General features: G+C 64.3%; 58 protein-coding genes (1 of these 58 running past the window's edge). 29 read left to right on the forward strand and 29 right to left on the reverse strand.

Features of this window, described 5'->3' with window-relative positions:
* The 3 genes from AC0L3U_RS20195 to flaF all read left to right on the forward strand — a co-directional run.
* On the forward strand, nucleotides 1-1476 hold a 1476-nt coding region (locus tag AC0L3U_RS20195), incomplete at its 5' end, for a DUF1522 domain-containing protein (RefSeq protein ID WP_473362936.1).
* Between the two features lie 215 nt (nucleotides 1477-1691).
* A complete protein-coding gene (locus tag AC0L3U_RS20200; RefSeq protein WP_473362937.1) occupies nucleotides 1692-3980 on the forward strand; it encodes a DUF1522 domain-containing protein in 2289 nt (762 codons plus the stop codon).
* A 290-nt stretch (nucleotides 3981-4270) separates the two neighbouring features.
* On the forward strand, nucleotides 4271-4639 hold the full coding sequence (flaF, locus tag AC0L3U_RS20205; protein WP_007612319.1) for a flagellar biosynthesis regulator FlaF: 369 nt from the start codon (nucleotides 4271-4273) through the stop codon (nucleotides 4637-4639).
* 136 nt (nucleotides 4640-4775) lie between these two features.
* Here the strand turns inward: flaF and AC0L3U_RS20210 are convergent, their stop codons facing one another.
* The 4 genes from AC0L3U_RS20210 to AC0L3U_RS20225 all read right to left on the reverse strand — a co-directional run bounded on the left by AC0L3U_RS20210 (nucleotide 4776) and on the right by AC0L3U_RS20225 (nucleotide 7293).
* Complete coding sequence (locus tag AC0L3U_RS20210) at nucleotides 4776-5135, reverse strand: hypothetical protein (RefSeq protein ID WP_027518930.1); 360 nt, start codon at nucleotides 5133-5135, stop codon at nucleotides 4776-4778.
* A 159-nt stretch (nucleotides 5136-5294) separates the two neighbouring features.
* Nucleotides 5295-5792: a hypothetical protein gene (locus AC0L3U_RS20215; protein WP_473362938.1), complete on the reverse strand. Its 498-nt coding sequence runs from the start codon at nucleotides 5790-5792 to the stop codon at nucleotides 5295-5297.
* A gap of 11 nt (nucleotides 5793-5803) precedes the next feature.
* Nucleotides 5804-6169, reverse strand: a complete 366-nt coding sequence (gene flgJ, locus AC0L3U_RS20220) for a flagellar assembly peptidoglycan hydrolase FlgJ (protein WP_473362939.1) — start codon at nucleotides 6167-6169, stop codon at nucleotides 5804-5806.
* A complete protein-coding gene (locus AC0L3U_RS20225) occupies nucleotides 6169-7293 on the reverse strand; it encodes a flagellar basal body P-ring protein FlgI (protein WP_007602120.1) in 1125 nt (374 codons plus the stop codon). Before AC0L3U_RS20225 ends, flgJ begins: the two co-directional genes overlap by 1 nt.
* Nucleotides 7294-7563: 270 nt before the next feature.
* Here AC0L3U_RS20225 and AC0L3U_RS20230 point away from each other — a divergent pair, with 270 nt between their 5' ends.
* Nucleotides 7564-7977, forward strand: coding sequence for a flagellar assembly protein FliX (locus AC0L3U_RS20230; protein ID WP_473347660.1), 414 nt, complete (start codon nucleotides 7564-7566; stop codon nucleotides 7975-7977).
* Nucleotides 7978-7981: 4 nt separating this feature from the next.
* Here the strand turns inward: AC0L3U_RS20230 and AC0L3U_RS20235 are convergent, their stop codons facing one another.
* Nucleotides 7982-8353 carry a winged helix-turn-helix transcriptional regulator gene (locus AC0L3U_RS20235; protein ID WP_473362940.1) on the reverse strand — a complete coding sequence of 124 codons (372 nt, stop codon included), beginning with the start codon at nucleotides 8351-8353 and terminating at the stop codon, nucleotides 7982-7984.
* A 149-nt stretch (nucleotides 8354-8502) separates the two neighbouring features.
* Here AC0L3U_RS20235 and AC0L3U_RS20240 point away from each other — a divergent pair, with 149 nt between their 5' ends.
* The 3 genes from AC0L3U_RS20240 (at nucleotide 8503) to AC0L3U_RS20250 (ending at nucleotide 10995) form a co-directional block, all read left to right on the forward strand.
* Nucleotides 8503-9114, forward strand: a complete 612-nt coding sequence (locus AC0L3U_RS20240) for an NAD(P)-dependent oxidoreductase (protein WP_473362941.1) — start codon at nucleotides 8503-8505, stop codon at nucleotides 9112-9114.
* Nucleotides 9115-9330: 216 nt separating this feature from the next.
* A complete protein-coding gene (gene dksA, locus AC0L3U_RS20245) occupies nucleotides 9331-9696 on the forward strand; it encodes an RNA polymerase-binding protein DksA (protein WP_008554760.1) in 366 nt (121 codons plus the stop codon).
* Between the two features lie 519 nt (nucleotides 9697-10215).
* Nucleotides 10216-10995, forward strand: coding sequence for a 2-keto-4-pentenoate hydratase (locus AC0L3U_RS20250; RefSeq protein WP_473362942.1), 780 nt, complete (start codon nucleotides 10216-10218; stop codon nucleotides 10993-10995).
* Between the two features lie 294 nt (nucleotides 10996-11289).
* Here the strand turns inward: AC0L3U_RS20250 and flgH are convergent, their stop codons facing one another.
* From flgH to flgF, 4 genes are read right to left on the reverse strand one after another with little or no spacing between them, the layout of a single operon-like run.
* A complete protein-coding gene (gene flgH / locus AC0L3U_RS20255; RefSeq protein ID WP_027567596.1) occupies nucleotides 11290-12057 on the reverse strand; it encodes a flagellar basal body L-ring protein FlgH in 768 nt (255 codons plus the stop codon).
* Nucleotides 12058-12060: 3 nt separating this feature from the next.
* Nucleotides 12061-13200, reverse strand: coding sequence for a flagellar basal body P-ring formation chaperone FlgA (flgA, locus tag AC0L3U_RS20260; protein ID WP_473362943.1), 1140 nt, complete (start codon nucleotides 13198-13200; stop codon nucleotides 12061-12063).
* A gap of 10 nt (nucleotides 13201-13210) precedes the next feature.
* On the reverse strand, nucleotides 13211-13999 hold the full coding sequence (gene flgG / locus AC0L3U_RS20265) for a flagellar basal-body rod protein FlgG (protein WP_007602131.1): 789 nt from the start codon (nucleotides 13997-13999) through the stop codon (nucleotides 13211-13213).
* A gap of 16 nt (nucleotides 14000-14015) precedes the next feature.
* A complete protein-coding gene (flgF, locus tag AC0L3U_RS20270) occupies nucleotides 14016-14777 on the reverse strand; it encodes a flagellar basal-body rod protein FlgF (RefSeq protein ID WP_456769149.1) in 762 nt (253 codons plus the stop codon).
* A 379-nt stretch (nucleotides 14778-15156) separates the two neighbouring features.
* Between flgF and fliL the strand changes: the two genes are divergently transcribed.
* From fliL to AC0L3U_RS20295, 5 genes are all read left to right on the forward strand, one after another.
* On the forward strand, nucleotides 15157-15657 hold the full coding sequence (gene fliL / locus AC0L3U_RS20275; protein WP_247287339.1) for a flagellar basal body-associated protein FliL: 501 nt from the start codon (nucleotides 15157-15159) through the stop codon (nucleotides 15655-15657).
* 19 nt (nucleotides 15658-15676) lie between these two features.
* Complete coding sequence (gene fliM, locus AC0L3U_RS20280; RefSeq protein WP_007602134.1) at nucleotides 15677-16879, forward strand: flagellar motor switch protein FliM; 1203 nt, start codon at nucleotides 15677-15679, stop codon at nucleotides 16877-16879.
* Complete coding sequence (locus tag AC0L3U_RS20285; protein ID WP_473362944.1) at nucleotides 16876-17322, forward strand: DUF6468 domain-containing protein; 447 nt, start codon at nucleotides 16876-16878, stop codon at nucleotides 17320-17322. Before fliM ends, AC0L3U_RS20285 begins: the two co-directional genes overlap by 4 nt.
* A 9-nt stretch (nucleotides 17323-17331) precedes the next feature.
* Entirely contained in the window at nucleotides 17332-18090 is a 759-nt protein-coding gene (locus tag AC0L3U_RS20290) for a MotE family protein (protein ID WP_247362564.1), read from the forward strand.
* Nucleotides 18091-18192: 102 nt separating this feature from the next.
* Nucleotides 18193-21960 (forward strand): tetratricopeptide repeat protein, encoded by a 3768-nt coding sequence (locus AC0L3U_RS20295; protein ID WP_473362945.1) that lies wholly within the window; start codon nucleotides 18193-18195, stop codon nucleotides 21958-21960.
* Between the two features lie 166 nt (nucleotides 21961-22126).
* Here the strand turns inward: AC0L3U_RS20295 and AC0L3U_RS20300 are convergent, their stop codons facing one another.
* The 3 genes from AC0L3U_RS20300 to AC0L3U_RS20310 form a co-directional block, all read right to left on the reverse strand.
* Nucleotides 22127-23332: a multidrug effflux MFS transporter gene (locus tag AC0L3U_RS20300; RefSeq protein WP_473362946.1), complete on the reverse strand. Its 1206-nt coding sequence runs from the start codon at nucleotides 23330-23332 to the stop codon at nucleotides 22127-22129.
* Between the two features lie 195 nt (nucleotides 23333-23527).
* On the reverse strand, nucleotides 23528-24289 hold the full coding sequence (fliP, locus tag AC0L3U_RS20305; RefSeq protein ID WP_027567605.1) for a flagellar type III secretion system pore protein FliP: 762 nt from the start codon (nucleotides 24287-24289) through the stop codon (nucleotides 23528-23530).
* A complete protein-coding gene (locus AC0L3U_RS20310; protein ID WP_473362947.1) occupies nucleotides 24286-25257 on the reverse strand; it encodes a flagellar biosynthetic protein FliO in 972 nt (323 codons plus the stop codon). The genes fliP and AC0L3U_RS20310 overlap by 4 nt, the downstream gene beginning before the upstream one ends.
* A gap of 350 nt (nucleotides 25258-25607) precedes the next feature.
* Here AC0L3U_RS20310 and flgB point away from each other — a divergent pair, with 350 nt between their 5' ends.
* The 9 genes from flgB (at nucleotide 25608) to atzF (ending at nucleotide 34678) form a co-directional block, all read left to right on the forward strand.
* Nucleotides 25608-26012: a flagellar basal body rod protein FlgB gene (gene flgB / locus AC0L3U_RS20315; protein WP_027518914.1), complete on the forward strand. Its 405-nt coding sequence runs from the start codon at nucleotides 25608-25610 to the stop codon at nucleotides 26010-26012.
* A gap of 18 nt (nucleotides 26013-26030) precedes the next feature.
* On the forward strand, nucleotides 26031-26456 hold the full coding sequence (gene flgC, locus AC0L3U_RS20320) for a flagellar basal body rod protein FlgC (protein WP_027567607.1): 426 nt from the start codon (nucleotides 26031-26033) through the stop codon (nucleotides 26454-26456).
* Between the two features lie 16 nt (nucleotides 26457-26472).
* Nucleotides 26473-26781: a flagellar hook-basal body complex protein FliE gene (gene fliE, locus AC0L3U_RS20325; protein WP_007612285.1), complete on the forward strand. Its 309-nt coding sequence runs from the start codon at nucleotides 26473-26475 to the stop codon at nucleotides 26779-26781.
* Between the two features lie 173 nt (nucleotides 26782-26954).
* Nucleotides 26955-27218: a flagellar biosynthesis protein FliQ gene (gene fliQ / locus AC0L3U_RS20330; RefSeq protein ID WP_007612284.1), complete on the forward strand. Its 264-nt coding sequence runs from the start codon at nucleotides 26955-26957 to the stop codon at nucleotides 27216-27218.
* A gap of 17 nt (nucleotides 27219-27235) precedes the next feature.
* Nucleotides 27236-28006: a flagellar biosynthetic protein FliR gene (gene fliR, locus AC0L3U_RS20335; protein WP_456769155.1), complete on the forward strand. Its 771-nt coding sequence runs from the start codon at nucleotides 27236-27238 to the stop codon at nucleotides 28004-28006.
* A gap of 11 nt (nucleotides 28007-28017) precedes the next feature.
* Nucleotides 28018-29097: a flagellar biosynthesis protein FlhB gene (flhB, locus tag AC0L3U_RS20340; protein ID WP_027518912.1), complete on the forward strand. Its 1080-nt coding sequence runs from the start codon at nucleotides 28018-28020 to the stop codon at nucleotides 29095-29097.
* Between the two features lie 154 nt (nucleotides 29098-29251).
* A complete protein-coding gene (gene cckA / locus AC0L3U_RS20345; protein ID WP_473362948.1) occupies nucleotides 29252-31834 on the forward strand; it encodes a cell cycle histidine kinase CckA in 2583 nt (860 codons plus the stop codon).
* 282 nt (nucleotides 31835-32116) lie between these two features.
* Nucleotides 32117-33121, forward strand: a complete 1005-nt coding sequence (locus tag AC0L3U_RS20350) for a Tim44 domain-containing protein (RefSeq protein ID WP_456769158.1) — start codon at nucleotides 32117-32119, stop codon at nucleotides 33119-33121.
* Between the two features lie 114 nt (nucleotides 33122-33235).
* The gene (gene atzF, locus AC0L3U_RS20355; RefSeq protein WP_473362949.1) at nucleotides 33236-34678 is read left to right on the forward strand and encodes an allophanate hydrolase; all 1443 of its coding nucleotides are present in this window, start codon (nucleotides 33236-33238) and stop codon (nucleotides 34676-34678) included.
* Nucleotides 34679-34688: 10 nt separating this feature from the next.
* Here atzF and AC0L3U_RS20360 read toward each other — a convergent pair whose 3' ends face one another.
* The 4 genes from AC0L3U_RS20360 to AC0L3U_RS20375 all read right to left on the reverse strand — a co-directional run bounded on the left by AC0L3U_RS20360 (nucleotide 34689) and on the right by AC0L3U_RS20375 (nucleotide 38590).
* A complete protein-coding gene (locus AC0L3U_RS20360; protein ID WP_473362950.1) occupies nucleotides 34689-35414 on the reverse strand; it encodes a Crp/Fnr family transcriptional regulator in 726 nt (241 codons plus the stop codon).
* Nucleotides 35415-35502: 88 nt separating this feature from the next.
* Complete coding sequence (locus AC0L3U_RS20365) at nucleotides 35503-36342, reverse strand: ABC transporter ATP-binding protein (protein WP_473363061.1); 840 nt, start codon at nucleotides 36340-36342, stop codon at nucleotides 35503-35505.
* A gap of 20 nt (nucleotides 36343-36362) precedes the next feature.
* The gene (locus AC0L3U_RS20370) at nucleotides 36363-37019 is read right to left on the reverse strand and encodes an ABC transporter permease (protein WP_473362951.1); all 657 of its coding nucleotides are present in this window, start codon (nucleotides 37017-37019) and stop codon (nucleotides 36363-36365) included.
* A gap of 182 nt (nucleotides 37020-37201) precedes the next feature.
* Nucleotides 37202-38590: an NrtA/SsuA/CpmA family ABC transporter substrate-binding protein gene (locus AC0L3U_RS20375; protein WP_473362952.1), complete on the reverse strand. Its 1389-nt coding sequence runs from the start codon at nucleotides 38588-38590 to the stop codon at nucleotides 37202-37204.
* On the opposite strand from AC0L3U_RS20375, the gene AC0L3U_RS20380 reads away from it, so the two are divergent.
* Both AC0L3U_RS20380 and AC0L3U_RS20385 read left to right on the forward strand, forming a co-directional pair.
* A complete protein-coding gene (locus AC0L3U_RS20380; RefSeq protein WP_473362953.1) occupies nucleotides 38580-39260 on the forward strand; it encodes a lectin in 681 nt (226 codons plus the stop codon). The two genes, AC0L3U_RS20375 and AC0L3U_RS20380, sit on opposite strands and share 11 nt — an antisense overlap.
* 78 nt (nucleotides 39261-39338) lie before the next feature.
* Complete coding sequence (locus AC0L3U_RS20385; protein ID WP_473362954.1) at nucleotides 39339-40046, forward strand: glutathione S-transferase; 708 nt, start codon at nucleotides 39339-39341, stop codon at nucleotides 40044-40046.
* Between the two features lie 40 nt (nucleotides 40047-40086).
* Here the strand turns inward: AC0L3U_RS20385 and AC0L3U_RS20390 are convergent, their stop codons facing one another.
* From AC0L3U_RS20390 to AC0L3U_RS20400, 3 genes are all read right to left on the reverse strand, one after another.
* On the reverse strand, nucleotides 40087-40761 hold the full coding sequence (locus AC0L3U_RS20390; RefSeq protein ID WP_473362955.1) for a methyltransferase family protein: 675 nt from the start codon (nucleotides 40759-40761) through the stop codon (nucleotides 40087-40089).
* A gap of 115 nt (nucleotides 40762-40876) precedes the next feature.
* Nucleotides 40877-41050 carry a hypothetical protein gene (locus AC0L3U_RS20395; protein ID WP_473347677.1) on the reverse strand — a complete coding sequence of 58 codons (174 nt, stop codon included), beginning with the start codon at nucleotides 41048-41050 and terminating at the stop codon, nucleotides 40877-40879.
* Between the two features lie 283 nt (nucleotides 41051-41333).
* Entirely contained in the window at nucleotides 41334-41807 is a 474-nt protein-coding gene (locus AC0L3U_RS20400; protein ID WP_473362956.1) for a hypothetical protein, read from the reverse strand.
* A 246-nt stretch (nucleotides 41808-42053) separates the two neighbouring features.
* Here AC0L3U_RS20400 and AC0L3U_RS20405 point away from each other — a divergent pair, with 246 nt between their 5' ends.
* A complete protein-coding gene (locus tag AC0L3U_RS20405) occupies nucleotides 42054-43709 on the forward strand; it encodes a fumarate hydratase (protein ID WP_473362957.1) in 1656 nt (551 codons plus the stop codon).
* Between the two features lie 154 nt (nucleotides 43710-43863).
* Here AC0L3U_RS20405 and AC0L3U_RS20410 read toward each other — a convergent pair whose 3' ends face one another.
* The 6 genes from AC0L3U_RS20410 to AC0L3U_RS20435 form a co-directional block, all read right to left on the reverse strand.
* Entirely contained in the window at nucleotides 43864-44784 is a 921-nt protein-coding gene (locus AC0L3U_RS20410; RefSeq protein ID WP_473362958.1) for an SH3 domain-containing protein, read from the reverse strand.
* 14 nt (nucleotides 44785-44798) lie between these two features.
* Nucleotides 44799-45095: a hypothetical protein gene (locus AC0L3U_RS20415; RefSeq protein ID WP_007602176.1), complete on the reverse strand. Its 297-nt coding sequence runs from the start codon at nucleotides 45093-45095 to the stop codon at nucleotides 44799-44801.
* A 104-nt stretch (nucleotides 45096-45199) separates the two neighbouring features.
* On the reverse strand, nucleotides 45200-45754 hold the full coding sequence (locus AC0L3U_RS20420; RefSeq protein ID WP_473362959.1) for an inner membrane-spanning protein YciB: 555 nt from the start codon (nucleotides 45752-45754) through the stop codon (nucleotides 45200-45202).
* Nucleotides 45755-45766: 12 nt separating this feature from the next.
* A complete protein-coding gene (locus tag AC0L3U_RS20425; protein WP_473347680.1) occupies nucleotides 45767-46342 on the reverse strand; it encodes a hypothetical protein in 576 nt (191 codons plus the stop codon).
* Between the two features lie 78 nt (nucleotides 46343-46420).
* Nucleotides 46421-46690, reverse strand: coding sequence for a hypothetical protein (locus AC0L3U_RS20430; RefSeq protein WP_473362960.1), 270 nt, complete (start codon nucleotides 46688-46690; stop codon nucleotides 46421-46423).
* Nucleotides 46691-46728: 38 nt separating this feature from the next.
* Nucleotides 46729-48126: a carotenoid oxygenase family protein gene (locus AC0L3U_RS20435; RefSeq protein ID WP_473362961.1), complete on the reverse strand. Its 1398-nt coding sequence runs from the start codon at nucleotides 48124-48126 to the stop codon at nucleotides 46729-46731.
* Nucleotides 48127-48232: 106 nt separating this feature from the next.
* On the opposite strand from AC0L3U_RS20435, the gene AC0L3U_RS20440 reads away from it, so the two are divergent.
* Nucleotides 48233-48958, forward strand: a complete 726-nt coding sequence (locus AC0L3U_RS20440) for a TetR/AcrR family transcriptional regulator (protein WP_473363062.1) — start codon at nucleotides 48233-48235, stop codon at nucleotides 48956-48958.
* Nucleotides 48959-48976: 18 nt separating this feature from the next.
* Here the strand turns inward: AC0L3U_RS20440 and AC0L3U_RS20445 are convergent, their stop codons facing one another.
* Nucleotides 48977-49597 carry a hypothetical protein gene (locus AC0L3U_RS20445; protein WP_473362962.1) on the reverse strand — a complete coding sequence of 207 codons (621 nt, stop codon included), beginning with the start codon at nucleotides 49595-49597 and terminating at the stop codon, nucleotides 48977-48979.
* Between the two features lie 165 nt (nucleotides 49598-49762).
* Between AC0L3U_RS20445 and AC0L3U_RS20450 the strand changes: the two genes are divergently transcribed.
* A complete protein-coding gene (locus AC0L3U_RS20450; RefSeq protein ID WP_473347685.1) occupies nucleotides 49763-50323 on the forward strand; it encodes an SET domain-containing protein in 561 nt (186 codons plus the stop codon).
* Nucleotides 50324-50465: 142 nt separating this feature from the next.
* Here the strand turns inward: AC0L3U_RS20450 and AC0L3U_RS20455 are convergent, their stop codons facing one another.
* Both AC0L3U_RS20455 and AC0L3U_RS20460 read right to left on the reverse strand, forming a co-directional pair.
* Nucleotides 50466-50864 carry a hypothetical protein gene (locus AC0L3U_RS20455; protein WP_473362963.1) on the reverse strand — a complete coding sequence of 133 codons (399 nt, stop codon included), beginning with the start codon at nucleotides 50862-50864 and terminating at the stop codon, nucleotides 50466-50468.
* Between the two features lie 37 nt (nucleotides 50865-50901).
* A complete protein-coding gene (locus AC0L3U_RS20460; protein ID WP_026233166.1) occupies nucleotides 50902-51132 on the reverse strand; it encodes a hypothetical protein in 231 nt (76 codons plus the stop codon).
* Between the two features lie 101 nt (nucleotides 51133-51233).
* Between AC0L3U_RS20460 and AC0L3U_RS20465 the strand changes: the two genes are divergently transcribed.
* Both AC0L3U_RS20465 and AC0L3U_RS20470 read left to right on the forward strand, forming a co-directional pair.
* A complete protein-coding gene (locus AC0L3U_RS20465; RefSeq protein ID WP_473347687.1) occupies nucleotides 51234-52055 on the forward strand; it encodes a helix-turn-helix domain-containing protein in 822 nt (273 codons plus the stop codon).
* Nucleotides 52056-52123: 68 nt separating this feature from the next.
* Entirely contained in the window at nucleotides 52124-52789 is a 666-nt protein-coding gene (locus AC0L3U_RS20470; RefSeq protein ID WP_473347688.1) for a DsbA family oxidoreductase, read from the forward strand.
* 8 nt (nucleotides 52790-52797) lie between these two features.
* Here the strand turns inward: AC0L3U_RS20470 and AC0L3U_RS20475 are convergent, their stop codons facing one another.
* Nucleotides 52798-53961, reverse strand: coding sequence for a GNAT family N-acetyltransferase (locus AC0L3U_RS20475; RefSeq protein WP_473362964.1), 1164 nt, complete (start codon nucleotides 53959-53961; stop codon nucleotides 52798-52800).
* 159 nt (nucleotides 53962-54120) lie between these two features.
* Here AC0L3U_RS20475 and AC0L3U_RS20480 point away from each other — a divergent pair, with 159 nt between their 5' ends.
* A protein-coding gene (locus AC0L3U_RS20480) for a YeeE/YedE family protein (protein ID WP_473362965.1) crosses the window boundary here: on the forward strand, nucleotides 54121-54263 show its beginning. Its footprint extends 286 nt past the window's final position; only the first 143 of its 429 coding nucleotides appear in the window; the start codon lies at nucleotides 54121-54123; its stop codon lies off the right edge, out of view.

Here is a 54263-nt window from a genome sequence, read left to right on the forward strand (position 1 = left end):
AAGACCGTCTCCATCACCTCCGGCGCTGCGACGATCTCCACGAGCGCCAGCCAGCCAGGTGCTGCCGTCTCGACCGCTGTCGGCGGCGCCGTCACGCTGAAGAGCTCGACGGGTGCGGATCTCAGCGTTACCGGCAAGGCCGACCTGCTCAAGGCTCTCGCCCTGACGACGTCTACGGGTGCAGGCAACGCCACCGTCAACGTCGCACGGACCACGAGCTCGGCCTCACTGGGTGCGACGATCACGGACGGTTCGTCGCTGAACGTCGATGGTCACACCATCACCTTCAAGAACGCGCCGATCCCGGGCTCGACCGGTGCTCCGAGCGTTCCGAGCGGCTTCGGTGCCAGCGGTAACATCCTCACCGACGGCAACGGCAACTCGACGGTCTATCTGCAGGCCGGCACGGTCAACGACGTGCTGAAGGCGATCGACCTTGCCACCGGCGTGCAGACCGCGACGATCAACGCCAACGGCACCGCGACGCTTGCGACCGCCACAGGCCAGTCGAACTCGACGATCAATACGTCCGGTCAGCTGAAGCTCTCGACCGGCATCAATGCCGATCTGACGATCACGGGCAGCGGCAATGCACTGAACGTGTTCGGTCTTGCCGGCAACACCGGCAGCGCGTCGGCTTTCACCGCGGCGCGCACCTCGGGCGTCGGCGGCATTGCCGGCAAGACCTTGACCTTCTCCGCCTTCAACGGCGGCACGGCGGTCAATGTCACCTTCGGCGACGGCACCAACGGCACGGTCAAGACGCTCGATCAGCTCAACACGGCGCTTCTGGCCAACAATCTGGCTGCCACGATCGACGCCAACGGCCGGTTGACCATCACGGCGTCCAACGACTACGCGTCCTCGACGATCGGTTCGACCGTCGCAGGCGGTGGCATCGGCGGCACGCTGACTTCGGCGCTGACCTTCTCGACGGCTTCCAGCCCCGTCCAGGATGCGGTTGCACAGACGGCCCGTGCGAACCTGGTATCTCAGTACAACAACATCCTGAACCAGATCGACACGACCTCGCAGGACTCCTCGTTCAACGGCGTCAATTTGCTGAACGGCGACCAGCTCAAGCTGGTGTTCGACGAGACCGGCAAGTCGAGCCTCAACATCACCGGCGTGACCTACAACTCCAAGGGTCTGGGCCTCGCGGCCTTGACCGTCGGTGTCGACTTCATCGACAACGCCGCGTCCAACCGCGTGCTGACCAATCTGAACGCCGCGTCGAGCACGCTGCGCTCGGAAGCCTCAGCGCTCGGTTCGAACCTCTCGGTGGTGCAGGTGCGTCAGGACTTCAACAAGAACCTGATCAACGTGCTGCAGACCGGTTCGTCCAACCTGACCCTGTCCGATACCAACGTCGAAGCGGCCAACAGCCAGGCGCTGTCGACCCGCCAGTCGATCGCGGTCTCCGCGCTGTCGCTGGCCAACACTTCGCAGCAGAGTGTGCTCCAGTTACTCCGTTAAGTAGCTGGTATCATTAAATAAAACAAGAGCGGCGGGGTCATTTGCCCCGCCGCTTTTTTGCGTCCGGAGGCGGGCAGGGACGTTCACCGCGCATTAACCCTATCCCTTAAACCGGCGTTAACCATACTTTAAAGGACAGCCTCTAAGACTGGACAAAAGCCCGCTTTCAAGACCGCGCGGCCGATTCGTACCCGGTTCAAGAGGAAGACTCGCCAATGTCCAACATCGTTCTCTCGGCGTCCGTTCGCCAGAACCTGTTGTCGCTGCAGTCGACGGCCGACTTGCTGGCCACGACGCAGGAGCGGCTGTCGACCGGTAAGAAGGTCAACACGGCGCTCGACAATCCCACCAACTTCTTCACGGCCCAGGGGTTGGACAACCGGGCGAGCGACATCGGCAACTTGCTGGATGGCATCAACAACGGTGTGCAGGTGCTCCAGGCCGCCAACACCGGCATCACCTCGCTGCAGAAGCTGATCGACAGCGCCAAGTCGATCGCCAACCAGGCGCTCCAGACCACGGTCGGCTACTCCACCAAATCGAACGTCTCCACCACGATTCCCGGTGCGACGCCCGCCGACCTGCGCGGCACGACCTCCTATGCGAGCGCGACCGCCAAGAGCAACGTGCTCTATACCGGCGCAGCCGGTGGCGTAACTCCGGTCACGGGAACCGCCGCGCTCGGCGCCTCGCTGGGCTCGAACGCCGGCACGAATGTCGGGTTTGCCGCGACCGCGGCCGACGGCACGACGGCACTGTCCGGTACCACCACGCTGGTCGGCACCACGACATCCACCACCTTCGGCGCGCCGCCCGCGGACGGCGACACCATCACGGTCAACGGCAAGACCATCACCTTCCGCACCGGTATTGCCCCGACGACGCAGCCGACCGGCTGGGGCCTCAACCCCAGCGGGCACATCGCCACCGACGGTAACGGCAATTCGATCGTCTACGAGGGAACGCCGGCTGCGCCCGGCGCAACTATCAACGACGTCCTCAGCGCGATCGACCTCGCCAGCGGCGTCAAGACCGCGGCAATCAGTGCAGGCGCGGCAACCATTACGGTCAGCGGCTCGAGCGGTCCGATCGGCACGCTGCAGGTGGCATCGTCCGTCACGGGCGGCCAAGTCACGCTGAAGAGTTCGACCGGCGCCGACCTGAGCGTGACCGGCAAGGCCGACTTCCTCAACAAGCTCGGTCTGACCGCGGCGACTGGCGCGGGCAATGCGAGCGTGACCGCGGACCGATCGACCACCGCGGGCTCGCTCGGTTCCCTCGTTCAGGACGGCTCGACGCTGAACATCGACGGCCACACCATCACTTTCAAGAACGCCCAGTCGCCCCAGTCGGCGTTGAGCGTCACCTCCGGCGGCGTCAACGGCAACATCGTCACCGACGGCAACGGCAATTCGACCGTCTACCTCCAGAGCGCAACGCTCTCCGATCTGCTCAACTCGATCGACCTTGCCACCGGCGTCAAGACCGCCAGCATCTTCAACGGCTCGGCGACGCTGTCGACCACCGCGGGCCAGATCCCCTCGTCGGTCAACAGCAGCGGTCAGCTTGCGCTCTCCACCGGCATCAACGCCGACCTGTCGATCACCGGCACCGGTAATGCGCTCAACGCGTTCGGTCTCAGCGGCAATACCGGAACGGCGACCGCTTTCGCCGCGGCGCGCAACTCCGGTGTTGGTGGCGTCGCCGGCAAAACGCTGACCTTCACCTCCTTCAACGGCGGCACGCCGGTCAACGTCACCTTCGGCGACGGCACCAACGGCACCGTCAAGACGCTCGACCAGCTCAATGTGCAGCTTCAGGCCAATCACCTGACGGCGACGATCGACGCCAACGGCGTGCTGACGGTCACCACCGTCAACGAGTACGCATCCTCGACCCTCGGCTCGAGTACCGCTGGCGGTACGGTCGGCGGGACGCTCTCCGGCGTGCTGGCCTTTACCACCGCGCAGCCCCCGATTCAGGATCCCGTCGCGCAGACCGCGCGCTCCGGCCTGGTCAGTCAGTTCAACAACATCCTGGCGCAGATCGACACGACCTCGCAGGACTCGTCCTTCAACGGCGTCAACCTGCTCAACGGCGACACGCTGAAGCTGGTCTTCAACGAGAACGGCAGCTCGACGCTCGGCATCAACGGCGTGGTGTTCAACGCGGCCGGCCTCGGTCTCAGCAATCTCGTTCCGGGCACGGACTTCATCGACAACGGTGCCACCAACAAGGTGCTGGCCAGCCTGAATGCCGCCTCGAGCACGTTGCGCTCCGAGGGTTCTTCGCTCGGTTCGAATCTGTCGATCGTGCAGGTGCGTCAGGACTTCTCCAAGAACCTGATCAACGTTCTGCAGACCGGCTCGGCCAACCTGACGCTGGCCGACACCAACGAGGAAGCGGCGAACAGCCAGGCGCTGTCGACCCGCCAGTCGATCGCGGTCTCCGCGCTGTCGCTGGCCAACCAGTCGCAACAGAGCGTGTTGCAGCTGCTCCGCTAATTTCGCGGCGCAAGATCACTCATCGATTTCGCGGCGGGGCTAACGCTCCGCCGTTCATTTTACGCAGATCGCTAAGGCAGGATTAGCTGAGATCGACGCACACCAGCGTGACGTGTTTACAGCGTGCACATGCGCGTCTAGCTTGACGACGACGAAGAACTCCGAGACCCGTAATAATCCGGAGTGCTTCCAAGCACACATGTAAGCAAATCTTAAGCGGTGCTGCCTAGGGTCGGGAAACAAATCCTTAAGCGCGTTCAACGGGCTAGGTAACCTCCAGGGTGTGATTGATGTCGAATTCCGCTGCCTCGGCCTACGCGCGTGTTGCAACGACCACCGCATCTCCTCGCGACATCGAAGCGCAGACCCTGCTCAAGGCCGCGAACAAGCTTCAGGATGCGATCAACAGCGCCGAGCCGTTCAGCGAGCAGACCACGCAGGCCCTGATGTTCAATCGCAAGCTCTGGACGATTTTCCTGAGCGAGGCCATGCGCGAGAACAATCCGCAGCCGATCGACGTCCGGCAGAAGATCGCCAACATCAGCGTGTTCGTGCTGAGCCAGACCGCCGCGCTGCAGATGAGCCCGCAGTTCGATCATTTCCGTCCGCTGATCGAGATCAACCGCAATATCGCCGCTGGTCTGTCCGGCCGTCCGTGATCGAGCACGGCTCGTTCCGCTTCGGCAAATTCATGCTGAGGATACCAGCAAGACGCAGATCAGGAACCTCGTCACCGGTCCAGCGATCGGTTCGAGCGATCTCGATGTTGCCGTTGCGACGCTCGACGCCTGATTGTCAGGCGCTGCGGTCCGTGCTGGCCGGACGCGAGGGCTCGGATTTCAAATCCTGCGCATGGAAATAGGCCCGCCGGCGCAGCATTGCTTCGTCGGGGAACTGGTTGACCACCGCGTCGGTCCTGTCGTTGACGACCTGGAAGACGAACGACGCCGCCGCCTGGTCGAACACGACCTGGCGTGAGACGTTCTCGTTGCTTCGCAAGTCATTGCGTGCAGGCGCGCTCGCGTCGCCAGCGGCCACTGTCTGGCTCACGGGCAGATCGGTTTGCACGGCCTCGTTCGCCGCCGCATTCGACGTCGTTACGATCTGCACGGCAACCGGTATCCCCACCGGCCTGATGCTGAAATCTGTACTCATGGCAGCCTCCTGGTTGCCTCACGTGAGTCAAATCCCAACCCCTCTCAATACGCAACCATGGAACACCGGGATTGAACATCCGGTAAGGAAACGTGGCTAACCGCGCGACGATGTTGCCGCGCGGTTTTTCGTAAAATTGTTGCTTGTTGTTGCGCGCGCTCAGAGCGAGCGGCTGACCGCGAGCGGCGTGATGTGACGCGGGCCCGGCGTGGCGCGGCGTCCCGCGGCCGTGTAGGTGTTCGGCACGTTGCGCTTCTGGATCTCGGCGTTGACGCCGCGCACGACGCTCTCCGATACGGCGTGAGCGGTTGCGAGCACGGTGAGGTTGACCTGGAGCATCGCGCGGAATGCATCGTGGTTCCGATGCAGCGTCGAGAGCAGCTCGGGCGCGGATTTGGCGAGCTGGGCCTGGTTCGCCTTCAACTGGGTGACGGCGCCGACATAGTTTCGCGACAGCTCCTGCTTCTTGCTCTCGAGGGTCATCGCCTCGCGGACCTGTCCGGCGCGCACGAGCTCGGTCTCGCGCTCGATCAAGCCGAGCAGGGCACTCATCGCATCCATCAGCTGCTCGGCAATCTTGCGCGCCTCGGCGCTGCCGGCTGCGGTGTTCGGGCGCTGCGCTTGCACCGGCTGACGCGAGGCGTTGAAGTGATTCATCTCGTTTGACCTTATGCCGTGCGGATCGTTTTTGCCTGCTGCATGATCAGGGTGCGATAGACGTCGGTGGCGATGCCGACGCCGCCGGCGTTGGCGAAGTTCTTGGAATATTGCTCGGTCAGCATCGAGCGCCACACGCCGGTGCCAGGGGTGTCGCCGAACGGGCCTTCGCCCTTCAGGCCCGAGGTCATCTGCGAGAACATGCTGTTGAGGAACATCGCCTCGAAGTCGGTGGCGATCTTCTGCGCCTTGGCCTGCTGCTTCGGCGAGACCTTTTGCAGTGCCGCCGCGAGATCGAAGTCCGGCCGGCCGTTGCGGCTCTCCACCGTGAAGGCGGAGCTGGCGACCCGTGCGGTGTTGACCATGCCGGTCTGCATCACATCACCTCGATGTCGGCTTCGATCGCACCGGCGGCCTTGATCGCCTGCAGGATGCTGATGAGATCGCGCGGGCCGATGCCGAGACCGTTGAGGCCGTCGACGAGCTGCTGAAGCGAGACGCCGTCCTTGACGACGGCGAACTTCTTGCCGTCCTCGGTGACACTGACGCTGCTGCGTGGTGCGACCACGGTCCGGCCCCGGGACAGCGGGTTGGGCTGGCTGACCTGCGGGCTCTCGGAGATCGTGACGGTGAGGTTGCCCTGTGCGACCGCAACGGTGGCGACGCGGACGTCGCGGCCCATCACGATGATGCCGCTGCGTTCGTCGATGATGATCTTGGCGGCGAGATCCGGATCGACCTGGAGCTGCTCGATCTCGGTGAGAAAGGCGACGACGTTGCCCTTGAACTCCGGCGGGATCGCAAGCTGCACGGTCGATGGGTCGATCGGCTCGGCGGTCTTGACGCCGAGATAGTCGTTGATCGCGGCGGCGATCCGCTTGGCCGTGGTGAAGTCGGCATTGCGCAGCGCAAGGCGGACGTTCGGCAGGCGATTGAGCGCGAACTCGATCTCGCGCTCGATGATGGCACCGTTGACAATGCGTCCGACGGTCGGCACGCCACGCACGATTTTCGCCGCCTCACCTTCGGCCTGGAAGCCGGAGATCGCGAGCGAGCCCTGTGCGACCGAATAGACGTTGCCGTCGGCGCCGAGGAGTGGGGTGACGAGCAGGGTGCCGCCCTGGAGATTCTTGGCGTCGCCGAGCGCGGAGACGGTGACGTCCATGCGCGTGCCCTGGGTGGCGAAGGCCGGCAGATTGCCCGTCACCATCACGGCGGCGACGTTGCCGGTGCGGATGGTGGCGCCCCGGATGTTGACACCCATGCGCTCGAGCATCGCTTGCAGCGACTGCTTGGTGAAGGGGATGTTGTTGAGGGTGTCGCCGGTGCCGTTGAGGCCGACGACGAGGCCGTAGCCGATGAGCTGGTTCTGCCGCACGCCTTCGATGTTGGCGAGATCCTTGATGCGCGATGTCGCGCTTGCAGAATTGACCGAGAGCACCAGCGCTGACAGCGCGGCGCAGGCCACCCCCACAAGTCTCACCCAACGAACGCTTGGCATCCTCTGCTCCCCGAGGCTCCTCAAATCAAAGGACCATCACGACACTCCCATGACGAGCTGGTCCGACGCTGTCCTTGCGAGCGCTGTGCCAACTCGGGGCAGCGGGGGTAGGTCGCTGAATAGGTTGAATAAATCTGTTTCCACCGACCTCAGCCTGTGTTGTCCCTGAGGAGCGAAACTGCCGCCCGTCGGCAGATTTTGCCGGGCTGTTTACGGGCCGTTAACCATAAAACGGCGAATGTGGCGCATCGATCACCCGGATTGCTTCCGATGCGCATCTACGGACCGAACGGCACCACGCTTGGAACGCCGGCCAGCCAGGCCAGGCGGACGAGCTCCGGCACCTTCGTGCTGCCCGACGCCTCGTCGGCGCCGGAGACGCGGGGCGCTGCCGCACCGAAGGCCGCCGCCAACATCGACGGGCTGCTCGCGCTGCAAGGCATCGAGGAGGATCCCGTCGAGCGTCGCAAGCGCTCGGTCGTGCGCGGAAAGACCGCGCTCGACGTGCTCGACGATCTCAAGATGGGACTTCTCTCCGGCAAGCTCGACGCCTCGACCGTGATGCGGCTGCGTGACGCTGCGGCGAACCTTAAATCGTCCTCCGGCGACCCCGGCCTGGATTCGGTGCTGTCCGAGATCGAGCTGCGCGTCGAGGTCGAGCTCGCCAAGGCCGGGCAGGCATAGCGCCTTACGCCGCTTCATCCTTCAACTGCGCGTCGTAGCGGCGCTGGGCGGCAAGCACGTCGTTCAGATTCTGTTCGGCCCAATCGCGCAGTGGATCGACGGCTGCGGCGAGCGTCACGCCGAGTTGCGTGATCGAGTATTCCACGGTCACCGGCACGGTTGCGATGGCGTGACGCTTGAGCAATCCGTCGCGCTCGAGCGACTTGAGAACCTGGCTCAACATCTTCTGCGAAATGCCTTCGATCGTCCGGCGCAACTGATTGAAGCGCATCGGCTCCTCGCGCAGGAGCAGCAGGATCAGCACCGCCCATTTGTCACCGACGCGGTCGAGGATCTGTCGCGTGGGGCAGTTCGCTGCATAGACGTCTGGCTTCATCGTCGGGTCCTCACGATCCATTCCGCTTATTTGGCGGCCGGCGCCGGTTACTCCTGTGTAATCAGGTAAGCACAAAGTGCTCTCTTAACACCAGCGTTCTTTACGATATCTAGTCACTGTTAGTTACCACAAAAGCAAAGGAGCCTTCCATGAAAATCGCAGTTGCCGGCGCCTCGGGCCGGGCCGGGTCGGAGATCACCAAAGAACTGTTCCATCGCGGCCACACGGTTACGGCCATCGCCCGCAACCCCGAAAAGATCGCGGCCCTGTCGAACGTCACCCCCACCAAGGGAGACGTGCTCGACCAGCCAGGCCTTGCCAAGCTGTGGGCCGGGCACGACGTCGCCGTGAGTTCCGTGCACTTCTTGGCCAGCGACGCGCTCAAGCTGATCGGCGCGGCCAGGGACTCCAAGGTCGGTCGCTACCTCGTCGTCGGCGGAGCCGGCAGCCTGGAGGTCGCTCCGGGCGTCAAGCTGGTGACAACTCCCGGTTTTCCGGCTCAGTACAAGGCTGAGGCGGAGGCGGGTTCGGCCTTTCTCGACCTGCTGCGGCAGGAAAAGGAGCTGAACTGGACCTTCATCTCGCCGTCGGCCCTGTTCATCGAGGGGGAGCGCACCGGCAAGTTCCGGCTTGGCAGCGATCAGCTTCTCGCAGATGCGAACGGCAAAAGCTGGATCACCTTCGCGGATTACGCCATCGCGCTCGCCGACGAGATCGAGCGGCCGGCCCATGAGAGGCAACGTTTCACGGTCGGCTACTAGGTCTACGGCCGCTCCCGGACCCTTCAGGATAAAGCTTTCCTGTGCAAGGGCTTGGGGGCGCCGGTCGGGCGATCAGGGAAACGTTGTCTGTCACAGGAGGCCGCTATATAACGCCCCGCTCAGCGGACCCCGTTCCGCGTACGAGTCGTTGCTTAGACAGATAGGCCGCCCTTGGAAAAGTTGAAAAACTACCGACCGACCGAAAAAGAGCCTTTCATGAACGACAGGCAGAAGGAGTACTTCCGCTTGAAGCTCCTCGCCTGGAAGGATGAGATCCTCAAAGAGTCCAAGCTCACCCTGCAAGCGCTGCAGGAGGAGAACGTGAACCACCCCGATCTCGCCGATCGGGCATCGTCCGAAACCGACCGCGCCATCGAACTCCGTGCCCGCGACCGCCAGCGCAAGTTGATCGCCAAGATCGACGCCGCGCTCCAGCGTATCGAGGACAACACCTATGGCTATTGCGAGGACACCGGCGAGCCGATCTCGTTGAAGCGGCTCGAGGCCCGTCCCATCGCAACGCTTTCGGTGGAGGCGCAGGAGCGCCACGAGAAACGCGAGAAGGTCTATCGCGACGAATAGAGTCCGAGCCGCAGCGATGCGGCTCTTTGTTTTTTGAACGCAAGGCGCGCCTTTTCGCGTCGTGATCAGCATTTTGCCTGTCGCTTGCAACCGTGCGTTCGGCGCGCGAGCGGAATCACGAAAAGTGAATCGCGATCAATGGGCTAGACTCAACTCCTCCGAGTTCACGTGAGTTCGGATGAGAAACAGCCTTCACTTCAGGTGCGGGAGGTTTTGCGAGTCGCATCAAGGACATCGACTCGAATGCTGAGGCACTGGTCCAGCAGCTTCACGCATTGCTGCAATCAGGCCTGGTGCGACGCTGCAAGGTGCGCATCCCCATAAAGCCCGGACCAGCTCAATATTTCCTTAAACGCCGGCGCAGCCAATGAGGCTTGCCGTGATGTGGCCGATCAGCGTCCGCAGCTCATTCAGCTCGGGCTGGCAATGACGTGCGGCCGCGCGACCCCCGCGCTTGTCACGCCCCGGCGGGGATGCTGAAGTACCGCCCTCGATTGTGGTGTGTAGGAGCGGGCGCCGATGGACACAATTCTCGCAGCCGCAAAGGCGATCGCGCTGGCGCGCCGCAACCATGCGCCGCTCGCGGTGCTCGAAGTTCCTCCCGCCGATGAAGCCGAGGGCTATCAGGTCCAGCGCGCGCTGCACGATCTGCTGCTGCCGCATGCCGGCCCGCTGGTCGGCTACAAGGTCGGCTGCACCAGCCAGGTGATGCAGGATTACATCGGCATTCCACACCCTTGCGGCGGCGGCGTGTTCCAGAAGGGCGTGCACGACAGCGGCGTCCGGCTCGCGGCTGCCGACTATGTCCGCGTCGGCGTCGAATGCGAGATCGCGGTGCGGCTGAAGCGCAATCTCGCCGCCGGCGAGGCGCCGTTCACGGCCGAATGGGTCGGCGAAGCCGTCGAGGCCTATCATCCCGCGATCGAGATCGTCGACGACCGCTATGTGAAGTGGGAAACGATGGGCGCGCCGACGTTGATCGCCGACGATTTCTTCGCCGCCGGCTGCGTGCTGGGTGAGGTCGTGCCGCGCTCGTCGGTGCCGGACCTGAAGGCGGTCAAAGGCCGCGCCATCGTCAACGGCGAGGAGGTCAGCCACGGCACCGGCGCCGACGTGCTCGGCCATCCCCACAACGCACTCGCCTGGCTCGCCAACCATCTCGCCGCCGAGGGCAAGGGTCTGCACGCCGGACAGCTCGTTCTCACCGGGAGCCTGGTCAAGACGCTGTGGCTGAAGGCCGGCGACAAGGTGCGGATGGAGCTGGACGGGCTGGGCGTGGTGGAGGCGGAGTTTACGTAGGCGCTGCGGGCACCGCGTCGTCATTCCCCGCGAAGGCTGGGAATCCAGTATGCCGCGGCTTCTCGGTTCATCACTGACGTCTCGAAATACGGGATCACTCGCCTTCGCGGGCGATGACAGCTGAGAGGGCGGAGAGGGGGATAGCGGCGTCGCTACAATCGCGCGTGCCTGAGCGCTGTATGCAGCCATCGCCAAAATACATGCGGCCCTCGCCAGGGGAGCTAGCGAGGGCCGCGTTGTACATCGTCGTCCGCGCCTAGGTTCGCGAACACGATGTGGGAGCTCGGGAGAAGCTTAGAAGGGCAGCAGCACGTCCATGACTTGCTGGCCGTAGCGCGGTTGCTGCACGTCCATGATCTGGCCGCGGCCGCCGTAGGCGATGCGGGCCTGCGCGATCTTAGTGGAATCGATGGTATTGTCGCTCTGTATGTCTTCGGGACGGACGATGCCGGCGACGATGAGCTCGCGGATTTCGTAGTTGACGCGGATCTCCTGCTTGCCTTCGACCACGAGGTTGCCGTTGGGCAGGACCTGGGTGACGACGGCCGCGACGTTGGTCTGCAACGCTTCCTTGCGGTCCACGCTTCCTTTGCCCTCGCTGGACGCGGTCGAGTCGGCGGTGAGGATACGGCCGGGCAAGACCTTCTGTGCTTGGGCGCCCAATGTCTTGGCGCCGATGAAGTCAGTGATTCCGGAATCTTCCTTGTTGGTGCGGCTGCGCTGGGTGTCGTTTTCGATATTGGCCTTGTCGGTGATGTTCACGGCCACGGTCAGCAGATCGCCGACCTGATGGGCGCGCTGGTCCTTGAAGAAGGCGCGGCTGCCGTTCCGCCACAGCGAGTTCGGATTGTAGGAGGCGACTTCCGGCTTCGGCATCGGCATCTGCACTGGCTTGTAGCCGGGCTGCGTCGTCGGATTGTCGATCGCCGACAATTTCGGCTGCTCGCCGATCTGCGACAAACGGTCGATCGAGGAGCAGCCGCTCGCCAGCGCGCAAGTCGCCAGCAGCAGGGCAGAGATCGCGATGCGACGGGGACGAAAAGCCGAACTGAACCTGGACATGTCTTACTCTGACTTGGCTGGAGCTTGCGAGACGCGAACTTGCGGGATCTGGGCTTGCGCGATCTGGGCCGGCGATGCCGGGGCCTGGACCAGGTTCCGGACGAGGGCTGCGGTATCGACGGGGGCGGGCGCCTCGTCGCGCTTGAGCGACGAGGTCTGCTCGACCGCGGCCGGCATCGGCGCGGCCTGGCTGGCGCCCTGGACCGTCACCTGGCCGCGGCCGGTGACGACGCCGCTCAGCGTGCGCTTGGTCTGCAGGTTGAGCACGCTGATGGTGTCGCCCTCGGCGCCGCTCTCGATCGCCTTGCCGCGCGTGGTGAGATAGATTCCGGGGACCTGATAGATGACGGTGACGTTCTGGTCGCGCTGCACGAAGTCGGGCTTGACGATGTCGGCGACGCGGATCGGCGTCCCCGCCCGCATCGGCCGGCGGAGCTGCATGCCGAGCGTGCGGTCGCGCGAGGCGGCCTCACCCGTGACCTCGGCCTTTGGTCGGCGCTCCAGGGCGACGTCGGAGGCCTTCAGGAGATCGACACGATCGATGTCGCGCGTCAGCACGGCCACTTCCACCGTCTCGATCGCGGTGCCGGTGAAACGCAGCTTGGTCGGCGCCGGATTGCTGTCGTTGTTGATCTCGAAGGCGATGTCGAAACGGCCGCTGCGGGCGTCGTAGCGGGTTGCGACCGGCTGCAGCACGCCGGTGTTGGAGGCATCCAACCGCATGTCGGCGATGCCGCGGTCGAACGTGACGGTGATGTTGGCGGCGTCGCCAAGTCCGAAGCGGCGCTCGAGCGCCGAGGCGACCGCGGTTTCGAGGTCCTTGTTCACGAGCGTGCGGGCGAGACGGGTGACCTGGACCTCCCTGATGTCGCCGGTCATCACGCCGATCACTTGCTTTGCGCGCAACACCGCCAGCACTTGCGCGACCGGCAGCGCACCGGTGGTGCCGAGATCGGGCGAGCGGTAGACCGGGATCAGCGCGGCCGAGCCGGCATTGTCGACGAGATCGCCGACCCGCACCACGTCCGAGGTCACGGTGATGCTCGCGCGCAGCGTCGGCGTCGCGATGAAATCGTCGGCGGCCCGTGCGGGCAGCGCCAGCACGAGGAGAGCGGAGATGGTGGCGAGGGTGGTGCGGATCATCGTCATCACCTCAGCGGAACAGCGCCGTGGTCGATTGCATCATCTGGTCGGCGGCGCTGATCACCTTGGCGTTCATCTCGTAGGCGCGCTGGGCGGCGATCAGATCGCTCATTTCCGAGACGACGTCGACATTGGCCTGCTCGAGGCTGCTCTGGGTGATGTTGCCGAAACCCTCCGAGCTCGCGGTGCCGTCCTGCGGTGGGCCGGAGGAGGGCGTCTCGGTGAACTGATTGTTGCCGACCGGCTGGAGGCCGGCCTTGTTGATGAATCGGGTCAGGCCGATCTGGCCCTGCACGGCCGAGGTCGACGAACCCGGCAGCGTCACCGAGACCTGGCCCTGCACGTTGATGGTCAGGCCCGAGGCGTTGTTCGGGATCGTGATCGTCGGTTGCACCGGGTTGCCCTGCGCCGTGACGATGCGCCCCTGATTGTCCATCTGGAAGGTGCCGTCGCGGGTGTACTGGTAGCTGCCGTCGGGCATCAGGATCTTGAAGAAGCCTTCGCCCGTGATGGCCATGTCGAGGTCGTTGCCGGTCTGCGACAGCGTGCCCTGGGTCATGCTGCGCGGGGTGCCGACGGTCTTGACGCCGCCGCCGATGTCGACGCCGACCGGCAGGATGGTGCCCTGGTCGGACGACTGGGCGCCGACCCGGCGGACGTGTTCGTAGATCAGGTCCTGGAACGCCGCGGTCTGCTTCTTGAAGCCGGTGGTGCGCAGGTTCGCGATGTTGTTGGAGATCACCTGAACGTTGAGTTCCTGTGCCGCCATTCCGGTTGCTGCGGTGTGAAGCGCCTGCATGTCAGTTCTCCCTCAATCAGGCCGGAACGTCGGCGAGCTTCTCGATCGCCGATTTGTGCATGTCACTCTGCTGCTGGAGCAGGGTGGCCATGGCGGTGTAGCTGCGCATGACCTCGACCATGCGGCTCATCTCGCCGACCGAGTTCACGTTCGACTTCTCGACATAGCCTTGCTGCACGGTCGACTTGGTGTCGGTCTGCGGGACCGCGGAGCCGATGTTGTAAAGGTTGGCGCCGAGCTTGGTCAGCTTGGCCGGATCGTCGAACGAGGCCATGCGGATCTTGCCGCGGATCGAGTCGTTCTTGGCCGTGCCCTCGAGCACCGTGACGGTGCCGTCCGGCGCGACGTTGATGTCGTGGTCGGTCGGCTGGAAGGTGATCGGGCCGCTGGTGCCCAGCACGAGGTTGCCGTCGGAGGTGACGAGCTGGCCGGTGCTGTTGAGCGAGAATTTGCCGTCGCGGGTGTAGCGCTCGGCGCCATTGGCCTGCACGGCGAAATAGGCGTTACCGCTGATCGCCATGTCGAGCGGATTCTTGGTCGGCTCCATCGGCCCCTGGCCGACGTCGCGGAAGGTGCCGCGATCCTGCACATAGGAGACCCGGCGGTCGGAGCCGACGAAATTGTCCTCACGCGCGTTCGAGTTGAGGTACTCCTCGAACAGCGAATGGTCGGCCTTGAAGCCGTTGGTGTTGGCGTTGGCGACGTTGTTGGCGATGACATCCATCTGCCGTTCCAACGTCATCTGTCGTGACAAGCCGATCAGAAGCGCGTTCTGCATCGGAAATCTCCCCTGAGTGAGATCCGCCAGCTCGCTCTCCCAAGCGCATTGGCCGATCCCGTGAACGAGACCTCGGGTTCTCCCAAACCCTGGGTCTCGATCCTTTCTCAGCGAAACTCGTGCCAAGCTGGAAAACTTTTCAATTTCAATATGTTGACTGTTTTTCGAGGGCACGGGGAGGCGGCAGAAAGGGTCTGTTAGCCATGTTTGCCCGGCAGATTTTTCCTAGCGAAGGCCCAATCGAAAGGTTCCGTTAACCATTATTACCGTAGCGTTTGGGCGTAAGAGGAGCACTGCGCTGGGGCATTTGTATCGCGTCACTGTCTGCCAGGAGCTTCGCTCTTTCGACCCCTTTGAGAGATGAGCGAGCGCGGCGATCATGGCAGAGAATGAAGCGGAAGGCGGCGCAGCCGCTGAGGGCGCGCAAGCCGCTCCGCCCAAGAACAAGTTCAAGCTGATGATCATGGCGGTAGGCCTGCTCGCCGTTCTCGGCGGCGGCGCCGCGACCTGGTTCTTCTTTTTCCGTCACGGCGACGACGAGCATCACGCCGAGGCGGCGCCTCCGCCGAAGCCGCCATCTTTCGTCGAGGTTCCCGACATCATGGTCAACCTCGCCGGCGCGCCGGGCGAGCGCGTGCAATATCTGAAGCTCAAGATCGTGCTGGAGCTGAAGGAAGAGAAGCAGGTCGAGGCGATCAAGCCGACGATGCCGCGCATCACCGACATCTTCCAGACCTATGCGCGCGAGCTGCGCTCCTCCGACCTCAACGGTTCCGCCGGCATCTTCCGCCTCAAGGAAGAGCTGACCAAGCGCGTCAACGCGGCGGTCGCTCCGGTCCAGGTCAGCGCGGTGCTGTTCAAGGAAGTCGTGATCCAGTGAGCATGACGGGCTAGGGATCATGGCAGGCACCGACCAACCAGACCAGGATGCAATTGCCGCCCAATGGGAGGCCTCGCTCGATTCCGAGGATCCCGCCGAGGCCGCGAAAGCTGCTGCCGAAAACGAACTATCGGAGACCATGGCCCTGCAATGGGCGGCCATGGTCGAGGATGGCAGCCGCGATCTCGGCGCCGGCAAGAATTCCGGCGAACGGGTGCTGTCGCAGGAGGAGATCGACAACCTCCTCGGCTTCGCGGTCGGCGACGTCACGCTCGACGACCATTCGGGCATTCGCGCCATCATCGATTCGGCGATGGTCTCCTACGAGCGTCTGCCGATGCTCGAAATCGTCTTCGACCGCCTGGTGCGGTTGCTGACGACCTCCTTGCGCAATTTCACCTCCGACAACGTCGAAGTCTCGCTCGACCGCATCACCTCGGTGCGCTTCGGCGACTACATGAACTCGATCCCGCTGCCAGCCGTCCTCACCGTCTTCAAGGCCGAAGAGTGGGACAATTTCGGCATGGCCGTGGTCGATTCCAGCCTGATCTACTCGATGATCGACGTGCTGCTCGGCGGCCGCCGCGGCTCGAGCCAGCTGCGCATCGAGGGCCGGCCCTACACCACGATCGAGACAGAGCTGGTCAAGCGGCTCGTCGAAGTCGTCATGACCGATGCCGAACAGGCGTTCCGGCCGCTGTCGCCGGTGACCTTCACCATCGACCGGCTCGAGACCAACCCGCGTTTCGCCGCGATCAGCCGTCCTGCCAACGCCGCGATCCTGGTGCGCCTGCGCATCGACATGGAAGATCGCGGCGGCAACATCGAGCTCCTGCTGCCTTACGCGACCATCGAGCCGATCCGGGGCGTCCTGCTCCAGATGTTCATGGGCGAAAAGTTCGGCCGCGACCAGATCTGGGAAGGTCATTTCGCCACCGAAATCGTCCAGGCCGAGATCTCCGTCGACGCTGTGCTCTACGAAGCCGATATTCCGCTCAAGCAGCTGATGCGGCTGAAGGTCGGCGACACGCTGCCGCTGGACATGCGCGCGGATGCCAACGTCACCGTTCGCTGCGGCGACGTCACCATCACCGAAGGACGCATGGGCCGGGTCGGCGACCGCGTCGCGATACGGGTGACGAAACCCTTGCGCAAGCCAAGTACGACACTTGCGATGTTCGAAAAGGTCGACGAGCAGAACAAGATGATGGAGGCCCCATGAACCACTCCCTAGGAATGGCGATCGAGACGCTGGTGGCTATCCTGCTGATGCTGACCATCGTCTACTGCGTCACGCTCAACAAGCGACTGACGCGGCTGAAGGCGGACGAGCATTCGCTGAAGGCGGTCATCGGCGAGCTGATCACCGCAACCGAGATCGCCGAGCGCGCGATCGGCGGGCTGAAGCTCGCCGTGCGCGATGTCAACGAGAACCTCGGCAGCCAGCTCGCGTCGGCGACCCAGATGTCCGAGCAGCTCTACAAGCAGCTTGGCGAAGCCGACAATGTGGTGCGGCGGCTGTCCAAGATCGCGATCGCCGCGCGCCCCGTCACGAACCCGGAAATGGTCGCCGCGCCCGCAACCAAGCCCTCGTCGGCGAAGGCGGTGGCGGCTGCGGCCGAAGCCTTCTCCGAACGCCGACGATCCAACGGTCTTGCCGCATAAAGTCAGGGTATGAAGTCTTTTCGCAACATCCGCGTCATTCCGATCGTGCTGGTTGCCGTCGCTGGCCTCGCCACGCTGAAGGTCACGGGTCTTGTGATCAATGGCGGCTATGTCTTCGACTACAAGCCGAGCCCGACCAAGAAGTCCTGGGCGCAGGAGAATCTGAACTTCCCGGCGAGCCGCGAAGATCCCGATATCACCGGCTCGACCCATGGCGCGCCGAAGGAGGCGCCGAAGCCGGCCGCACCGGACACCAAGTCCGAAGGCGCGGCGGTCAAGGAGGAAGCCCAGCCGCAGATCTCCGCCTCGGAGCGCGCGATCCTGGAACGCCTGCAGTCGCGCCGCCAGGAGATCGAGGCCCGCCAGCGCGAGATCGACATCCGCGAGAGCCTGTTGAAATCCGCCGAGAAGCGCATCGAAAACAAGGTCGAGGAGATGAAGGCGGTAGAAACCCGTATCTCCGCGACGCAGGCCGAGCAGAAGGCCGCCGAAGCCCAGCGCATGAAGGGCCTCGTGACCATGTATGAGGGCATGAAACCCAAGGACGCCGCGCGAGTCTTTGACCGGCTCGAGATGGGCGTGCTGATCGAGATCGCCTCGCAGATCGCGCCGCGAAAAATGTCGGACATCATGGGACTGATGTCCCCCGAGGCCGCCGAGCGGCTGACGGTCGAGATGGCCCGCCGGGCCAATGGCGGCGGCGATCAGTCCGCCTCGGCTGGCGAGCTGCCCAAGATCGACGGCAAGCCGACGCAAAAGCCGAATTGAGGGCTCATACTTAAGAAGTCCTTAATTGCCAAAATCTACAGTCTGGGGCAGGGGCCGGCACCAACGCCGGCGTGGACCGTCGAACCGGAAGAAATGCCGCCAATGGCGCGAGAGGCTGCCGCTGGATTTGTGTCGCGAGCCCGCGTCCTGGCGCGGAGGCTGTCGCGTCATGTCCGCGCGGCGCCGCTGCTGGCAGCCGGCCTGCTGATCGGCTTCACGGCGCCTGCCCGGGCGGCCGACGCTGTCAGGGGCGAGGCGACTTTCTCGGCCGGCGGCGGCTTTGCCCGTCTCGTGATCAAGCTCGGGGAGGACGTCCCCTCCGAGGTGACGACGGCCGGCTCCATTCTCGTCATCCGCTTCGACCGGGCGGTCGACGTGCCCGTCGACCGCGTCCCGGAAGGCGCGCCCGACTACGTCAACTCCGCCCGCCGCGATCCCGACGGCGGCGCCATCCGGCTGTCGCTGGCGCGGCGCGTCACCGTCAACACCATGAATGCCGGCGAACGAACCTTCATCGACCTCTTGCCGGAGGGTTGGAAGGGGCCGCCGCCGAGCCTGCCGATGGACGTGGTCAAGGAACTCGCCGAGCGCGCGCGCGTCGCCGAACGCGCGTTACGCGCCCAGCGCGCCGCGGCGGAGAGCAAGAAGCGTCCGCAGATCCGCGTGCGCGCCTCGGTGCAGCCGACCTTCGTCCGCTTCGTGTTCGAGATGCCCGACGGCGTCGGTGTGTCCTCCGTGCTCAACGAGCAAAAGCTCACGCTCGCCTTCAACGCTAACCTCAATTTCGACCTAGCGGACGCGGTCGTCGCAGCGCCGCCGAACGTCGCCTCGATCAAGCAGAAGGCCGACATCGACCAGACCAGCGTCGAGATCGCGCTGATCGGCGATTCCGACGTGCATTCCTTCCGCGACGAGAAGAACTACGTCGTCGACATCTCCTTCCAGCCGGACAAGGGCAAGATGGCCAATTCGGCCGAGGCGGCGATCGCACAGGCCAAGCCCGCCGCTCATGGACCTGCGCCTGAAAAGCCGGCGGTCGAGAAGCCGAAGGACGCGCAGCGCGAGATCGCGCCGCCGACATCCGAGACGATCGCGCGCGAAGCCAGGATCGACGTCAAGCCCGAGGTGAAGGTGGAAGCGCCCGCCGCCATGCCGCCGCCCGCTGAAGCGCCGAAATGGCTGCCGGCTCCTGCGCTCGAAGCTGCGCACGCTACGCAAGCGCCCAAGGAAGCGGTCAAGGAAGTTGCAAAGACTGTTGCGCCAGTTGCAGAAACTGCGGTCGCGCCCGCCAAGCCGGTCATGGCCGAAGCGCCTCAAGAGGTCGTGAAGGAAGCTGCCAAGGAACCCGTCAAGGAACCCGTCAAGGAGCCGGCCACGGAGGCCGTCAAGGCTGCTCCAGCAGAGGCGCCCGCAGCTCCGCAACCGAGTGGTGCCAGCGTCGATGTCCGCCGCGACAGCGACGGCCTGCGCGTGACCTTCCCGCTTCAGGTCGCAACGCCTGCGGCGGCGTTTCGCCGTGGCGATACCGTCTGGCTGGTGTTCGATACGGCGAAGCTGATCGACGTCGAGGCGATCCGCACCAGGGGCGGTGCGATGATCGGGGAAGTCGGCCGCGTCCCGCTCGAGAAGGGACAGGCGGTGCGCATCCGTCTCACCCGGCCGCTGGTCTATTCGCTGACGAGCGAGGAGGTCGGCAAGCAGACCAACTGGCTCTTGACCCTCGCCGACAAGATCCAGGCGACGCCGCTGCCGCTGATGATCTCGCGCAACATCACCGACCCGGCGCTTGCCAACATCGCGATCCCCTTCGCCAATCCGGGGCTCCTGCACAAGCTCACCGATCCCGATGCCGGCGACACGCTCTATGTCATCACCGCACAGCGGCCGGTGCGCGGTTTCATCAAGCGGCAAGACCTCGTTGATCTCGCGCTGCTGGAATCCGCGCATGGCATCGCGATCCGGCCGAATTCCGATGAGGTCGGCGTCGAGGTCGGGGCCGACAAGGTCATCCTCGGCAAGAAGGGTGGGCTGACGCTGTCGCCGGTCGACATCTCGGCCGAGCGCGCGCCGACCGCGGTGCGGCCGGTCTTCAGCCCCGAAGGCTGGCGCAAGGGCCAGTCGGAAAATTTCATAGCGCGCCAGAACGAACTGATCACGGCGATCTCCAACGTCGAACCGGCGATGCGTTCGCTGCCGCGGCTCGACCTCGCGCAATTCTACATGTCGCGCGCGATGTATCACGAGGCCAAGGCCGTCACCGAATTGATGCTGGCCGATCCTCTCAACAAGGAGGAGAGCGGTGCGCTGATCATGCATGCGATCGCGAGCATCCTGATCGGCCGGCCGGCGCAGGGCCTGAAGGACCTCGCCAACCCCGTGATCGGCAACAGCCACGATTCACAGCTTTGGAAGGCGCTCGCCTATGCGCGCCAGGGCAAATGGGCGGACGCACGCGAGAAGTTCAAGAACGTCGAGTTCGCCATCGCCTCGCTGCCGCTCGACATCCAGCGCATCGTGACGATGGAGGCGATGCGCGCTTCGCTCGAGGTGAAGGACTATGCCGGCGCCTCCAAGCGCCGCAGCGAGCTCGAGGTGGTCGGCGTCTCGCCCGACGCCGCGCCCGGCTTTGCCGTGCTGCGCGGCCGGCTCGCCGAGGCGCTCGGCCACGACAAGGACGCGCTCGACGACTACAAGTTCGCGGTCGGCTCGTCCGACCGGCCGGCTGCGGCCGAGGCCAAACAGCTCGAGGTCGCGCTGCGGCAGAAGCGCGACGAGATCGGCAAGGAAGACGCGCTGCGCGAGCTCGAAACGCTCTCGATGACCTGGCGCGGCGACTCGATCGAGGTCAAGACGCTCCAGATGCTGTCGCAGATGTTTGCCGAGAACGGGCGCTACCGGGACGCGCTCACCGCGGCGCGTACCGCGACAAAGCTGCAGCCGAACGCGGACGCCTCGCGCCAGGCGCAGGACCTCGCCTCCGACCTATTCACGCAGATCTTCCTGGGGCCCAAGGGCGACGAGCTGCCGCCGATCGAAGCGCTCGGGATGTTCTACGAGTTCCGCGAGCTGACGCCGATCGGCCGCCGCGGCGACGAACTGATCCGGCGCCTCTCCGACCGTCTCGCCTCGATCGATCTGCTCGACCAGGCCGCCGAGCTCCTGCAATACCAGGTCGACCACCGCCTCGAAGGCGCGGCGCGTGCGCAAGTCGCCGCGCGCCTGTCCATGATCTATCTCGCCAACCGCAGACCCGACATGGCGATCACGGCGTTGCGCGCGAGCCGTATCAGCGACCTCTCAGGCGAGCTCAGGCAGCAACGCCTGCTGCTGGAGGCGCGTGCCCAGAGCGACGTCGGCCGCCACGATCTCGCGCTCGACATCGTCTCCAACGTTACGGGGCGCGAAGTGCTGCGGCTGCGCTCCGACATCTTCTGGGCGGCGCGGCGCTGGCGTGAATCCGCCGAGCAGATCGAGCTTTATTACGGCGAGCGCTTCCGCGACTTCAAGCCGCTCAACGCGGTGGAGAAAAGCGACATCATCCGCGCGGCCGTCGGTTATGCGCTCGCCGACGACTCGATCGGCATGTCGCGCTTCCGCGAGAAATATGCGCCGCTGATGAGCGAGAGCGCCGATCGGCTCGCCTTCGACATCGCCAGCAAACCGACCGGCGCCTCCAGCGCCGAATTTGCCGATATCGCCAAGCTGGCTGCCAGCGTCGACACGCTCGACGGCTTCCTGCGCGAGATGAAGCAGCGCTTCCCCGACGCCACCGCCCGCGCGCCGGCCTCGCCGCAGGCCAAGGACGAATCCGACCACACCGGCTCGCTGCCCACGATCCCGGTGGTGCGGCAGATCAAGATGACGCGGTAGGATCGCTGCTCCTTCTGGACCTCGCGAGAGGTGTCCGCTGAGCAAGCTCCTCGCAGTGACGGGCAGGGGCCGAAGACGATCGCCCAGAAGCGCGTACTCATCAACCTGATCAGCCCGCGTGGAGAAACAGCGAAGCAGCTAAGGCCAGCAAGCGACGTTAACGGGCTTAATGGAGCTTTACCCGCACCTGATAAATTGCCGAGCCCAAAGTCGACGCAAGCACAAGCACAAGACCAAGCCCGATCATAGGGTTCCTTGCGATCACCGCCGCAAGCGATACGCCCAGCGCAGCGGCCAACATCTGCCAGAAACCCAACAGGGCCGAGGCAGCACCGGCGCGATCGCCGAATGGCGAAAGAGCTTGCGCGCTGCAGAGCGGATTGACCATGCCCATGCCTAGCAGGAATACGCATGCGCCGACAAGAAATGGCAAAAAGCGCCCGTCGAAAAGCGCGAATAGCAACACCATACCGCCACCGACACAGGCTAGCGCGAGGCCGATGCAAATCGATCGGTCGAGACCAAGGTGCGGAACGATTTTTGTAGCGATAATGCCAGCGCTAAAGACGATCATGACAGTGCCTGCGAAGAACAGGCCGAGTTGCATGGGCGTGAAGTCGAGGCCTTCTATCAAGACACGCGGCAACGCCGAAAACATTGCAAACAGCGCACCTAAGATGAGGCTAACAGTTGCGGCAGGAACCACGAAACGGCGGTCAGTCGATAGCGACCAGTAATTCTTGGCGATCGTCGAGAAATCGAACTCGGCGCGTGGCGCGTGGTGCGTTTCTCCGAAAGCCGCAAGAAATGCCGAAGCGGCGACGACGGCGAAGATTCCGACGAACACAAATGCTGAACGCCAGCCAAAAAAATGATCCAGCGCGCCACCGACCAGGGGCGAGAATCCGGGCGCTGCTGCCATCGCAACCATAACAAAGGTGAGCACGCGCGCTAGCTTTTCGCCCTGAAAAAGATCTCTTGCGATAGCTCGCGAAAGGACGGACGTGGCACACGCGCCACCGGCCTGCACAACGCGGCCAATCAATAGTGCCGCCAAATCATTGGCTAACGCGCACCATATGCTACCTGCGAAAAATACAGCAAACCCGATCATCACGGGTACGCGCCGGCCGAAACGATCCGACAACGGACCGACAACAAGTTGTCCGACCGCGAACATGGCGAGGAATATGGTGATAGCTGACGTTACCTGAGCGCTGGAAACGCCCACCGCGACGGCGATACTCGGTAGCGACGGCAACAGAATGTTGGTGGCCAACGTGCCACTCGCAGACAGCGCAGCAAGAACGGCGACCTGAAGACCAAGTGGCACGGCTCGAGCTAGCGGACGGTCTTCGACGTTGCTGGTCATAAGCCGCTTCGGATCAATGAATGATAACCATCATATCAACGACCCGTTGAATGCGCAACCTGAGCATATTCCGGTATGTCACGAACCACCGAACGCGCTCACGGTGGCAGGCTTCCGCATTGCGCTGATAAGCTGAAGTGCACCCCTACAAGCCTTGGGCCAGAGGATAGGGGCAGTGACCGCTCCCCAGGCCGGCTACCCCCCGTAACTCTGTACCAGGCTCCCTGCCACCAGCGACCAGCCGTCGACGAGCACGAAGAAGATCAGCTTGAACGGCAGCGAGATGGTTGCGGGCGGCAGCATCATCATGCCCATCGACATCAGCACGGACGCGACGACGAGGTCGATGATCAGGAACGGAAGGAACAGCAGAAAGCCGATCTCGAAGGCGCGCTTCAACTCCGAGATCATGAAGGCAGGGACGAGGATGCGTAAGCCGAGATCGTCGGGGGTTGCCGGCGGCGGCTCGCCGGAGAGATCCAGGAACAGCTTGAGGTCCTTCTCGCGGACGTTCTTCTGCATGAAGCCGCGCAGGGGGACGGAGGCGCGTTGAAGCGCGTCCTCGACGCCGAGCTGATTGGCGACCAGCGGACGGATGCCTTCGTCGTAGGATTTTTGCAGGACGGGTCCCATCACGAAGAAGGTGAGGAACATCGCCAACGCGATGATCACCGAGTTGGGCGGGGCGGTCGCCGTGCCCATCGCGGTGCGCAGCAGCGACAGCACGACCACGATGCGCGTGAACGACGTCATCATGATCAGGATCGACGGTGCGATCGACAGCACCGTCAGCAGCGCGATCAGCTGGATCGCGCGCTCGGTGACGCCGCCACCGCCAGCGCCTCCGCCGCCGAGATTGATGCTGATGTCCTGCGCATGCGCTGGCATCGCGAGCGAAGCCGCGCCGATCAGGACAGAAAGAAAAAAAACTCTACGCGGGAGGGCCGGCAGCCTCACGAAGACGGCTTCGGACGGCCGAGCAACGAGGCCATCTCGTCTTCGAGATTTTCAAAGCTGGTCTTTTCCGGGGCCGGCTTTGCGGGAGGGGCCGGTGGTGCCGACGGCTCGCTGCGGGCCACACGCGGAGGAGCGGCCGGGGGCTCCGGGGCGACCGGAGGAGCAAGCGTCTCGCCGGCGGGGCGGCGCAGCGCAGCTTCGAGCCGCTGCGCCATCTCGGCGAGATTCTGCTCGGCGCTCGATGGCGCCCCGGGAGCGGGCGCCGGCGGCGGAACTGGCGGAGCCTGCGGCACAGGCGGAGGTGGCGCGGCGACGCGCTCGGCGCGCACTGGAGGCGCCTTCACCGGCTCGCTCTGGCGCGGCGGACGCGGCATCAGAGGGGGTTCGTTGCGCGCAACGCGCGGCGGAACAGGTTCGGGACGCAGCTCGCGCTCGGGGCGCGGCGCGATCGGCTCGGAGGTGAAGCCGCCCAATGGCGGCTCGTTGCGGCGTTCGGCCATCGCGGGAGCCGGCCGGCGCACTTCGTCGGCGAAGGAGGGGCGCGTGGGCCGCGGTGGCGGCTCGGGCATGTGCGGCTCGGGATGATCGAGCAGCTCGGGCCGCGGTGCTTCGTCGGCCCAGCTGCTGGTATCATGCATCGGCGCAAGACGCGGTGGCTCGGCGGCATTGGGACGCTGCGGGAGCTGGTCGCGGCCGGGCGCTGCGCGCACGATGTTGGGTTCGACGACGATGTCGGTGGGGCCGCCGATCATCAGAAGATGCTCGACATTGTCGCGCCGGACCAGCACCAGACGGCGGCGGCCGTCGACCGCGGCGGCATCGATCACGGCGAGCCGGGGCATCCGGCCGCGCTGGGTGTTGGCGCCGAGCCGGCTGGTGGCGAATCGGCGAACCAGCCATGCAGCGACGCCGATCAACGCCAGAACGACGATGAACGCGACGATGAAGGTGATAGGGCTGCCTTGCATACTTGTCCCCGACAAATGGCGCTTGTCTCGGGCCCGTGGTCAGATGCGCCAACCACCGGCTTACGTTGCCCCAAACTGCGATTTCTTAACGTCCCACGGCAAGTTTTGCCGTCCCCAACTCTTAATAACCCATGAATCGCTCGATCCAAAACGACTTCTTGGCCTGTGCACGCGCCGCCAAGCGGTTGGGTTAATGCCGCTTTTGGAGGCGTAGAATCACGGGGCGCGCGCATCCGTGTCCCGGCGGGGGACAACTGCCTGCGACCTCCTTAACCAGCTGTTAACCATACAGGCGGCAAATTCTGCCTAGCTTCGGACCTGGGTCCTGCGAGGCGGAAGGAGCCGCAACGATGTCCATCAACGATCTTCCGGTGCTCTCGGCGCTTCGCACCAAGATGCAATGGCACCAGGAGCGCCAGCGCGTCCTGTCCGAGAACGTCTCCAATTCCGACACGCCCAAATTCCGGCCGCGCGACTTGGTCGAGCCGAAGCTGGACAAGGCCGGGGCCGTTACGGGTTCGATGGGCCCCTTGGCGCTTACCCGCACCAGCGGTTCCCACATGGCGCCGTCAGGCGCGGCCTCCGGATTCGACCAGAACAAGAATGCGGGTTTTGAGACCCGCCCCGCGGGCAACGCCGTCAATCTCGAAGAGGAGATGATGAAGGCCGCCAGCAACCAGATGGATTATGCGGCGGCGACCTCGCTCTATTCGAAGAGCCTGCACCTGCTCAAGACCGCGATCGGCAAAGGCTAGAGCTAGAGGAAGCGCATCATGGCGAATGACAGCAGCGACTTTGCCCGTTCGATGGCTATCGCGACCTCCGGTCTGCGGGCGCAGGCCGGGCGCATGCGGGTGATCTCCGAGAACATCGCGAACGCGGATTCGACCTCACAAAGCGCCGGCGGCGATCCCTACCGGCGCAAGGTGCCGACCTTCTCCTCCGCGCTCGACCGTACACTCGACGCGCAGGTCGTCACCCTCGGCAGGATCAAGCCCGACCAGTCCAATTTCCGCACCAAATACGAGCCGAACAATCCGGCAGCGGATGCGACCGGCAACGTCAAATATCCCAACGTGAACTCGGTGGTCGAGATGACCGACATGCGCGACGCGCAGCGGTCGTACGAAGCCAATCTCAACATCATCAGCGCGACGCGCCGGATGATCCAGCGCACCCTCGACATCCTCAAAAGCTGAACAGGACATTTGAATCATGGCAACACCGACAATTGCCGCCAACGCCTATGCAAACCTTGCCCGCGTGCTGGAGAACAGCGGTGCCGGCAAGGGCAGCGAGCCGAGCGGGCAGTCCTTCGCCTCGCTTCTGAAAGACACTGTCGGCAGCGTCCTGGAGTCCGGCCGCAAATCCGATGCGCAGACGGTGGCGATGGCCGCCGGCAAGGCCAACGTGATGGACGTGGTGACGGCGGTGGCAGACACCGATGTTGCCGTGTCCACGCTGGTCTCGGTCCGCGACCGCGTGATCGCGGCCTATGAAGACATCATGAAGATGCCGATCTGATTTTTGGCGCTCGCGCCCGCCCCAACCGTCATTGCGAGCGCAGCGAAGCAATCCAGAGTCTTTCCGCAGCGGCAGTCTGGATTGCTTCGCTACGCTCGCAATGACGGGGGATAGGCCTTCGCATCGCTCGCAAGAGCGGTGGGAGGCGAGGAATAAGACAAAGGAACTGCAAAATGACCGGACCGGAAACCCTCGACGTCGCGCGTGATGCGATCTGGACCATCGTGATCGTGTCGTCGCCCCTGATGGTGGTCGGCCTCGTGGTCGGCGTCGTCGTGTCGCTGTTCCAGGCGCTGACGCAGATCCAGGAGCAGACGCTGATCTACGTGCCGAAGATCCTGGCCATCTTTGCCACAATGCTGTTGGCCTTGCCGTTCATGGCCGACGCGCTGCATTCCCACATGCTGCGGATATCGTCGCGAATCATCGGCGGCTGAGGCACTATGCGCCCGTCATGCGCATCGACGTCTCGCTGCTGCCGGCGCTTGCCGCCTCCTTCATGCTCGCCTTTGCCCGGGTCGGCGCGATGGTGATGCTGTTGCCGGGCCTGGGCGAGACCAATATCCCGACACGGATCAAACTGTCGATCGCGCTGCTGCTCACGCTGATCATCCTGCCGCTGCATCGCAACGCCTATCAGGTCGACATGGGCTCGATCGCGCCGCTGCTGGTCCTGATGCTGCATGAGATCGTGATCGGCATCGTGCTGGGGGCGACCGCGCGGGTGACATTGTCGGCGCTGCAGGTCGCCGGTTCCGTGATCGCGCAGCAGATGGGGCTCGGCTTCGTCACCTCGGTCGATCCGACGCAGGGACAGCAGGGCGTGCTGGTCGGTAACTTCCTGACGATACTGGGGGTGACACTGCTGTTCGCCACGGATAGTCATCATCTGGTGATCGCGGCGCTGAACGACAGCTACACGATCTTCGCGCCGGGCGAGACCGTGTCGAGCGCCGATGTCGCCGCGCTGGCGACGCGCGCCTTTGCCGCCGCATTCCGCCTGGGCTTGCAACTTTCCGGCCCGTTCCTGGTGTTCGGCCTCGTCTTCAACATCGGGCTCGGCGTGCTGGCGCGGCTGATGCCGCAGATGCAGGTCTATTTCGTCGGCGTGCCGCTCTCGATCTTCGCCGGCTTCCTGGTGCTCGCCGTCGTGCTCACGGCGATGATGGGCACCTATCTCGACTATTTCATCGGTGTCATGCACCAGATGATGCCACTCAAGTGACCGGGTGATCGATGGCGGAAGACAACGATCCAGAGAGTCAAACAGAAGACCCGACGCAAAAACGTCTCGAAGAGGCGCTCGAACGCGGTGACGTCGCCAAGAGCCAGGAGATCAACACCTGGTTCATGATCGCGGGCGCCACGCTCGTGGTCTCGAGCTTCTCGGGATCGGTCGGTAGCGGGCTGTTGGCGCCGATGCGCAACCTGCTCGCCAATTCCTGGATGATCAAGACCGACGGCAGGGCTCTGCTCGCCCTGATGCAGCAGATCGAAGTCGCGGTGCTCGCGGCGGTGGGCGTGCCGCTGCTGATGCTGGTACTGGCGGCAATTGCCGGTAACGTGCTGCAGCACCGCCTGGTCTGGTCGGCCGAATCCCTCAAGCCCAAGTTCAGCAAGCTGTCGCCTGCCGAAGGCCTCAAGCGCATCTTCGGCAAGCAAGCGGCGGCGAACTTCCTCAAGGGTCTCGGCAAGCTGATCGTGCTCGGCGCGGTCATGACCGTGATCCTGTGGCCGGAGCGGCATCGCATGGAGGCGATGGTCAGGCTCGATCCGGCCGCCCTGCTCGGCGCCTCCACCAGCCTGACCATTCATCTGCTCGCCGCGGTGGTCGCGGCGCTCGCCATCATCGCCATCGGCGACTATTTCTTCCAGTATCGCAGCTGGTTCCAGCGGCAGAAGATGTCGCTCCAGGAGATCAAGGAAGAGTACAAGCAGTCCGAAGGCGACCCGCACATCAAGGGCAAGCTCAGGCAACTGCGCCAGCAGCGCTCGAAGAAGCGCATGATGGCGGCGGTTCCCAAGGCCTCCGTGATCATCACCAACCCGACCCACTATTCGATCGCGCTGTCCTACGAGCGCGGCATGTCGGCGCCGATCTGCGTCGCCAAGGGCGTCGACAACCTCGCTTTCAAGATCCGGGAGATCGCGCGCGAGCACGACATCCCGATCGTCGAGAACGTGCCGCTCGCCCGCGCGCTCTATGCCACCGTCGAGATCGACGAAGAAATCCCGACCGAGCACTACCATGCGGTCGCCGAAGTCATCGGCTACGTCATGCGTCTGAAGAGCGGATTCGGTGCCAGCCGGCAATAATACCCCTGAAAAGTACTGGAAATGGCCGTAATCTGGGAATCAGCGTACCTTTCGCCCCTGCTGCTCTTGCGCCTGCGGGTCCGATTCAGGCAGGGAGGACCCTGCGCGCCCTGTAGCGCGTTGATTCTCTGCCGACAGGCTGTGCCAGCTTGAGATGACTGCCGAGACCGACCACGACCTCACACGCGAGCCCGTTGCGGCGCAAGAGCCGTCGCCGCGCTCGGGCAGCATTGCCCTGGTGTTGCTGGTGGCCGCCGGGCTCGTCGCCGTTGCCGTCGGCTTGATGACGCTCGGGCGCGCGCAGGCCCAGCCCTATATTCTCGGCATCCTCGCCGTGCTGGCGATGGTCGGCCTGTTCAATCTGTTCGCCTTTGCCGCCGGCATCATCCGCTTCGTCGATCGCAATCTCGACGATCCCGTGATGGGCCGCATCGCCGATCACGCCTTCGACGGCCTCGCCGTGACCGACCCGCGCGGCCATGTGGTCTATTCCAATGCGGCCTATCTGACGCTGACCGGCGCCGCCGGCCCGCAGGACGTGCGCCCCGTGGAGCGCGTCTTCATCGGCAACCCCGACGTCTCCGAAGCGGTGTTCCGCCTGTTGAAAGCCGCGCGCGAAGGCAAGCGGCAGCAGGAAGAGGTGCGCATCTCCGGCCATGACGGCAGCCAGGGCCGCTGGCTGCGCATGCGGGTGCGGCCCCTCGGCACCGGCAAGCGCGAGACGAGATACGCGGTGTGGTCGATCGCCGACATCACCCGCGACCGCGAGCGCCAGGAGGACGTGTTCCAGGAACTCCAGCACGCGATCGAATATCTCGATCACGCGCCTTGCGGTTTCTTCTCGGTCAATCCAGCCGGCGAGCTCGCTTATGTCAACGCGACGCTGGCGAACTGGCTCGACTACGACCTTGCCGAGATCGGCTCGGGCGGGCTGAAGCTCACCGACATCGTCTCCGGCGACGGCGCTTCGCTGCTTACCGCGATCGTGGCGGTGCCGGGCGAGGTCAAGACGGAAGTCTTTGACATCGACCTGCGCATGCGTACCGGCAAGACCATGCCGGTGCGGCTCTATCACAAGCTCGCCTTCGGCGCCGACGGTGCGCCAGGCCCGTCGCGCACGCTGGTGATCAGCCGCGCCCGCGACGAGCGCAGCGATCCGGACCGCGCCGCCGAAGTGCGCTTCATGCGCTTCTTCGACCATACGCCGATGGCGATCGCCACCGTCGACCGCGGCGGCAACGTCGTGCGCGCCAATGCGCGCTACGCCAAGCTCGGGCAGGCGTTGGGGCTCGACAGCGCCAGCAAGTCGATCTTCCGCGCGGTCAATTCGCGCGACCGTCATTTGCTGATCGCGGCCATCAACCAGGCCGCCGAGAATCAGGCCGACATCGCGCCGGTCGAGGTCGCGCTGGAAGGAACCAAGGAGCGCTGGGGCCAGTTCTTCGTCACGCCGGTCGACGGGGGTGAGAACGACGCGGAAGCCGCCATCGTGCACATGCTCGAGACCACCGAGCGGCGCGCGCTGGAGAACCAGATCAACCAGTCGCAGAAGATGGAGACCGTCGGCCAGCTCGCCGGCGGCATCGCCCACGACTTCAACAACGTGCTCTCCGCCATCATGATGGCGAACGACTTCCTGCTGAACGCGCACAAGCCGACCGACCCGTCGTTCCAGGATATCATGCAGATCAAGCAGAACGCGACGCGGGCCGCGACGCTGGTGCGGCAGTTGCTGGCGTTCTCGCGGCGGCAGACGCTGCGGCCGCAGGTGCTCGACCTCGGCGATGCGCTCTCCGACCTCGCCATGCTGCTGCGCCGCCTGATCGGCGAGAAGGTCAAGCACGAGACCATCCACGGCCGCGATCTCTGGCCGGTCAAGGTCGACGTCTCCCAGTTCGAGCAGGTCATCGTCAATCTCGCGGTCAACGCGCGCGACGCCATGCCCGACGGCGGCAAGCTGATCATCCGGACCGCCAACGTCACCACCGAGGAAGCGGCCAGGCTGGCCTACAAGGGCATGCCGGCAGCGGACTACGTGCGGATCGAGGTCGCCGACACCGGTACCGGCATTCCCGCCGACATCCGCGACAAGATCTTCGAGCCGTTCTTCTCGACCAAGGAGGTCGGCAAGGGCACCGGCCTCGGGCTCTCGACCGTCTATGGCATCGTCAAGCAGACCGGCGGTTTCATTTACGTGGACTCCGAGCCGGGGCAGGGCACCTCGTTCCAGATCTTCCTGCCGCGCCATCATGCCGAGCCGGAGGTGCAGGTCGAGCAGCCGGCGCCGGTCGTGGGCGCCAGCAATGGTGCCGCGAAGGAAGCTGGGTCCACGGCGGACGCCAAGCCCCGCACCGATCTCACCGGACAGGGCACTATCCTGCTGGTCGAGGACGAAGAGGGCCTGCGCGCGCTCAACGCACGCGGTCTGCGCTCGCGCGGCTACACTGTGGTCGAGGCCGAAAATGGCATCGAGGCGCTGGAGGTGCTGGAAGAGCAGAGCGGCGGAATCGATCTCGTCGTGTCCGACGTCGTGATGCCGGAGATGGACGGCCCCACGCTGCTCAAGGCGATGCGGGAGAAGAACCCCGACATCAAGTTCATCTTCGTCTCCGGCTACGCGGAAGACGCGTTCGAGAAGAGCCTGCCCGAAGGCCAGCAGTTCGACTTCCTGCCCAAGCCGTTCACGCTGAGCCAGCTCGTGGCGGCCGTGAAGGAGACGATGGCGAAGGCGGGGTGAGGGCGCGGGCTCCACGTTCTCCGTCATTGCGAGGAGCGAAGCGACGAAGCAATCCAGTTGCCTCCGCGGAAACAGCCTGGATTGCTTCGCTTCGCTCGCAATGACGAGAAAAAAGCTCTCAACAGCCACCGGTAACCCGCGACCGCGGCTCCTTCGCTCGCCCGGCCAAGCTGCCGCCAAATATGGGCTTTTGCCACATCCCCGCGACTGAGGGCCGCAGCCACAAGTTCCGATAGTGGCTTCCTTTTTACGGAAGGCTGCCCATCTTAGGGGCACGTCCCCATGCCGGGGATCTGGGAAACCAACATGAATTTCTCGCAACGCTCCCGCAGCATCTTCAAGACGATTGCCGTCGTGCTGGCGCTTGCGCTGCCGACTGCGCTGGCGATCTCGTCCGCCGACGCGCGCGTCGGTGGCGGCATGTCGTCGGGTTCGCGCGGTTCGCGCACCTATTCGGCCCCGCCGTCGACCACGACCGCGCCGGGCTCGACCTCGCAGTTCAATCGGACCTACACCCAGCCGGGCGCAGGCATGAATTCGGCTGCCGCCGCCCCCGCGCGCGGCGGCCTGTTCGGCCGTGCCGGCGGCTTTATGGGCGGCCTCGCGGCCGGCTTCCTCGGCGCGGGCCTGCTCGGCATGCTGTTCGGCGGTGGCCTGTTCGGCGGTCTCGGCGGCCTATCGTCGATCATCGGCCTGATCATCCAGATCGTGCTCGTGGTGCTCGTGGTTCGGCTGGCGATGTCCTGGTGGCAGCGCCGCCACACCCCGCAGGCGGCCTATGCCAACGCTGACGCCGGTGCCGGTCCGGGACCTCAGGCGAACAACCGTAGTGGTCTTGGTGGCGGTCTTGGCGGCGGCTTCGGATTCGGCGCCAACAACGCGCCGCTCGAGATCAAGCCGGACGACTATGAAGCGTTCGAGCGCCTGCTCGGCGACGTCCAGTCCGCCTGGTCCAACGAGGACGTGGCCAAGCTGCACACGCTGGCGACGCCGGAAATGGTCTCCTATTTCGAGCAGGACCTCGGCCAGAACCGCGCCCGCAATGTCGTCAACAAGGTCAGCGGCGTGAAGCTGTTGCAGGGCGACCTCGCGGAATCCTGGCGCGAAGGCGAGACCGATTACGCGACGGTGGCGCTGCGCTTCGCGCTCACCGACAAGACGCTCGACCGCAATACCGGCGCAATTGTCGCCGGCAGCGAGCAGCCGGGCGAGGCCACCGAAGTCTGGACCTTCGCCCGACGTCCGGGCGGCGCCTGGGAATTGTCGGCGATCCAGCAGACCAACTGATCTGATCGCGCGTATAGCGACAAACGAGGGCGTCGTGCTTCGGCACGGCGCCCTTTTTGTTTGAGCGGCACGTTTCCGGTCAGGTGGCCATTTGGCGAAGCACTTAATTGCTTGTTGGCCGCGCAGAGCTGCCGCAATTTCGCGCCTGCCGGTTGGATGAGGAGATATTCCGTGAGCCAGTGTGTCGCGCGCCTCAGGACAAACTACGAAGGCATTGCCAGGAGTTCGTCCCTGCTGCTGGAGGCGATCGGAACGGCGTATGACCGGATCGAGGCCGAGCGCGACCGCAATTGCTGGATCTATCTTCGCCCACGGCAGGAGGCACTCGAAGAATGCCATAAGCTGGTGGCGCGCGCGCGGACGGGCGAAAATCTTCCGCTGCTCGGCATTCCATTTGGTGTAAAGGACAATATCGACGTCGCGGGAATGCCGACCACTGCCGCATGTCCGGCGTTCAGCTACACGCCTTGGCATTCTGCGCATAGCGTCGAACGCCTCACCGCAGCCGGCGCAATTTGCCTCGGGAAGACCAATCTCGATCAGTTCGCCACAGGCCTGTCGGGCGTGCGCTCGCCCCATGGCCCCTGCGCGTCTGTTGCTGATGCGCGCTATGTTGCGGGCGGCTCCAGTTCCGGGTCCGCGGTCGCCGTGGCGGCCGGGCACGTCGCCTTTGCGCTCGGCACCGATACCGGCGGCTCGGGGCGCATACCTGCCGGGTTCAATAACATCGTCGGAATCAAGCCGACCGTTGGGCTGGTGTCATCACGTGGCCTGGTGCCGAATTGTCCGACGATCGATTGCGTGTCCGTATTCTGCAATACTGTCAGCGACGGCGAGGCAATCCTCGACATCATCGAAGGGTTTGATTTCGAAGATCCCTACAGCCGCCTGCCCAGAACCGTTTTCCCCGCCAACGGGGCGGCGGCATCATTCCGGTTCGGCCGCCTTGCGCCAGCAGATCTCGAATGCTTCGGCATGTCGGAATGCGGCGAACTCTACGAGAGCGCCTGCGAACGTCTTGCCCATATCGGAGGAACGGCGATCGAGGTGGACTTCGCCCCATTCCGCCAGGCCGGGGAGTTGATGTTCAGCGGTCCCTGGGTCGCGGAGCGGCACTCTGCCATCGCTTCGCTCATTGACGTCGAATCCGGCGCCTTGCTTGATGTCACGAGGACCGTGCTGGGCTCAGCCGCCGGCTATTCGGCGATCGACACGTTTGGCGCCATTCACCGGCTGCACCGGCTTCGCCGCGACGCCGAAGCAATCTTTGCCGGCATCGATGCCCTGGTGGTTCCGACTGCACCGCGGCCGTTCACACTGGAGGAGATGAATCGTGATCCGATCACCCTCAACAATCGTCTGGGCTACTACTCGTACTTTGCCAATCTACTCGATCTCTGCGGCGTCGCCGTTCCGAATGCGAAATTGCCAAGCGGCATGCCCATGGGCGTGACCCTGCTGGCGCCGGCCTGGCACGATCGCGCGCTGATCGGACTGGCGCGGCGGTTCGAGGCCGGCGCAGACGGATCGGCGTTCGAGTTGAAGTCTGGCGGCTAAAGGGCGGACATTATCCGATCGCCTGCCCGAGCGTAGAAACATCCAGAATCGAAATCACGGATCTTTCGTATCTGATCACGCCTTCGTCCTGGAGCCGCGCGAGTTGCACGGTCACCCATTGGCGGGTGGATCCGATGAGATTGGCGAGATCACCGTGGGTGAACGGCATGCCGACGACGACCTCGTTGTCGCGCTTCACGCCGTAGACGTGCGACAGGAAGATCAGCAGGCTGTGCAGCCGCTCGGTCACCGAGCGCGTCCCCAGCATCTGGGCCATCGCCGAATAGCATCGCGCCTTGAATGCGAGGGCATCCAGCAAGGCGACGGCAATCGTCGGCGATTCCAGCGCAAGCCGCCGCAGTGCCGGTCCGGGCATGAACGTCAATCGGCTGCGCTCGGCCGCAACCGATGTCCACATGTGCGGGCCCGTCCCGAATATGTCGGGCCCGCCGACGAAGTTGCCGGGAAACCAATAGGCGAGCGTGACTTCGCGCCCCGACGGTGCAGCATAGTAGCTGCGTATGCGTCCCTCGCTGATCAGGTAGATCCCGGCCTGTGCGTCGCCCTGAGACCAAACCAGTTGGCCGGCTTGCAGGATCTTTTCGCGTCCGATCGCACGCAAGCGATTGCAATCAGCCCGGTTGAGACCATCCAGCAAGCCGGCCAGCGGTCTGACGAGATCGTCCGACTCCGCGAGCATCACACCTGCCGCTATCGCGCTGTTCGCCCTGTGCATGGCCGGCTCCGCAGGTGAGACCCGGCATCGACTATTCAAGAACCATGCCAGCCCGCTGCGTCGCCTCAGACCCGCGGGCTCCGCGTCGTCAGTCCGCGTCCGACTGATTGAACGCCCGCAACCCTTCTGCGCGGATGACGTCGAGACAATCCTTCTTGAGCGACAGATAAGCTGGCTCGACCATGACAGAACTCGACCGTGGGCGCGGCAGCTTGACCGCGACTTCGCGCAGGATGCGGCCGGGTCCCGCGCTCATGATGAGAACGCGGTCGGCCAGCACGATGGCTTCATCGATGTCATGCGTCACGAATACGATTGTCGCCTTGATCCGGTCGCGCAGCGCCAGCAGATTGTCTTGCATCACCGCGCGGGTCTGCGCGTCGAGCGCTCCGAAGGGCTCGTCCATCAGCAGCACACGGGGCTGATTGGCCAGCGCTCGTGCGATCGCCACGCGCTGTTGCATGCCGCCGGACAGCGTGTTCGGATAAGCGTCGGCGAAACGCTTGAGGCCGACCATCGAGATCAGATCGTCGGCGATGGCATACGCTTCCGTCCTGGACTTCCCGAGCATCCTGGGACCGTGGGCGATGTTGCTGCGGACGGACTTCCAGGGGAAGAGATGCGGCTGCTGGAACACCATGCCGACATCGGGACGCGGACTGTAGACGGGCGCGCCCTCGACCAGGATCTCGCCTTCGAACGGCACTTCCAGCCCGGCGATCGTATTGAGCACCGTCGACTTGCCGCAGCCGGAGGGACCGGCGATGCAAACGAACTCGCCGGGCGCCACGTCAAACGAAACGCGATCGACCGCGATGATCTGCCCGCGCTTGGTGTCGAAAACGATGCTCAGGTTCGAGACTTGAATGGCCGGTTGTTTCCGCGCCGATTCGACGGAGGCAGGCGAACTTGCCAGCGCCAGTTTCATGCCCGATCGAGATCCCGACATCAGCGCCACCAGACGATGCGTTCGGCAAGAGCCGCAAACAGCCGGTCGGCTATGAACGACATCAACCCGAGCGCTGCGAGCCCGCCCATGACCTGGCCCGTTTGCAAATTCTGCTGCGCAATCTCGATCCTGTAGACAATGCCGGCGAAAGCGCCGGCCAGTTCAGCCGCGACAAGCGTGTAGAAGGAGATACTGACGGCGGTGCGCAACCCGACCACAATGTAGGGAAGCGCGCCCAGCAGCACGATCTCCTGCAGCATCTGGCGTCGGGGCGTGCCGAGCATCAACGCCGCCCGAATAAGGCCACGGTCGACCTTCTGCACGCCGATGTGAGTCGAAAGCCATACCGTGAAGAATACGCCCCATACGACGAGGAACAATTTGCCCGCCTCCGACAGGCCGAACCAGAGGATAACGATCGGCACGAACGCAATCGGCGGAATCGGCCGCAAGATATGGAACAGCGGGAACAGCAAGCTTGAGATACCGGGGAATTGGCCGGTGAGAACACCGAGCAGGATGCCGAGCGCGCCGCCTATGATGAATCCCGTGGTGACGCGAAAGAGGCTGGCCAACAGATCGCTAAAGAACTGTCCGCTTCGTATCCATTCAAGCACGGCCGCAGCAACCACCGTCGGCGGCGGAAACAGCACCATGTTGACGGTCCCGGAACGAGAGATTAGTTCCCAGAGCCCAATGAACAAGGGAAGCGAAAGCGCCCCGACCAGAATATTGAGGCGGCGAAGCCGAACTGAATTCGGCCGCCGAGCGCGACCGCCAATGCGGATGGCAATATCGCGTCCTGCTGAAGTGGCTTGCTGCATGGCCGCGCGGGTGTCTATTTCCACGACAGGGTGACGCGTGCGGGATCGACCTTTTTCAGTGGCTCGGTGACAACGACCTTGCTGAAGTCGGGCATCGCCGCTCCCGGAGGATGGTTGCCGCTCTCGAGGCGCCATGCGGAGTGGGTCTTCAGAATCTCGATCAGCCGGTCGTCGAGACGCACCCGGTAAACATAGTCGGCCCAGATCGGGGCGAGGTCGTCCCGCTTCATTCCAACCGCATCCGACACTGTCGTGATTGCTTCATCCGGGTGTGCCTTCATCCAGATCTCGGCATCGATCAGTGCGGCGATGAATTTCTCAACCAGCACGGGGTTGGCGTCCAGATAGGACTTCATGACGACGATATTGAACGTCTCGGAGTAGGTGCCCTTTGTATCGACCTCAGTAACGGCTTCGCCCAGGGCCTTCTTCGCGTTGGCGACGTGGGGCTCCCAGGTGTCGAACGCGTCGATGCTTCCGGCTGCAAGTGCCGGCAGCATCTCCTGCGGCCGCAGATTGACGAGGGTGACATCCTTGGGCGTCAATCCCACCGACTTCAGCAAGGTCGCCGTGTAAACCTCGCTGCCGGTGCCGGCAGTGAAGGCTATTCGCTTGCCGCGAAGATCTTCCTTGGTCTTGATGCCGGCCTTGGCCGCGACCAGCGTCTTGAGATCGGAATATTCCATCCCGGCGACGAAGGCGATGGGCTGGTTTGCCATCGCCGAAGCGGTGACCGGCGCCTCGGCCGTCGTCGCGATGTCGGCGCCGCCCCCGATCACCGTGTCCAGGCACTGCTTGCCGGACGTGAAGTTCGAGACCGTGATGTCCAGTCCGTTCTTTTCGAAAATTCCCTTCGATTTGGCGACGATCGCAAGGCCGGAGATCGGCCCGAGGTTTTGCGCAAGCCGGGCCTTGAGCAATTCCGCGGCCGAGGCGCAGTTCGGACCGATGGCAAGACCGACGGCAAGGCAGCAAAGCATGGCACGGCCGGCAATTGCCGTGATTGGGCGGATGGTGGTCCGGTGCATGACGATCTCCCCTTGCGCCGCGCCCAGCGCAGCCCCGATGTGATCGCGGATACCGCCCTGAACGGTCCCGCCACAGTCCCCCGCGTCCTCCCCTGGACGATCACTTGCGGACCGGCCCATTTGGTATGCTCGCCCGGCACCATTGTTCCGGGAAGCAATTAATCGACATGGCAGTCGGGAAGCGGCTGGGAATCGTCGGCGATCCCGCCGACCAACTGATCGCAGGCGACATGAAATAACCAGGGCATCGTGCTTCTTGCACGGAGCCTTTTTCTTTTGGGGGTCTCGCATCGCGGCATCGGAATAAGCGGGGCTGCGTCGGGTTGAAATCTGGCGGCCAACGACAACACAAAGGGAGGACAGGATGATCCGCATTGAGAGATCCGTGACGATTTCAGGGCTCGCGCTCGCCGCGGCCTTGCTGGCAGCGCCATCGGCGCAGGCGCAGTCGGCCGACATGACGTTCTTCGTGACGTCCAACGGTCCTGGCAAGGGCGCCGATCTCGGCGGCCTGGAGGGGGCCGATGCGCAGTGCCAGAAGCTGGCCCAGGCCGGCGGCGCCGGCAGTAAGACCTGGCGCGCTTATCTTTCGACCCAGGCCGCCGACGGCAAGCCGGCCGTCAACGCGCGCGACCGCATCGGCAAGGGACCGTGGCAGAACGCCAAGGGCGCTGCAATCGCCAAGGACGTTGCCGACTTGCACGGCGCGGCCAACAACCTCACCAAGCAGACCACGCTGAGCGAGAAGGGCGAGGTCATCAACGGCCGCGGCGACACGCCGAACCGGCACGACATCCTCACCGGTTCGCAAGCCGACGGCACCGCATTCCCCGCGGGTGACGACAAAACCTGCAAGAACTGGACGTCGAGCACGCAAGGCGCGGCGGTTGTCGGCCACGCCGACCGTCAAGGCCTGCGCGATGACGAGCCGTCGAAATCGTGGAACAGCTCGCATCCCTCGCGCGGGCCCGACGGCGGCTGCTCGCAGGCCGATCTGAAGAGCACCGGCGGCGACGGCCTGCTGTATTGCTTCGCGTCGAATTGAGACGCGGAACTCGCTCCGCCGTCATGGCGTTCGTGATTGCGTGCTACACTCGCCACCACGCGATCACGGACAGTTTCCATGAAATACGAGCTCTATTATTGGCCCGAGATCCAGGGCCGCGGTGAATATGTGCGGCTGGCGCTGGAGGAGGCGGGCGCGGCTTACGTCGACGTGGCGCGCGGCCCACGCGGCACAGCTGCGATGATGAAGATGATGGACGCGCACAAGGGTACGCCGCCCTTTGCGCCGCCGTTCCTCAAAGCCGGCAAGCTCGTCATCGGCCAGACCGCGAACATCCTGCTCTATCTCGGCGCCCGCCACGCCCTTGCCCCGAAGTCGGAGGCGGCGCAACTCTGGGTGCATCAGCTCCAGCTGACGATCGCCGATTTCGTGGTCGAGATTCACGACACCCATCACCCGCTCGGGCCCTCGCTCTACTACGAAGATCAGAAACCGCCGGCGAAGAAGCGCACCGCCGACTTCTGGGGCGAGCGCGTGCCGAAATATCTCGGCTATTTTGAACAGCTCCTTCAGGACAATGGCGGCGCCTATGTCACCGGCCGCAGGCTGACCTATGTCGATCTCTCGTTGTTCCAGCTCGTCGCGGGGCTGCGCTATGCGTTTCCGAAGCGGATGAAGGCGTTCGAGACAGATATACCGGCCCTCGTCGGCCTGCACGACCGCGTGTCGGCGCGCCCGAACATCAAGGCTTATCTCGAAAGCGAGCGCCGTATTTCCTTCAACGAGCAGGGCATCTTCCGCCGCTACCGCGAATTGGATGGTTAGCCGGTCCGGCGGGACGTGCACAGCAGAGTGATGCGTGCGCTCACCACACGCCAGGCAGCAGCCGATAGCGCACGTGCGTCACATAGTCGGCATAGCCCGGCAGGCCCTCGCGCAGCGTGCGCTCCTCGATGCGAATGCGGATGGCAAACAATAGGAGGAACAGCGGCACCATCATAAGTCCCCACCATGAGCCCAGAAGCAGCGGCACGCCGGCGAAGAACAGGATCATGCCGCTGTACATGGGGTGGCGCACATGGGCATAGGGCCCCGTCGAGATCACGCGCTGCGCGCGCTCGGCTTGCAGCTTCACCACGGGCGCCGCGAACGAGTTCTCGCGGAAGACCCAGAGGATGAACAGCGTCGAGAGCAGGAACAGGGCGAGGCCCAGCATCTGCAGCGCCACCGGCAAGTCGGAGGACAGCGTACGCCGGTCGAGCCCCATCGCCGCCAGCCAGACCAGCATCGCGACGACGAAGACCGTCATGAACACCTTGTCGGCAGCGGGCTGGTCCTTTTGCAGGACCGGCCGCAGGCGCTCGGCGAGCAGTGCGGGGTCGACCCGGTACAGCCACCAGCCGCCGAGCGGGCCGAGCAGGGCGGAGGTCGCGAGGAATACCCAGGCCGACGGCCAATGCAGGGTTCCGGCGGACACGAACAGCAGCGCGCCCATGGCGGCGATGGTGATCGTGCTCTGCAACAGCAGTTTTGCGATCATGCGCAGGTCTCAGGTAGCCGCGCACGATATTGGTCCTGCTATCCGGCGAAGATGCGGCCGGACACGCGAAAAGCCCGATCGACCGGATCGGGCATTTCATATTCGACGCGGTTGATCAGGCGAGCTGATCGATCCGCGTACCCTGACCCGGCGGCAGCGGCGCAGGCGGCGGCGGCTTATAGGTCGGATCGTTGTCCTTGGTCTTGGCCTGATCGTCCTGCTGCTTGGTCGTGTCGTAGCTCGGCACCACGATCGCGATCGGCGGCGGCGAAACGGTGGAAACGCTCATCCAGAAATCCTCGCACATGGAAACATTGACCCTGCGCCGCGAGGAGCGAAATTTCCTTCAAGCCAATCGTTAAAATGCGAGGGATCTGGTGCGGTAGAGGAGGCCGCTTTCGTGACGCCACAAGCGCTGTTTCCGCGAGGGGACAGACCTCTCCTCGTCATTGCGAGCGCAGCGAAGCAATCCAGTCTGTCTCCGCGGAGGGATTCTGGATTGCTTCGCTACGCTCGCAATGACGGAGTCCGAAGTGGGCGGTGTGCTTTCAGACGCACACCGCCGTGCAAGCCTATTCGTCCTTGCCGCGCGTGATCGCGATGGACGCATCCGTCTTGGTGCGGGTGCATTCCATGTTGAGACGCCGGTAACGCATGCTGATCTTGTCGCCGCGCAAGAGCCCCATCCGCTTCAGGCAGCGTGTCGCGCCCGTCGTCGTATCGTCCTTGGTCACGGTGAAGACGATCGCCGCCATCGACCCAACCAGCGCAAAGAACTCCGGTTTCGGCTTGCGATCGCCCTTGGCAAAGAGCTCGATCGAATATTTGTCGCCACGGCAAGCCACGGACAATTCCTTGGCCGCGGGGTGCGTCAGGTAGACGACATTCGCGGCGCGGAAATTCACCTTGAGGCGATCGACCTGGTTCGCCAGCTCCTTGGCGCTGTCATCGCAGCGGTCCGCGCGCGCGGGTGCGGCGAGGGTCACAAGGCCGGTGATGGCGGCGGCGACCAAGATCGCGCCGCGGACGTGCAAGTTCAATGTCATGATGAAAAGCCCCTTAGCGGGCGCATTCAACCGTCGTCCCGCGCGTAGCGCAAGGGGTGCACCCAGGGTCTTCACCGGCATCATGAGAGCCTGGTGTCCGCCGCCAGCCGCCGAAAATAGCTCGCCATGCGCCGAATCGGGATGCCCCGACCGCACCAGAGCGCCTTCCCTTTGCGGCAAAAAAGCTTAGAACGCTTCTATGAAAGGGGCCCATGCGAGGGCTCCAAAACCCCGAGATTCCAGCCCATGAACGCTCCCACCGCCTTCCCCGACCCCGCAAAGCCCGTTCCGCCTTACAAGCACACGCCGCTGTTTCCGCTGGGCAAGGACGAGACGCCCTACAAGAAGATCACAGCCGAGGGCGTGCGGGTCGAGAAGGTGCTCGGGAAAGACATGCTGGTGGTGTCGCGCGAGGCGCTGCGGGACCTGTCGGAGGCGGCGTTTGGCGACATCAACCACTATCTGCGGCCGGGTCATCTGAAGCAACTCCGCGCGATCCTGGAGGACGGCGAGGCGAGCCCAAACGACAAGTTCGTCGCGCTGGACTTTCTCAAGAACGCCAACATCGCCGCCGGCGGCGTGCTGCCGATGTGCCAGGACACCGGCACCGCGATCATCATGGGCAAAAAGGGCTGCAACGTCATCACCGACGGTGACGACGAGGCGGCACTGTCGGAAGGCGCGCGCGATGCTTACCTGCGCCGCAATCTGCGCTACTCGCAGGTCGCGCCGCTGTCGATGTACGAGGAGAAGAATACCGCCAACAACATGCCGGCGCAGTGCGAAATCTACGCCGAAGGTGATGACGCCTACAAGTTCATGTTCATGGCGAAGGGCGGCGGCAGCGCCAACAAGAGTTTTCTGTTCCAGGCGACGCCCTCGGTGCTGACCAAGGACCGGCTGCTCGCCTTCCTCAAGGAGAAGGTCTTGACGCTGGGCACTGCGGCGTGCCCGCCTTATCACCTCGCCATCGTGATCGGGGGCACTTCGGCCGAGCTCTGCATGAAGACGGTGAAGCTGGCGTCGGCTCGCTATCTCGACGCGCTGCCGACCCACGGCTCGCCTGACGGAAATGCGTTTCGCGATCTCGAGATGGAGCAGGAAATCCTGAAGATGACGCAGTCGCTCGGCGTCGGCGCGCAGTTCGGCGGAAAATATTTCTGCCACGACGTGCGCGTGATCCGCATGCCGCGTCACGGTGCCTCGCTCCCGATCGGGCTCGGCGTGTCATGCTCGGCCGATCGCCAGGTGCTCGGCAAGATCACCAAGGACGGCGTCTATCTCGAAGAGCTCGAGCACAACCCGGCGCAGTATCTGCCTGAGGTCGAGCAGTCGCTGGGCGGCGAGGTCGTCAAGATCGACCTCAACCAGCCGATGAAGGATATCCTTGCCACGTTCTCGAAGTACCCGACCAAGACGCGGGTCTCGATGACCGGCACCATGATCGTCGCGCGGGATTCCGCGCATGCCAAGCTGCGCGAACGGCTCGACAAGGGCGAGCCGCTGCCGGACTATTTCAAGAACCATCCGGTCTATTATGCGGGTCCCGCCAAGACGCCGGAGGGCTATGCCTCCGGTGCGTTCGGCCCGACCACCGCTGGTCGCATGGATTCCTTTGTCGATCAGTTCCAGGCCGCCGGCGGCTCGATGGTGATGGTCGCCAAGGGCAACCGGGCGCCAGCCGTGCGTGAGGCTTGCAAGAAATATGGCGGCTTCTATCTCGGCTCGATCGGCGGTGCCGCGGCGAACCTTGCCGAGCACTGCATCAAGAAGGTCGAGGTGCTCGAATATCCCGAGCTCGGCATGGAAGCGATCTGGCGCATCGAGGTGGTCGACTTTCCGGCGTTCATCATCATCGATGACAAGGGCAATGACTTCTTCAAGGAGTTGAATCTGGGTTAGCTGCCTCACTCGCACCTGCGTGCGAGTGATTGTGCATGCACCCACCACGATCGTCATGCCCGGGCTTGTCCCGGCATCCACGTTCTTGGTGCGGCGAGGAAGACGTGGATGGCCGGGACAGGCCCGGCCATGACGATGCGGATGCCTCAGCGTGCTAGCTGCAATTCGTGACCTGGTTGGAGCACAGCCCGCGCCACCAGCCGCGGACGCCGTCCTGGCTCTCGACCAGGCCCCAAAGGCCGCTGCAGGCAAAGATGTGCTTCGGTCCGCCGTCGGTGTCGATCGGGCCGCCGAGCTCGCGCTGTGCCGGCATCCATTTCGCATCGACGAAGGGCGCCTGGAACAGGCCGCCCATGCGTGTCGCGCCATTGGCGTAGGACGCGCCGACCTTGTTGGAGGCGACCCAGCCGCGTCCGGCATAGGGCTTTGGCGCGCTACGCGGATATTTCTTGTCGTCCTCATAGTCCTTGCCCGGCGGCTTGGCGCCTTCGATCAGAAACCAGCCGTTCTTGAAGCCGATGATGCGGAATTCAGTGAGCCAGCCGCCATCGGGCGTGTTCTCGCTGCCGCCGAGCTTGAGCCGGTAAGGCGGCGGAAGCGTTCCGAGCACACGCGCCTTGATCGATGGTTCAGCACGCACGTTGAGGCCGTCAGGATCCTTGTCGACGGACCAGGCGCCGAAATCGCAGGGCTCGGTGCCGTCGGGAAGCGTTGAGCGCTTGGCGGCGAGATCGGCGTGCAGCTTTGCGAAATCAGTGTCGTCGTTGTCAGGATCCGGCCCGCTACGCGGCTTCAATTCGGCCGAGACTGCGCGCGCCGCATCCGGCGTCAGCGCGACCACGAGAGCCTGGCGCGCGACGAACACGCTTGCAGGTGACTTCGGATCATTCGAGGAGGCCGGATAGACGGCGATGTAGCCCGTCGAACCTTCGGTTCGATAGGCCGTGCCGGCGACATAGCCTGCCGGCAGCATGGCGAGCGCGCTTGCGCGCCACGCCGGTTCGGCATCGTCCGCGCGCGCCGCTTGGGTCGCGACACACAGGATCGTCGCCGCGATGAGAGCGAGCGCGCGCACGGTTGCCGCGCGGCTTAGGCGCGCGTCCCGGTGAACGGGAAGCTGCCCATCGGGCCGATCCCCATCTCACCGCTCATGCTGTCGCCGGAGACGGTTCCGATGAATTCGAGCGTCAAGGGCATCGGATTGGTGATCGAGACTTTCCAGTTGACGGCATCGCCGCTGACGGTGCCGTCGAAAATCTCGGCTGTATCGCCTTCTGCACCCTGCGTCCCCGTGAGCGTGCCGCCGGCAGCCGTCAGGCTCAGCGTCGCCTTACGCTCGCCCATGGGTGTCGTCAGGGTCAGAGTCCAGTTGCCGTCGACGGCCATTCGCGTCTCCCAAGATCCCGGCGGACCGCGACCATCCGCGGACCAGTCCCGGCCGAGCGTATAGCGCAACTTGCCGCTCGCGCCTAACGCTCCGTTGGAGGCATTTAGGCGCGGGCGGCGGCGCGTCGTCGGCTGGTGACGATGAGGCGAAGCACGACATATTGCACGGCGAAGGCGAGGATCTTGGCGCCGCCCGCGACCACCGTGATGTAGAACGCCCACAGCTTCAGATCGCCTGTTGAGGCGACGGCGACCATGCCGACGCCGATGACGAACATCAGTGCCGCCCAGGCATAACCTGCCGCCGTCACATATTCCGGAACGGTCTCGGCGACGATCGGCGGCATGTAGCGCAGCATCCAGCCGCGCTTGAGCATGATGGCGCCGATCGCGAAATGCGCGATCGAGGGCTTTGCAAGCATGAAGCGGGGATCGTTGGTCAGCAGCGTGACCGTGCCGAGCACGACGACGAGCGCGACGCTCGCATAGGTCATGTAATTGAGCTGCTGCCCCTTGACGCGCGCGTAGATCACCTGCGCGATCGCTCCGGCAATCGCCACCGACGTTGCCAAGACGACGTTGTCGGTAACGAGATAGATGACCAGGAAGACGATGGCGGAGAAGAGGTCGGAGGCGAGGCGGGCGAATACGTCCTTCATCGTCGATCCTGTTCAGCGAGCGTTGGACAGTGCGTCGGGCGGTGTACCGTACTTGATCTGGCGATATTCGGGATACCATTTTGTGAAGTAGATCGCGCTGTTGCGGGCGGCGAAGGCGACCGCAAGGCTCGACCAGAGCGGCAGGCCGGGGACATAGAGCAGCACGAGATTGGCGGCCGCCATCAGCAGCGCAGCCGCGGTCCATGCACCGGTGATGACGTAGTTGGCATAGAGAAAGCCGGGCATCGCCGCGGTCTCGGCCGGCACGGCTTCGAGCGCGTATTGCAGCGTGAAGGGACGGCGGATCAGCATCGAGCCGAGCGAGATGACGAAGATGCCGATGTCGACCGACAGCTTGACACCGAGCGTGCCGAGCGCCGGGTCCAACAGCGCGAGGTGGAGGCCGACTGCGGCGAATAGCAGCGCCGAGCCCACGGCCAGGATCTTCACCGAGCGGCCGCGCACGACATCGATCGCGACGGTAGCGAGACAGATTGCCGAGGCCACGAACACGCTGATCGTGGCCGAGGTCATCAGCATCAGGAAGGTGAAGGCGCCGTAGGGCGCGAGGATCAGGAAAATCGCCATGGTCCGCCTCGGTCAGGCCTTTATCTTTACGATGTAAAGATCAATAGGTCAGGTGCGAGCCGGGGTCAAGCAAAATCTTTACAGTGTCAAAATGACGTAGGCGACTTCCAAAAATTGAATTGCTGCAACGGCTTGGCCGGCCATTTCGTCGACAAAGCCGGCCCAGGGCAGGTGCGACAGCACAGGTAACGCACAAGCGGTCGAGAGGACGAAGGCGAGCAGGATACCGCCGTTGAAGACGATTTGGCCGCTCCGCCGCGGCCGTATCATCTGGAGCGTGATCCCGGCGCAGATCAGGAACAAGATCAGGACGGCGAGGTGGTCCGCGGCGATCGAGGGCATATGCATGAGAGACCTTTTGGTGACATCAGCGATGTCGAGAGGAGCTAGCGCGCGCCGACCCAATTGCCGTGAAAACCGTCGGGCACGCGATGGCCGAGCTGCACCAGCGCGACGGGGCCGGCCTCGACATCTCCGGCGTTGAACACGGCGAGGTCGCTGCGGTTCTCCCGCGCGCGCCAGACCACCGCCAGCAGCCAGCCATCGCCTTCCGCCGCACCTTTCGACCGCTCGACGAAGACCGGTTCGGAAATGGTGTCGCCGGCCGGCAGCGGATAATGGCCGAGGCGCTTTCCATTGCCGTCGACATGGACGACGCCGGAGAGCGCGCCGAACATCGGCAGCTTCGGATTGGCGCAGGCGTACCAGCCGTGACGGCTCCTCAATCCGGCGCGGCGGTCGTCGATGCGCGGGAATTCGCCGGTGAGATCGTCGAGATAGGTCTGCTGGAAGCGGTCTGTATTTCCCGAGAGATCGAAGGTCCAGCGGCAATGACGCGCAAACGATTTCTCGGGATTGGTGGGCGTGCCGTCGGGATGCGTAAATAGTGGTGCTTCCTCGAATTGCATGACGTCGGCGATGATCTGATTGCCGTCCTCCCACGCATTCATGACGTGGAAGACATAGCAGGCTTCAGCGCGAAACCAGACGATGTCCTTCGCGCTGCCCTTGCGCTTGATCACGCCGACATAGGCGCCCTTGTCCGGCTCCCAGGCGTAGGGAGGCCGTCCGGTCATCGCGCGCTCCATGCTGCCGGTGAGGGGCAGGATCGGAAACAGCACGTGGTTCTCGGTGACGATGAAGTCGTGCACCATGCTGGCATAGGGCGCCTCGAAGCGTTCGAAGCGCGTCGCCTTGCCCGACGCATCGATCGAGCCGTAGGAGAGGGCAGGCGTCAGCGGTCCCGCGGCGTTGTAGCCGAAGAACACCAGCTCGCCCGTGACGGGATCGATCTTGGGATGCGCCGTGAAGCTGCCGGCGACGCGGCCGTGATAATTGTGATAGCCGCGCGTTGTGAGCGTGCCCGGTTCGATCTCGGTGGGCAGATGCGCTTCTTCCAGCGCAAGCAGCTTGCCGGCATGGAAGATGATGTTGGTGTTGGCGACACCGCCGTCAGTGAGGTTTTGCGGCGCATCCGGCAGCTTGCGGCCGAAGCCGCCGAACAGCGCGCGGCCCGCATCGTGCTCGGCCAGCCATTTCGGCGTACGGATCCAGCGGTTGCGATAGCTGGCGCGGCCGTTCTCGAGGTGAAAGGCGTGCAGCATGCCGTCGCCGACGAACCAGTGCGCGCCGGGCGACTCGAACTGCGGATTGGGGCCGTTGCGATAGAGCGTGCCGTTCAGGTCGCGCGGCAATTCACCGATGATTTTCAGGAAGGGCGCGTCGGCCTCGAACGGGATCGGGCCGAGGTTGTGGCGGCGTTCGGCAATGGCGTCCTGCTGCACGGGGCATCCCTCCTCATCTTTACATCGTAAAGATGAAATAGCCGTGTGAGGGAGCTTGGTCAAGCGAAATCTTTACACTGTCAATATGGCGTCCTATAGCTGGCCGATGGGCAAGAGCGAAATCAGGACAGAAACCGCGCGCGGTGCGCGCACTCCAAAGAAGGCGAGCGCGCCGGCGCGTTCCGCGCGACGCCCGGCGAGCGTCAAGTCCGAGGCGCCCTATCACCACGGCGCGCTGCGCGAGGCGCTGCTCGAAGCCGCCGAACGGGTGCTGGAGCGGGACGGGCTCGCCGGCCTGACATTGCGCGCGGTGGCCCGCGAGGCGGGCGTTTCGCATGCGGCGCCCACCCATCATTTCGGCGACCTCACCGGGCTTCTCAGTGAGCTCGCTGCAGTCGGCTTCCGCCAGTTCAATGCGGCGATGGCCTCGTCCTCTGACAGCGCCACCACCCCGCTCGAGCGGGCGCTGGCGCGGCCGAAAGCCTATGTCGCCTATGCCCAGGCTCATCCCGGCATGTACGGCATCATGTTCCGCACCGAGCGCCTCGACTATTCCAGGCCGTCGCTGCACGAGGCCGCCGAGGCGTCCTTCGCCGGGCTCGCCAATGCCGTCGGCATGATGCGGCAGGAGCAGATCAGCGGCGACGCGCTGACGCTCAATCAGGGCGCCGCGATCGCGCGCGCCTGGTCGATGGTGCACGGTTTTACCATGCTGCTGCTCGATGGGCGGCTGGAGGATATTCTGGGGCGCCTGCCTGAGGGCACGACTCCCGAACGCCTGCTCGAGGCGATGCTGATGTCGCCGGTGACGGGGAAGTTGCCGGGTCCCTGATTGATTGCCAGCGAGCACCTACCGCATCGTCGCGAGCTCGACCGCGCGGCCGCGTGCGCCGATGATCTTCACCTCGTCCTTGCCGCAAGTGAAGCCGCGGGCAAAGTCGTCTGCCGCCTTGCGCGCGAGCTCATTGGCGTTCCGGTTGGCAATCGCGTCGACATAGGCGACGTGGCAGACGGGGCCGGGTGGCAGCCGGGTCACGATGAGCATGGCCTTGGTGTTCGGCCGCCCCTGCTTGTCGGGATCGGTGCCATCGGCGATGTGCCAGCGCTGGATCATCGCAAACGGCTTGGCCCCGGCGGTGCGCCATTCGACGGTGGTCTCGGACGAGTTGAACGGAGCGAACCAGACTTTTGCCGCCGGTTCCTCGGCCGCGGCCCTACGATTGCGGCCGACGGAGACGACCTCGCGAAGATCGTCCTCGGCGATCAGGACCACGAGGCCATCCTTGCCCCTGCAGACCCGCGTGGTGCTGCCGTCGAGCTCGCTGGGCTTGCCGATCTGGCGGCAATCCTTCGAGGCCGTCGAGCTATATTGGCTGCCCACGGATTGGGCGTCGGCGCGGTCGAGACCGCTGCAGATCAGCAACATGGCCAGGAGCAATATGGTCAAGGTTGCGGTGGTGATGCGGAACATGACGATGCCTTTGATCGAGCGGGAACTCCGTACCGTCAGACGTCTTGATTGTGGGCAAGGTTCAAACAGGGTCGACAGACACCTGACAGCGGCGCGGAATCGTTCTAGAAGAGCGGCTTCGCTTGGGCTCTTTCAGCCTCGTTCGCGTCCTCGTTTTTCGTGATCATGCCAGCCACCTCGTCCAACAAACCTTATCGCGTCGGCCGCTCGAAAACCGGGCTCGGCCTCTTCGCCACCAAGCCGATCAAGAAGGGCACCCGGATCATCCGTTATTACGGACCGATCCTGGACTCCCGGATTCCCGCGCACGATGACATCGAGAACAAATATTTGTTCGAGCTCAACGGCCGCTGGACCATCGACGGCTCGGTGCGCAAGAACCTCGCGCGCTACATCAACCATTCGTGCCGGCCCAACGCCGAATCCGACGTCCGGCCGCGCGAGCGCAAGGTCTTCATCCGCGCCATCAAGAACATCGAGCCGGGCGACGAGATCAATTACGACTACGGCACCGATTATTTCAAAGCCTACCTGAAGCCGATCGGCTGCAAGTGCGAATCTTGCGAGAAGAAGCGCAAGAAGCTGCGCGCCGAGGCGCGGGCCGAGCGCGCCAAGGTGAAGGCGCGCACGGAGCGCAAAGCGCAGAAGGCGGGGGCGAAGGCCGCCAAAAAGAAGAAGCTCAACGGCGTCGCTGTTGGCAAGGCGAACGGCCGCGCGCGGGCGTAGCCTGAGTTCGAGCTTCCGGCACAACTGTCATGCCCCGCGAAAGCGGGGCATCCAGTACGCCGCGCCCTCTCCGTATGCGACGACTGCCTCTGGAATACTGGGTCGCCGGTCAAGCCGGGCGACGACAGCGAGTGATGAGGCCTCAGGCAGCCAGCACACTCCCGCTCCTGCGCAATCCCACATATTGCAGTTCGGCAAACACGCCGGTCGCGATCGCCTGTGCCACGACCATGAGCTCGCCGGCAAAGTTCGGCGACACCGCGCCCGAGAGCAGCAGCGCAATGCTGCCGACCGTCCAGGCCGCGTTGCCGACGACGACCAGCAGCACGAGCGGCTTTGCCACGGAGGCGCGTGAGGCGAGCCAGCCGACGAGCGCCGTGTAGGCGATCAGGAACAGGCCGGTCTCGCGCAGCAGCGCTTCGGGCAGGTTGAACAGCGAGGCGAACGCGCTGGCGCCGAACGTGAAGCCGAGAGCGGCGACGCCGCTGAAGATCGCGTCGGCAAGAAGCGCGCGGCGAAGGAAGGTGGATGCGTCGATCATCGTGGGTCTCCTGGTTGGGGTGGGCTCGAGGTGAAACTCAGTGCAATCCGCGCCACCAGGCCCGAAGCAGGCGGGCGAGGCGGAACGGGCAGAGGCTCCTGCCGACGCTGTGCTCGAAGGCTGTGACCTGCGCGACGACGTAGTCGCCGGTCGAATGCACCAGCGGTTCGGGCATGTTGAGGCTGCGCGCCAGCATCCGGGTTGCGAGCGCCATGGCCCAGGGAACTAGCTGGTCTGTGACGGTCCGGTAGAGCAGCAGTGCGATCATGGTCGTCTCCTGTTGCGACCCAAGATGCGCCGGCCCGAGGACCAATTCGATTACCTCCGACGTAATGGAAGGGCCGAAATCTGCGTGGTAGGTTCTCGACCATGAACGCACATGCATCCACGGCGCAGGCCGAACGCAGCCAACCGATTCATATCGGCGACCATTTGCGCGAATGGCGGCAGCGCCGCCGCATGAGCCAGCTCGATCTTGCCGGCGAGGCCGAAATCTCGGCGCGGCATTTGAGCTTCGTCGAGACCGGCCGTGCCGCACCCTCTCGCGACATGGTGCTCAGACTCGCCGAGCGGCTCGACGTGCCCTTGCGCGAACGCAACGTGCTGCTGGTCGCCGCCGGCTATGCCCCCGCCTTTCCGCAGCGCCCGCTGGAGGATCCCGCATTGAAATCAGCCCGCCAGGCGATCGACCTCGTCCTTAGGGCGCACGAGCCCAATCCGGCGCTGGCCTATGACCGGCACTGGAATCTGGTCTCAGCCAATCGCATGCTGGCGCCGCTGCTCGCCGGCATTCCGCAGCGACTGCTCGGCCAGCCCTTCAACGTGCTGCGGCTCGCCTTCCATCCGGAGGCGCTGGCGCCGCGCACGGTCAATCTCGCGGAATGGTGCGGGCATCTTTTGGAGCGGCTGCACAGGCAATGCGAGGCGACCGCCGATCCCGAGCTGATCAAGCTGTACAACGACCTGAAGAGCTATCCGATCCCGGCGCGCGCGGCGCCGCTGTCGAGCGACAATGTCGCGATCCCCTTCAAGCTGCGCCACGACGGGGAGATACTCAGTTTCTTCTCCACCACCATGGTGTTTGGCACGCCCGTCGACATCACGCTGTCGGAGCTGGCTCTGGAAACCTTCTTCCCGGCCGACGAGCGCACTGCCGAGCGGCTCCGACAAATGGCAGCAGCCATGAGTTAGCGGCCTTGCCTCGGCATGGGTTCGGCTTATCTTTGGCCACAAACCCGCAACGCCCGAAGGAGGCGCTCATGAGCACCCTAAAGCCGCTCCAGATTGACGTCGTCTCCGACGTGGTATGCCCCTGGTGCTATATCGGCAAGCACCGGATCGAGAGCGCGCTGGCGCTGGTGCCCGATGTTCCGGTCAAACTCAATTTCCGTCCCTTCTTCCTCAATCCCTGGGTGCCGTCCGAGGGCATTAGCCGGGAGGAGTATCTCACCAAGAAGTTCGGCTCGGTCGAGGCCTATAAGGGCATTGCGGGACGCGTCGTTGCGGCCGCGGGCGAAGAGGGGCTCGTCTATCGGCCCGAGCTTGTCGCGCGTCAACCCAACACCACCGACTGCCACCGCCTGATCCTCTGGGCCGAGGCGATCGGTAAGGCGCCCGAGATGAAGCAGCGCCTGATGGAGCTCTACTTCCGCGACGGCGGCGACCTCACCGATTTGAACGTGCTGGTGCAGGCGGCTGCCGATGTTGGCCTCGATGCCGACGACGTGCGCAAACGCCTTGTGACCGACGAGGACGTCGCGCGCGTATCGGCGGACGCGCAGGAAGCCGCCGAGAAGGGCATCTCCGGCGTGCCGACCTACGTGTTCGCGCAAAAATACGCCGTCTCCGGCGCGCAGGATCCCAACATGCTCGCGCGCGCCATCCGCGAGGTCTCGGCGGAGATCAACACCCAGGCGGCGGAGTAGGAGTTATTCTATTTTCGAAGCAGGCGAACTGCGCGGCGCGCCGCCGCGTAGGCGATGCCGTGCGCCGCGAGCGCTCCGTGAACGAGCGCCACGATGGGGTCGTTCCGCCGCAACGGTATCAGCACGTCGCCGACGGCGAAGCGCCCGCGCCAGATCGGGTTGATCATGGGGTGATCGGTGCTCGCCGTGGAATCCGCGCTGGCGATGGCCGGATCGGCGCAAAGGCGGCGGGTGAGTTCGAGCGTGAGCTGCACGCCCGGCGAATATCTGGCAAAGCGCTCGTCGATACCGAGCTTGAAGAAGAAAGCGCGATCCTGATGGCGCAGCACGATGCCGGCGGCCACCGGCGTCGCGCCGGCGCGAAGAGTGACGATCTCGCATTGCGCGGTTTCTGCCAGCGCGGGAACGGCGCGCCGGATGAAGATTGCATCGCCGGCATGCTGGACCAGCGCGGTTCCGCGCTTGCCCTTCCAGCCACTGGCTTCGAGCTGCAAAAATGTCTCGAGCGCCGGCCTGATCTCGTCGGGGCTGCGCGCGACGTCGAACACGACTGCGCCGTGGTCTTCGAGGCGATGCCGTTGGCGGCGTAGCTCCTTGAGCTTCTTGGTGCCGAGCGCGTCGCGTAGCAGCGTCTCACCGTCCTGGGTCGCGTCGAGGCTGGCGCGGATGTAGGAGCTCAGGAGGCGCGGCTTCAGGCCGTCGCGCTTCAGAATCCGGTTGAGGGCGGTCATTGCCGCCCCATCGAGCGCCACATCGTTCAGCACGAGCGCATGCGCTCCGGTCGCGCGGGCGTGCTGCAACAGGCGCGTCGCTGCCTCGGTCGGGGCATCGCGGTCGATCAGCGGGCTGCACAGCGTGCCATAGGGATGCGCACTCACCAGCGCGGGCAGAGGGATCTTCCATGCCCGCCAGAGCGAGATCACCGGCATCAGCCCGATCAGCCGCGATCCATCGTATGCGGGAAGCGCCGAGGCATCGGTGCGGTCGCGCGCGGTTGCGCTGACGGCGAGCTCCCAGCCGGGCAAGTAATATCCGTTCGGCTCGATCGCGCGCTGCGCGAGTTCGCGCCACTGGCCGGGTTCGACCGCCGTAAGCGGGACACGCGCGCGCGAGGCCGCGGCAGGCATTGCCGATGCCGGATTGATCGCAGCCTGGTGCGCGATATCGACCACGTCCCGTCGTCCCCGTTCAGGAGGCCATGATTAGCGCAAAGATTGGAAAATACCGTTGGAACGCCGCTTCAATTCGAGTGGTAATATTAACGTCTCGTTGAGCATCCGCCGGATGTGCCGATGGATACGACAGAATTGCTCTCGACCCGGAGGATCATCATGGTTGTCACACCTTTTACGCCGATTGCGTCGCTCTTTGGCGGCGCGTTGATCGGCCTGTCCGCCGTGCTGCTGATGTGGACGACGGGGCGAATCGCGGGAGTCAGCGGAATCGCGGCGCGGCTGTTTCCGCCTTACGAGGA

The organism is Bradyrhizobium sp. Kon69, assembly GCF_055807515.1.

What these genes read in the sequence shown, in the direction of transcription:
- AC0L3U_RS20200 (WP_473362937.1), top strand. Translation starts at nt 1,692, where the DNA reads ATGTCCAACATCGTTCTCTCGGCGTCCGTTCGCCAGAACCTGTTGTCG.
- flaF (WP_007612319.1), top strand. Translation starts at nt 4,271, where the DNA reads ATGTCGAATTCCGCTGCCTCGGCCTACGCGCGTGTTGCAACGACCACC.
- AC0L3U_RS20210 (WP_027518930.1), bottom strand. Translation starts at nt 5,135, where the DNA reads ATGAGTACAGATTTCAGCATCAGGCCGGTGGGGATACCGGTTGCCGTG.
- AC0L3U_RS20215 (WP_473362938.1), bottom strand. Translation starts at nt 5,792, where the DNA reads ATGAATCACTTCAACGCCTCGCGTCAGCCGGTGCAAGCGCAGCGCCCG.
- flgJ (WP_473362939.1), bottom strand. Translation starts at nt 6,169, where the DNA reads ATGCAGACCGGCATGGTCAACACCGCACGGGTCGCCAGCTCCGCCTTC.
- AC0L3U_RS20225 (WP_007602120.1), bottom strand. Translation starts at nt 7,293, where the DNA reads ATGCCAAGCGTTCGTTGGGTGAGACTTGTGGGGGTGGCCTGCGCCGCG.
- AC0L3U_RS20230 (WP_473347660.1), top strand. Translation starts at nt 7,564, where the DNA reads ATGCGCATCTACGGACCGAACGGCACCACGCTTGGAACGCCGGCCAGC.
- AC0L3U_RS20235 (WP_473362940.1), bottom strand. Translation starts at nt 8,353, where the DNA reads ATGAAGCCAGACGTCTATGCAGCGAACTGCCCCACGCGACAGATCCTC.
- AC0L3U_RS20240 (WP_473362941.1), top strand. Translation starts at nt 8,503, where the DNA reads ATGAAAATCGCAGTTGCCGGCGCCTCGGGCCGGGCCGGGTCGGAGATC.
- dksA (WP_008554760.1), top strand. Translation starts at nt 9,331, where the DNA reads ATGAACGACAGGCAGAAGGAGTACTTCCGCTTGAAGCTCCTCGCCTGG.
- AC0L3U_RS20250 (WP_473362942.1), top strand. Translation starts at nt 10,216, where the DNA reads ATGGACACAATTCTCGCAGCCGCAAAGGCGATCGCGCTGGCGCGCCGC.
- flgH (WP_027567596.1), bottom strand. Translation starts at nt 12,057, where the DNA reads ATGTCCAGGTTCAGTTCGGCTTTTCGTCCCCGTCGCATCGCGATCTCT.
- flgA (WP_473362943.1), bottom strand. Translation starts at nt 13,200, where the DNA reads ATGATCCGCACCACCCTCGCCACCATCTCCGCTCTCCTCGTGCTGGCG.
- flgG (WP_007602131.1), bottom strand. Translation starts at nt 13,999, where the DNA reads ATGCAGGCGCTTCACACCGCAGCAACCGGAATGGCGGCACAGGAACTC.
- flgF (WP_456769149.1), bottom strand. Translation starts at nt 14,777, where the DNA reads ATGCAGAACGCGCTTCTGATCGGCTTGTCACGACAGATGACGTTGGAA.
- fliL (WP_247287339.1), top strand. Translation starts at nt 15,157, where the DNA reads ATGGCAGAGAATGAAGCGGAAGGCGGCGCAGCCGCTGAGGGCGCGCAA.
- fliM (WP_007602134.1), top strand. Translation starts at nt 15,677, where the DNA reads ATGGCAGGCACCGACCAACCAGACCAGGATGCAATTGCCGCCCAATGG.
- AC0L3U_RS20285 (WP_473362944.1), top strand. Translation starts at nt 16,876, where the DNA reads ATGAACCACTCCCTAGGAATGGCGATCGAGACGCTGGTGGCTATCCTG.
- AC0L3U_RS20290 (WP_247362564.1), top strand. Translation starts at nt 17,332, where the DNA reads ATGAAGTCTTTTCGCAACATCCGCGTCATTCCGATCGTGCTGGTTGCC.
- AC0L3U_RS20295 (WP_473362945.1), top strand. Translation starts at nt 18,193, where the DNA reads ATGGCGCGAGAGGCTGCCGCTGGATTTGTGTCGCGAGCCCGCGTCCTG.
- AC0L3U_RS20300 (WP_473362946.1), bottom strand. Translation starts at nt 23,332, where the DNA reads ATGACCAGCAACGTCGAAGACCGTCCGCTAGCTCGAGCCGTGCCACTT.
- AC0L3U_RS20310 (WP_473362947.1), bottom strand. Translation starts at nt 25,257, where the DNA reads ATGCAAGGCAGCCCTATCACCTTCATCGTCGCGTTCATCGTCGTTCTG.
- flgB (WP_027518914.1), top strand. Translation starts at nt 25,608, where the DNA reads ATGTCCATCAACGATCTTCCGGTGCTCTCGGCGCTTCGCACCAAGATG.
- flgC (WP_027567607.1), top strand. Translation starts at nt 26,031, where the DNA reads ATGGCGAATGACAGCAGCGACTTTGCCCGTTCGATGGCTATCGCGACC.
- fliE (WP_007612285.1), top strand. Translation starts at nt 26,473, where the DNA reads ATGGCAACACCGACAATTGCCGCCAACGCCTATGCAAACCTTGCCCGC.
- fliQ (WP_007612284.1), top strand. Translation starts at nt 26,955, where the DNA reads ATGACCGGACCGGAAACCCTCGACGTCGCGCGTGATGCGATCTGGACC.
- fliR (WP_456769155.1), top strand. Translation starts at nt 27,236, where the DNA reads ATGCGCATCGACGTCTCGCTGCTGCCGGCGCTTGCCGCCTCCTTCATG.
- flhB (WP_027518912.1), top strand. Translation starts at nt 28,018, where the DNA reads ATGGCGGAAGACAACGATCCAGAGAGTCAAACAGAAGACCCGACGCAA.
- cckA (WP_473362948.1), top strand. Translation starts at nt 29,252, where the DNA reads ATGACTGCCGAGACCGACCACGACCTCACACGCGAGCCCGTTGCGGCG.
- AC0L3U_RS20350 (WP_456769158.1), top strand. Translation starts at nt 32,117, where the DNA reads ATGCCGGGGATCTGGGAAACCAACATGAATTTCTCGCAACGCTCCCGC.
- AC0L3U_RS20360 (WP_473362950.1), bottom strand. Translation starts at nt 35,414, where the DNA reads ATGCACAGGGCGAACAGCGCGATAGCGGCAGGTGTGATGCTCGCGGAG.
- AC0L3U_RS20365 (WP_473363061.1), bottom strand. Translation starts at nt 36,342, where the DNA reads ATGAAACTGGCGCTGGCAAGTTCGCCTGCCTCCGTCGAATCGGCGCGG.
- AC0L3U_RS20370 (WP_473362951.1), bottom strand. Translation starts at nt 37,019, where the DNA reads ATGGTGCTGTTTCCGCCGCCGACGGTGGTTGCTGCGGCCGTGCTTGAA.
- AC0L3U_RS20380 (WP_473362953.1), top strand. Translation starts at nt 38,580, where the DNA reads ATGATCCGCATTGAGAGATCCGTGACGATTTCAGGGCTCGCGCTCGCC.
- AC0L3U_RS20375 (WP_473362952.1), bottom strand. Translation starts at nt 38,590, where the DNA reads ATGCGGATCATCCTGTCCTCCCTTTGTGTTGTCGTTGGCCGCCAGATT.
- AC0L3U_RS20385 (WP_473362954.1), top strand. Translation starts at nt 39,339, where the DNA reads ATGAAATACGAGCTCTATTATTGGCCCGAGATCCAGGGCCGCGGTGAA.
- AC0L3U_RS20390 (WP_473362955.1), bottom strand. Translation starts at nt 40,761, where the DNA reads ATGATCGCAAAACTGCTGTTGCAGAGCACGATCACCATCGCCGCCATG.
- AC0L3U_RS20395 (WP_473347677.1), bottom strand. Translation starts at nt 41,050, where the DNA reads ATGAGCGTTTCCACCGTTTCGCCGCCGCCGATCGCGATCGTGGTGCCG.
- AC0L3U_RS20400 (WP_473362956.1), bottom strand. Translation starts at nt 41,807, where the DNA reads ATGACATTGAACTTGCACGTCCGCGGCGCGATCTTGGTCGCCGCCGCC.
- AC0L3U_RS20405 (WP_473362957.1), top strand. Translation starts at nt 42,054, where the DNA reads ATGAACGCTCCCACCGCCTTCCCCGACCCCGCAAAGCCCGTTCCGCCT.
- AC0L3U_RS20415 (WP_007602176.1), bottom strand. Translation starts at nt 45,095, where the DNA reads ATGGCCGTCGACGGCAACTGGACTCTGACCCTGACGACACCCATGGGC.
- AC0L3U_RS20420 (WP_473362959.1), bottom strand. Translation starts at nt 45,754, where the DNA reads ATGAAGGACGTATTCGCCCGCCTCGCCTCCGACCTCTTCTCCGCCATC.
- AC0L3U_RS20425 (WP_473347680.1), bottom strand. Translation starts at nt 46,342, where the DNA reads ATGGCGATTTTCCTGATCCTCGCGCCCTACGGCGCCTTCACCTTCCTG.
- AC0L3U_RS20430 (WP_473362960.1), bottom strand. Translation starts at nt 46,690, where the DNA reads ATGCATATGCCCTCGATCGCCGCGGACCACCTCGCCGTCCTGATCTTG.
- AC0L3U_RS20440 (WP_473363062.1), top strand. Translation starts at nt 48,233, where the DNA reads ATGGGCAAGAGCGAAATCAGGACAGAAACCGCGCGCGGTGCGCGCACT.
- AC0L3U_RS20445 (WP_473362962.1), bottom strand. Translation starts at nt 49,597, where the DNA reads ATGTTCCGCATCACCACCGCAACCTTGACCATATTGCTCCTGGCCATG.
- AC0L3U_RS20450 (WP_473347685.1), top strand. Translation starts at nt 49,763, where the DNA reads ATGCCAGCCACCTCGTCCAACAAACCTTATCGCGTCGGCCGCTCGAAA.
- AC0L3U_RS20455 (WP_473362963.1), bottom strand. Translation starts at nt 50,864, where the DNA reads ATGATCGACGCATCCACCTTCCTTCGCCGCGCGCTTCTTGCCGACGCG.
- AC0L3U_RS20460 (WP_026233166.1), bottom strand. Translation starts at nt 51,132, where the DNA reads ATGATCGCACTGCTGCTCTACCGGACCGTCACAGACCAGCTAGTTCCC.
- AC0L3U_RS20465 (WP_473347687.1), top strand. Translation starts at nt 51,234, where the DNA reads ATGAACGCACATGCATCCACGGCGCAGGCCGAACGCAGCCAACCGATT.
- AC0L3U_RS20470 (WP_473347688.1), top strand. Translation starts at nt 52,124, where the DNA reads ATGAGCACCCTAAAGCCGCTCCAGATTGACGTCGTCTCCGACGTGGTA.